The sequence below is a fragment of the Halodesulfovibrio sp. genome, assembly GCF_015482765.1.
Classification (GTDB): domain Bacteria; phylum Desulfobacterota; class Desulfovibrionia; order Desulfovibrionales; family Desulfovibrionaceae; genus Halodesulfovibrio.
Genome location: NZ_JADMLB010000066.1, coordinates 1 through 57,671, shown reverse-complemented (window position 1 = coordinate 57,671; position 57,671 = coordinate 1). Strand labels below are relative to the sequence as shown.

Annotated in this window: 51 protein-coding genes and 1 tRNA gene (1 of these 52 running past the window's edge); 25 read left to right on the top strand and 27 right to left on the bottom strand. The window is 46.5% G+C overall.

The features are described 5' to 3' along the window. From QZY95_RS12085 to QZY95_RS12035, 11 genes are all read left to right on the top strand, one after another. Window positions 1-352: the 3' portion of an RrF2 family transcriptional regulator gene (locus tag QZY95_RS12085; protein ID WP_290923831.1), read on the top strand. The gene continues 98 nt to the left of window position 1, outside the view; 352 of the gene's 450 nt are visible here — the last part of the coding sequence; the start codon falls outside the window, past its left edge; the stop codon is at window positions 350-352. Between the two features lie 343 nt (window positions 353-695). After that, window positions 696-1,199 (top strand): ribosome maturation factor, encoded by a 504-nt coding sequence (locus QZY95_RS12080; RefSeq protein ID WP_290923828.1) that lies wholly within the window; start codon window positions 696-698, stop codon window positions 1,197-1,199. A gap of 36 nt (window positions 1,200-1,235) precedes the next feature. Next, window positions 1,236-2,624 (top strand): transcription termination factor NusA, encoded by a 1,389-nt coding sequence (nusA, locus tag QZY95_RS12075; protein WP_290923827.1) that lies wholly within the window; start codon window positions 1,236-1,238, stop codon window positions 2,622-2,624. 6 nt (window positions 2,625-2,630) lie between these two features. Then, window positions 2,631-2,858 carry a YlxR family protein gene (locus QZY95_RS12070; RefSeq protein WP_290923825.1) on the top strand — a complete coding sequence of 76 codons (228 nt, stop codon included), beginning with the start codon at window positions 2,631-2,633 and terminating at the stop codon, window positions 2,856-2,858. 16 nt (window positions 2,859-2,874) lie between these two features. After that, the gene (infB, locus tag QZY95_RS12065; RefSeq protein WP_290923823.1) at window positions 2,875-5,844 is read left to right on the top strand and encodes a translation initiation factor IF-2; all 2,970 of its coding nucleotides are present in this window, start codon (window positions 2,875-2,877) and stop codon (window positions 5,842-5,844) included. Between the two features lie 164 nt (window positions 5,845-6,008). Continuing rightward, window positions 6,009-6,299, top strand: coding sequence for a DUF503 domain-containing protein (locus QZY95_RS12060; RefSeq protein WP_290923964.1), 291 nt, complete (start codon window positions 6,009-6,011; stop codon window positions 6,297-6,299). Between the two features lie 157 nt (window positions 6,300-6,456). After that, complete coding sequence (locus tag QZY95_RS12055; protein WP_290923822.1) at window positions 6,457-7,443, top strand: bifunctional oligoribonuclease/PAP phosphatase NrnA; 987 nt, start codon at window positions 6,457-6,459, stop codon at window positions 7,441-7,443. Between the two features lie 6 nt (window positions 7,444-7,449). Further along, the gene (truB, locus tag QZY95_RS12050; RefSeq protein ID WP_290923821.1) at window positions 7,450-8,373 is read left to right on the top strand and encodes a tRNA pseudouridine(55) synthase TruB; all 924 of its coding nucleotides are present in this window, start codon (window positions 7,450-7,452) and stop codon (window positions 8,371-8,373) included. 30 nt (window positions 8,374-8,403) lie between these two features. Beyond that, window positions 8,404-8,673, top strand: a complete 270-nt coding sequence (rpsO, locus tag QZY95_RS12045; RefSeq protein ID WP_290923819.1) for a 30S ribosomal protein S15 — start codon at window positions 8,404-8,406, stop codon at window positions 8,671-8,673. Between the two features lie 260 nt (window positions 8,674-8,933). Then, window positions 8,934-11,174 (top strand): polyribonucleotide nucleotidyltransferase, encoded by a 2,241-nt coding sequence (pnp, locus tag QZY95_RS12040; protein ID WP_290923818.1) that lies wholly within the window; start codon window positions 8,934-8,936, stop codon window positions 11,172-11,174. A 335-nt stretch (window positions 11,175-11,509) separates the two neighbouring features. Then, window positions 11,510-11,740, top strand: coding sequence for a hypothetical protein (locus tag QZY95_RS12035; protein WP_290923815.1), 231 nt, complete (start codon window positions 11,510-11,512; stop codon window positions 11,738-11,740). Between the two features lie 228 nt (window positions 11,741-11,968). Here QZY95_RS12035 and QZY95_RS12030 read toward each other — a convergent pair whose 3' ends face one another. The 7 genes from QZY95_RS12030 to QZY95_RS12000 form a co-directional block, all read right to left on the bottom strand. Then, the gene (locus tag QZY95_RS12030) at window positions 11,969-12,550 is read right to left on the bottom strand and encodes a hypothetical protein (protein ID WP_290923813.1); all 582 of its coding nucleotides are present in this window, start codon (window positions 12,548-12,550) and stop codon (window positions 11,969-11,971) included. A gap of 28 nt (window positions 12,551-12,578) precedes the next feature. Further along, entirely contained in the window at window positions 12,579-13,181 is a 603-nt protein-coding gene (locus QZY95_RS12025; protein ID WP_290923812.1) for a hypothetical protein, read from the bottom strand. 148 nt (window positions 13,182-13,329) lie between these two features. Next, entirely contained in the window at window positions 13,330-13,926 is a 597-nt protein-coding gene (locus QZY95_RS12020) for a hypothetical protein (RefSeq protein ID WP_290923811.1), read from the bottom strand. 628 nt (window positions 13,927-14,554) lie between these two features. After that, on the bottom strand, window positions 14,555-14,908 hold the full coding sequence (locus QZY95_RS12015; RefSeq protein WP_290923809.1) for a hypothetical protein: 354 nt from the start codon (window positions 14,906-14,908) through the stop codon (window positions 14,555-14,557). A 5-nt stretch (window positions 14,909-14,913) separates the two neighbouring features. Next, the gene (locus tag QZY95_RS12010) at window positions 14,914-15,516 is read right to left on the bottom strand and encodes a hypothetical protein (RefSeq protein ID WP_290923808.1); all 603 of its coding nucleotides are present in this window, start codon (window positions 15,514-15,516) and stop codon (window positions 14,914-14,916) included. Window positions 15,517-15,860: 344 nt separating this feature from the next. Continuing rightward, window positions 15,861-16,511, bottom strand: a complete 651-nt coding sequence (locus QZY95_RS12005) for a TrkA family potassium uptake protein (protein ID WP_290923806.1) — start codon at window positions 16,509-16,511, stop codon at window positions 15,861-15,863. A gap of 11 nt (window positions 16,512-16,522) precedes the next feature. Next, window positions 16,523-17,779 carry a potassium transporter TrkG gene (locus QZY95_RS12000; protein WP_290923804.1) on the bottom strand — a complete coding sequence of 419 codons (1,257 nt, stop codon included), beginning with the start codon at window positions 17,777-17,779 and terminating at the stop codon, window positions 16,523-16,525. Window positions 17,780-18,119: 340 nt separating this feature from the next. Here QZY95_RS12000 and QZY95_RS11995 point away from each other — a divergent pair, with 340 nt between their 5' ends. From QZY95_RS11995 to QZY95_RS11960, 8 genes are all read left to right on the top strand, one after another. After that, on the top strand, window positions 18,120-19,439 hold the full coding sequence (locus QZY95_RS11995; protein ID WP_290923803.1) for a malic enzyme-like NAD(P)-binding protein: 1,320 nt from the start codon (window positions 18,120-18,122) through the stop codon (window positions 19,437-19,439). A 154-nt stretch (window positions 19,440-19,593) separates the two neighbouring features. Next, window positions 19,594-21,078: a leucyl aminopeptidase gene (locus QZY95_RS11990; protein ID WP_290923801.1), complete on the top strand. Its 1,485-nt coding sequence runs from the start codon at window positions 19,594-19,596 to the stop codon at window positions 21,076-21,078. A gap of 172 nt (window positions 21,079-21,250) precedes the next feature. After that, window positions 21,251-21,658, top strand: coding sequence for a VOC family protein (locus tag QZY95_RS11985; protein WP_290923799.1), 408 nt, complete (start codon window positions 21,251-21,253; stop codon window positions 21,656-21,658). Window positions 21,659-21,857: 199 nt separating this feature from the next. Then, the gene (gene speA / locus QZY95_RS11980; protein ID WP_290923797.1) at window positions 21,858-23,795 is read left to right on the top strand and encodes a biosynthetic arginine decarboxylase; all 1,938 of its coding nucleotides are present in this window, start codon (window positions 21,858-21,860) and stop codon (window positions 23,793-23,795) included. Window positions 23,796-23,948: 153 nt separating this feature from the next. Then, window positions 23,949-25,145, top strand: a complete 1,197-nt coding sequence (locus QZY95_RS11975) for a saccharopine dehydrogenase family protein (protein WP_290923795.1) — start codon at window positions 23,949-23,951, stop codon at window positions 25,143-25,145. Further along, complete coding sequence (gene nspC / locus QZY95_RS11970; RefSeq protein WP_290923793.1) at window positions 25,118-26,275, top strand: carboxynorspermidine decarboxylase; 1,158 nt, start codon at window positions 25,118-25,120, stop codon at window positions 26,273-26,275. The genes QZY95_RS11975 and nspC overlap by 28 nt, the downstream gene beginning before the upstream one ends. Before the next feature lie 154 nt (window positions 26,276-26,429). Next, window positions 26,430-27,281, top strand: a complete 852-nt coding sequence (gene speB / locus QZY95_RS11965) for an agmatinase (protein WP_290923791.1) — start codon at window positions 26,430-26,432, stop codon at window positions 27,279-27,281. Window positions 27,282-27,322: 41 nt separating this feature from the next. Then, a complete protein-coding gene (locus QZY95_RS11960; RefSeq protein WP_290923789.1) occupies window positions 27,323-28,072 on the top strand; it encodes a metallophosphoesterase family protein in 750 nt (249 codons plus the stop codon). A gap of 117 nt (window positions 28,073-28,189) precedes the next feature. On the opposite strand, the gene leuB is transcribed toward QZY95_RS11960, so the two are convergent. The 7 genes from leuB to QZY95_RS11925 all read right to left on the bottom strand — a co-directional run bounded on the left by leuB (window position 28,190) and on the right by QZY95_RS11925 (window position 35,371). Beyond that, window positions 28,190-29,263 carry a 3-isopropylmalate dehydrogenase gene (leuB, locus tag QZY95_RS11955; protein WP_290923787.1) on the bottom strand — a complete coding sequence of 358 codons (1,074 nt, stop codon included), beginning with the start codon at window positions 29,261-29,263 and terminating at the stop codon, window positions 28,190-28,192. Between the two features lie 170 nt (window positions 29,264-29,433). Further along, entirely contained in the window at window positions 29,434-29,931 is a 498-nt protein-coding gene (locus tag QZY95_RS11950; protein WP_290923786.1) for a 3-isopropylmalate dehydratase small subunit, read from the bottom strand. Window positions 29,932-30,053: 122 nt separating this feature from the next. Further along, window positions 30,054-31,310, bottom strand: coding sequence for a 3-isopropylmalate dehydratase large subunit (gene leuC, locus QZY95_RS11945; protein ID WP_290923784.1), 1,257 nt, complete (start codon window positions 31,308-31,310; stop codon window positions 30,054-30,056). Window positions 31,311-31,315: 5 nt separating this feature from the next. Then, a complete protein-coding gene (locus QZY95_RS11940) occupies window positions 31,316-32,836 on the bottom strand; it encodes a 2-isopropylmalate synthase (protein WP_290923782.1) in 1,521 nt (506 codons plus the stop codon). 312 nt (window positions 32,837-33,148) lie between these two features. After that, window positions 33,149-33,898, bottom strand: coding sequence for a CDP-diacylglycerol--serine O-phosphatidyltransferase (gene pssA / locus QZY95_RS11935; protein WP_290923780.1), 750 nt, complete (start codon window positions 33,896-33,898; stop codon window positions 33,149-33,151). A 58-nt stretch (window positions 33,899-33,956) separates the two neighbouring features. After that, the gene (locus tag QZY95_RS11930; protein ID WP_290923778.1) at window positions 33,957-34,601 is read right to left on the bottom strand and encodes a phosphatidylserine decarboxylase family protein; all 645 of its coding nucleotides are present in this window, start codon (window positions 34,599-34,601) and stop codon (window positions 33,957-33,959) included. Window positions 34,602-34,732: 131 nt separating this feature from the next. Further along, window positions 34,733-35,371 (bottom strand): HAD family phosphatase, encoded by a 639-nt coding sequence (locus QZY95_RS11925; protein WP_290923776.1) that lies wholly within the window; start codon window positions 35,369-35,371, stop codon window positions 34,733-34,735. A gap of 124 nt (window positions 35,372-35,495) precedes the next feature. Here QZY95_RS11925 and QZY95_RS11920 point away from each other — a divergent pair, with 124 nt between their 5' ends. Next, window positions 35,496-36,476, top strand: coding sequence for a DUF523 and DUF1722 domain-containing protein (locus QZY95_RS11920; protein ID WP_290923774.1), 981 nt, complete (start codon window positions 35,496-35,498; stop codon window positions 36,474-36,476). A 298-nt stretch (window positions 36,477-36,774) separates the two neighbouring features. Next, a complete protein-coding gene (locus QZY95_RS11915) occupies window positions 36,775-37,050 on the top strand; it encodes an HU family DNA-binding protein (protein WP_290923772.1) in 276 nt (91 codons plus the stop codon). Between the two features lie 271 nt (window positions 37,051-37,321). On the opposite strand, the gene QZY95_RS11910 is transcribed toward QZY95_RS11915, so the two are convergent. Next, window positions 37,322-40,039, bottom strand: coding sequence for a bifunctional acetate--CoA ligase family protein/GNAT family N-acetyltransferase (locus tag QZY95_RS11910; protein WP_290923770.1), 2,718 nt, complete (start codon window positions 40,037-40,039; stop codon window positions 37,322-37,324). Window positions 40,040-40,507: 468 nt separating this feature from the next. On the opposite strand from QZY95_RS11910, the gene acs reads away from it, so the two are divergent. Continuing rightward, window positions 40,508-42,505 carry an acetate--CoA ligase gene (acs, locus tag QZY95_RS11905; protein WP_290923768.1) on the top strand — a complete coding sequence of 666 codons (1,998 nt, stop codon included), beginning with the start codon at window positions 40,508-40,510 and terminating at the stop codon, window positions 42,503-42,505. A gap of 973 nt (window positions 42,506-43,478) precedes the next feature. On the opposite strand, the gene QZY95_RS11900 is transcribed toward acs, so the two are convergent. Next, the gene (locus QZY95_RS11900; RefSeq protein ID WP_290923766.1) at window positions 43,479-45,533 is read right to left on the bottom strand and encodes a sigma 54-interacting transcriptional regulator; all 2,055 of its coding nucleotides are present in this window, start codon (window positions 45,531-45,533) and stop codon (window positions 43,479-43,481) included. 157 nt (window positions 45,534-45,690) lie between these two features. Further along, complete coding sequence (locus QZY95_RS11895; RefSeq protein WP_290923764.1) at window positions 45,691-46,953, bottom strand: HDOD domain-containing protein; 1,263 nt, start codon at window positions 46,951-46,953, stop codon at window positions 45,691-45,693. Between the two features lie 204 nt (window positions 46,954-47,157). On the opposite strand from QZY95_RS11895, the gene QZY95_RS11890 reads away from it, so the two are divergent. Beyond that, a complete protein-coding gene (locus tag QZY95_RS11890) occupies window positions 47,158-48,519 on the top strand; it encodes an NAD(P)/FAD-dependent oxidoreductase (protein WP_290923762.1) in 1,362 nt (453 codons plus the stop codon). Window positions 48,520-48,850: 331 nt separating this feature from the next. After that, entirely contained in the window at window positions 48,851-49,069 is a 219-nt protein-coding gene (locus tag QZY95_RS11885; protein WP_290923760.1) for a hypothetical protein, read from the top strand. A 49-nt stretch (window positions 49,070-49,118) separates the two neighbouring features. Here QZY95_RS11885 and QZY95_RS11880 read toward each other — a convergent pair whose 3' ends face one another. The 8 genes from QZY95_RS11880 to QZY95_RS11845 form a co-directional block, all read right to left on the bottom strand. Continuing rightward, window positions 49,119-49,355, bottom strand: a complete 237-nt coding sequence (locus tag QZY95_RS11880) for a hypothetical protein (RefSeq protein WP_290923758.1) — start codon at window positions 49,353-49,355, stop codon at window positions 49,119-49,121. A 63-nt stretch (window positions 49,356-49,418) separates the two neighbouring features. Beyond that, window positions 49,419-50,078 (bottom strand): RluA family pseudouridine synthase, encoded by a 660-nt coding sequence (locus QZY95_RS11875; RefSeq protein WP_290923756.1) that lies wholly within the window; start codon window positions 50,076-50,078, stop codon window positions 49,419-49,421. A 15-nt stretch (window positions 50,079-50,093) separates the two neighbouring features. Next, a complete protein-coding gene (locus tag QZY95_RS11870) occupies window positions 50,094-50,915 on the bottom strand; it encodes a hypothetical protein (RefSeq protein WP_290923754.1) in 822 nt (273 codons plus the stop codon). Window positions 50,916-51,401: 486 nt separating this feature from the next. Next, window positions 51,402-51,812, bottom strand: coding sequence for a NifB/NifX family molybdenum-iron cluster-binding protein (locus QZY95_RS11865; protein ID WP_290923752.1), 411 nt, complete (start codon window positions 51,810-51,812; stop codon window positions 51,402-51,404). Between the two features lie 46 nt (window positions 51,813-51,858). Further along, a complete protein-coding gene (locus QZY95_RS11860) occupies window positions 51,859-52,722 on the bottom strand; it encodes an ATP-binding protein (RefSeq protein WP_290923750.1) in 864 nt (287 codons plus the stop codon). After that, window positions 52,715-53,569 carry an ATP-binding protein gene (locus QZY95_RS11855; protein ID WP_290923747.1) on the bottom strand — a complete coding sequence of 285 codons (855 nt, stop codon included), beginning with the start codon at window positions 53,567-53,569 and terminating at the stop codon, window positions 52,715-52,717. The genes QZY95_RS11860 and QZY95_RS11855 overlap by 8 nt, the downstream gene beginning before the upstream one ends. Then, the gene (locus tag QZY95_RS11850) at window positions 53,569-54,120 is read right to left on the bottom strand and encodes a NifB/NifX family molybdenum-iron cluster-binding protein (protein ID WP_290923745.1); all 552 of its coding nucleotides are present in this window, start codon (window positions 54,118-54,120) and stop codon (window positions 53,569-53,571) included. The genes QZY95_RS11855 and QZY95_RS11850 overlap by 1 nt, the downstream gene beginning before the upstream one ends. 79 nt (window positions 54,121-54,199) lie before the next feature. Further along, on the bottom strand, window positions 54,200-54,559 hold the full coding sequence (locus tag QZY95_RS11845; RefSeq protein WP_290923744.1) for a DUF134 domain-containing protein: 360 nt from the start codon (window positions 54,557-54,559) through the stop codon (window positions 54,200-54,202). A gap of 383 nt (window positions 54,560-54,942) precedes the next feature. Between QZY95_RS11845 and QZY95_RS11840 the strand changes: the two genes are divergently transcribed. Then, on the top strand, window positions 54,943-55,812 hold the full coding sequence (locus QZY95_RS11840) for a DMT family transporter (protein WP_290923742.1): 870 nt from the start codon (window positions 54,943-54,945) through the stop codon (window positions 55,810-55,812). Between the two features lie 122 nt (window positions 55,813-55,934). On the opposite strand, the gene QZY95_RS11835 is transcribed toward QZY95_RS11840, so the two are convergent. Next, on the bottom strand, window positions 55,935-57,317 hold the full coding sequence (locus tag QZY95_RS11835) for a sensor domain-containing diguanylate cyclase (RefSeq protein WP_290923740.1): 1,383 nt from the start codon (window positions 57,315-57,317) through the stop codon (window positions 55,935-55,937). Window positions 57,318-57,573: 256 nt separating this feature from the next. Beyond that, window positions 57,574-57,650, bottom strand: a tRNA-Asp gene (locus tag QZY95_RS11830). Window positions 57,651-57,671: the final 21 nt, after the last annotated feature.

Here is a 57,671-nt window from a genome sequence, read left to right as displayed (position 1 = left end):
GCGGCAGGAAATCTCCATCAAATATTTAGAAAAACTTATGCGTGATTTAAAGAAGGAAGGCTACCTGACAAGCACTCTTGGTGCCAAGGGCGGCTATCACCTTGCACGCAATCCTTCCAGAATACGTCTTGGCGAACTTGTACAGGCATTGGAGAAAACAGAACCCTGCTACGGCTGCGATGAAAACCACACATGTTGCCCGCGAATTCACGTCTGCCTGACTCGCACTATGTGGGAAGAAGCTTCCAAAGCCATGTATCAAAAGCTCAACCAGTTTTCTCTTGCCGATCTTATCCGTGACACATCATTGTGCCCCAAAAACCAGCCAGACTCAGTTCCGCCTAGAATCTAATTCTGTAAAAGATATCATTATAAATGTGTCGATGTTATAATATTTCGTTCGGCACATTTTCATAAGCGCCAGAAACCGCTTACATTTATAAAAAAATATCTTGACAACTTCACCAAAACTTTCCGCCCCATCCCTTGACTTTGTGTACGTAAGGGCATAGTAAATACAAGTTCAGCGCTTGCTGTCGTGCTATTGTTGCGCGCCAAGACAGGGCAAGACGGGTTCGCCCCATGCACTGTCTGCTGAAAACATCCTGTGGTCGTGAGACCGTCGTTTACGGGGTGGCCTTTTTCTCAAGGGCCTCCTTTTTTTTATTTGAGCGACAGGAAATAAGGAAGCAAAAATGACCGGAAACGGACTGTACCAGCAGATCAAAGATATCATTACACCTCTCGTTGAAGATGCAGAGCTTACCCTCTGGGGTTTTGAGCTTGGCTCCGGTCAACGTATGGTGGTTAGAATTTATGTAGAAGGCCCTGACGGTGTTACCATCGATCAGTGTGCCAAGCTTTCCAGACACATTGGCTTGACGCTCGAAGTAGAAGACGTTCTTTCTGATGCATACACTCTGGAAGTTTCTTCACCAGGCCTTGAGCGCCCGTTTTTTAACGCAGAACAGGTAGCCAAATACGTTGGTAAACCTGTTGCAATTGTACTGCGCGACCCGCATGACGAGTTCCCGGGACGACGTAAATTCCAAGGCGAAGTCAAGTCCGTAACAGACAACACTATTGTCCTCTCTCTTCCTGATGATGAGGGCGACCTGACTATTGATTGGAATGATCTGAAAAAAGCACACTTGGTACACATTTTTCCTGATACCAGCAAAGGCAAGAAAAAGAAGTAGGCAGACTTAGCGCAAGAGCGAGTCGGAGGAATTCAAATGAGCATGGATATAAAAAAAGCCATCGACCAGATCAGTAAAGACCGTGGACTTGACCGTGGCATGCTGATCGACACTTTAGAAGAAGCAGTTCGCACATCAGTTATTCGCAAGTACGGTGAAGACCTTGATGTTGAAGTTAGCTTTAACGAAGACACCGGTGAAATTGAGGTGTTCCAGTTCAAAGTCGTTACCCGCGATGAAGACATCGAAAACGACATTACCCAAATTTCTATTGAAGATGCTCGTGAACACGACCCTTCAGTACAGCTCGACGACGAAATCGGCTTCCGTCTTAAAGTAGAAGACCTTGGTCGTATTGCTGCACAGTCTGCCAAGCAGGTTATTATCCAGCGCATGCGTGATGCTGAGCAGGAAATTATTTACGAAGAATTTAAAGACAGACAGGGCGAAATCTTAAGCGGCATCGTACAGCGCCGTGATAAAGCAGGTTGGATCATCAACCTTGGTCGCACTGAAGCTCTGCTGCCTAAAGACGAACAAATTCCACGCGAACACTACAAACGCGGTGACCGTGTTCAGGCACTTGTTATCGACGTTCGCAAAGAAGGCCGCGGCCCTCAGGTTATTGTTTCCCGCTCCCATCCGGACTACATGGCTATGCTCTTTAAGCGTGAAGTTCCGGAAGTTGACGACGGTACTGTTGTTATTATGAACATTGCTCGTGATCCGGGCAGCCGCGCGAAAGCCGCTGTTATGACTCGCGACCGTGATGTTGATCCAGTAGGTGCATGTGTTGGTATCCGTGGTTCCCGTATCCAGAACATTGTTCAGGAACTGCGCGGCGAACGCATCGACATCGTTGTCTGGAGCCCAGAAATTGCTACCTATGCACGTAACGCATTATCTCCTGCTGTTATCACCCGCATTGTTGTGGATGAAGAAGAAAACATGCTGGAAGTAATCGTACCAGATAACCAGCTGACTAACGCTATCGGTCGTAAAGGTCAGAACGTTAAGCTTGCTTCAAAGCTGCTTGGCTGGAAAATCGATATATTTACTGAAACCCGCTATAACGAAGGTCACGCTATCGGCAAAGGTCTCGATCAGCTTGCAAGTGTTGCTGAAGTTCCACTTCAGGCTTTTGTTGACGCTGGTTTCCAGACCATTGAAAAGCTCCAGAGTGCTACTGACGAAGAGCTTCTTACGGTTGAGGGACTCACTGAGTCTAAAATTACCGACCTTCGCACTGCGATCAACTTCCTCTCCTCTGCAATTGAAGGAACTCTTACAGAGGGAGCTGAAGATTCTGTTGTTGCTGATGACGCTGCCGAAGCTCCTGTAGCGGCTGAAGAAGCACCGGCAGAAGAAGTTGAAGAAGCAGGCGAAACTGAGGAAACCGTAACCGATAAAAAGGAAACGGAATAATACCGGATGCACAAAGCCATCCGGAAACACCATACACCCGTCCGCAGATGTGTGATATGCCGTACTAATTTTCCTAAAGGAGAATTGAAACGATATGTTTGCACACAGACAGAATCCGGTGAAACTGTTCCTGTCCTTGATGAAGAACAGCTAATGCCGGGTAGAGGTTACTATATCTGCAACAGCCCTGAATGCGAAAAACGCTTCGCAAAATTCAAAGGCTGGCGGAAGTAAAGGGGGTTTTTGCTACATGAGTGATAAGAAAGTTAAAGTTAAAGAATTAAAAACAGAGCTGGACGTGCCTACCAAGGACATCCTTTCAGCTCTGCGCGAACTTGGGGTCTCCGCTAAAAGCGGTGAAACCTCTATCCCGACTGAAATGATAGAGCAGGTTCGCGACCACATAAAGAACGGTCCGGCTAAGAAAGAAGTCATCAGCAAAGATGATGATTCAGGCGTTATTGTTCGCCGCCGTAAAAAAGCTGCTAAGCCAGCTGAAGCAAAGCCTGCAGAAAAAAAACAGGCAGCTGAAGCAGAAAAGGTACAGGAAAAAGCTAAAGAAGCTCCTGCTAAAAAGGAAGCGCCTAAAGCTAAGGTTGTTACTCCTAAAAAGGAAACCAAACCTGAACCAGCTGCGGAAAGTGCAAAACCTGTTAAAGATGAGGCACCAAAGGTGCGTGTAGTGAAACCTGAAGAACTTGCTAAACCGGAAGCGACCGAAAAGACCGCTGATACCCCCCAGCAGTCCGCTAAAGCTGAAGCTCCTAAAAAAGAGCAGAAGCCAGCTCCTGAAGCAAAAAAAGAAGCTGCCCCAAAAGCTAAAGCTGAAAAAACTGAAGCTGCTCCTAAAAAAGCTGCCCCTGCAAAGGCTGCTAAGGAAAAAGCTGAAGCTCCTGCAGATGCTGACGGCGCTAAGAAAAAGAAAAAGCCAGCAAAAAAACGTGAGGAAGCACCGGCTGCACCGGCTACTCCTCAGGTTCGAATTATTTCCCGTCCTGACCCAGCAGTAGCTGCGGCAGAAGCCAGAGAACGCGAACAGCGTGCAGCACGCCCACAGCAGCGTCGTGATGACCGTGGCGGTCGTCCGAACGGTGGACGTCCTAATGGTGGTCAGGGTCGCCCAGGTGGCGGTCGCCCTAATGGCGGTGGACAAGGTCGTCCAGGTGGTGGTCAGGGTCGTCCAGGCGGCGGTGCTCCACGTCCAGGCGGCGGTGCTCCGCGTCCAGCAGGTGGCGGCGGTCGTCCGGCTCCAAACTTTACCGATGCTCCATCTCCGGATAAAGCCGGTGCGCGTAACAAAAAACGCGGTAAGGGCAAACGTACTGTAGACTTCAACCAGCGTGATGGTTTCGATAAGAAAAAACGCGGTGGTAAGGATGCTTTTGCTTCTGATGAATGGCAGCGCAGCAAGCGTAAGCGCAAGAAGCAGGAACAGGCTCCGTCTACTCAGCCGCTGAAGGCTGCTAAACGTAAAATTAAAGTGGATGATCACATCCGCGTATCAGACCTTGCTCACCAGATGGGTATTAAAGGTTCCGAGATCATCAAAGTGCTCATGCAGCTTGGTGTAATGGCGACTATTAACCAGTCCCTCGATTACGATACCGCGGTTGTTGTTGCTGGTGAATTCCAGTACGAGATCGAAAAAGTCGGCTTCTCTGAAGAAGACTACCTCACCCCGCGTGAGGCAGATAAACCTGAGGATCTGGAAATCAGACCTCCGGTTGTTACCATTATGGGTCACGTTGACCACGGTAAAACTTCTTTGCTCGACGCTGTCCGCAAATCCAGCATTACTGACCGAGAAGCTGGTGGTATTACTCAGCACATTGGTGCGTACCACGTTGTCACCCCTACCGGTGATCTCTGCTTCCTCGATACTCCGGGTCACGAAGCGTTTACCGCTATGCGTGCTCGTGGTGCTGAAGTTACTGATATCGTAATTCTTGTTGTTGCTGCTGACGACGGCGTAATGGAACAGACCCGTGAGGCTGTTGCACACGCCAAAGCTGCTGAAGTACCTATCATCGTAGCAGTTAACAAAATGGATAAAGAGGGTGCCAACCCTGACCGTGTAATGCGCGAACTCTCCGAAATCGGACTCGTTGCAGAATCATGGGGTGGTGACACCATCTTCGCAAACGTATCTGCGAAAACAGGCATGGGTCTCGACGAACTCCTCGAAATTCTTGCTCTGCAGGCTGAAGTTCTTGAATTGAAAGCTAACCCGAACAAACCGGCTCGTGGTCACATTGTTGAAGCTAAACTCGACAAAGGCCGTGGTCCTGTTGCTACCGTACTCGTACAGGAAGGTACCCTGAAACAGGGCGACATCTTCGTATGTGGCACCTTCTCCGGTCGTGTACGTGCTATGTTCAACGATCAGGGCAAAAAAGTTCAGGCTGCTGGTCCTTCTACTCCGGTAGAAGTACAGGGCTTTGACGGTGTTCCTGAAGCAGGTGAAGAGTTTGTAGCTCTTGATGACGAAAAAGTAGCACGCCGCATCGCGGATCAGCGTTCTATTAAAGAACGTGAACGCGCTCTTGCCCGTGAATCTAAAGTTACACTGGAAACCTTCCTTGCAAGCCGTGCAGATGCTGAAGAAGCTCAGGTTCTTAACGTTGTGCTCAAAGCTGACGTACAGGGTTCTGTTGAAGCTATCGTTGATGCACTTAAAAAGCAGGCAACAGAGAAAGTAAAAGTGGACGTTATCCACTCCGGCGCCGGTTCCATCACCGAATCCGACATTCTCCTCGCATCTGCTTCCAACGCTGTTATCATCGGCTTTAACGTTCGCCCAACCGTGAAAGTTAAAGAAGTTGCTGAGCAGGAAGGCGTAGATATTCGTTTCTACGACATCATCTACAAACTCGTTGAAGAAGTTCGTGCAGCTATGGCTGGTATTCTTGCTCCTATCGTTAAGGAACAGTACCTCGGTCAGGCTGTTGTTCGTGACACCTTCAGCGTACCTAAAGTCGGTGTTATTGCCGGTTGTCACGTTGACGACGGTAAAATCACCCGTAACGCAGGTGTACGCCTGCTTCGCGACGGTGTAGTTATCTACACTGGTACTATCTCTTCCCTCAAACGCTTCAAAGACGACGCAAAAGAAGTAATGAAGGGCTACGAGTGTGGTATCGGACTCGAACGCTTTAACGACATCAAAGTTGGTGACGCTATTGAAGCATTCGAAGAAGTAGAAGAAGCTGCAACTCTGTAAGCAATACATGAAAAGCGGAACCGGATGTTTCGTCCGGTTCCGCTTTTTTTCTTCTGGCACTCACTACGGGGTAGATTACATTTGTAATAAATCCCTTGCTGGTTACCTTGCTCCTGACACAGGCAGAAGCAAACAAGAACAATCAACGTAATTTTGGTGCTGTTATGATCATCGGAGTTCTTAAGGTTGAATACGCATTACACGGAAACGAATCGTTAAAAGATAAGCGACGTGTAGCAAACAGCCTGAAGTCAAAAGTTCGTAACAAATTCAATGTATCCATCGCTGAAGTCGGCTCAGAGAATTCGATGTCAACATTAGCACTCAGCCTTGTAAGTGTCAGCAACAGCGAAAAGCACTTGCAGAGCAGGCTTACAAAGTGTTTGAGCATGATGGAAGCTGTATGCCACGAAGAAATGGTCTACAGCGATATGGAGTTTTTCGGGGTTGAATAGGCACGTTGGAAATTTGTTTCAACGCACGAGCACCCCAGAACATCACCGTTAGCGCCATACAGCTGACACAAAATTTTTCTTTACGCTTAAGTAAGCCATACGTTCTTACAACAATGTCCGGTTTGACGAAGCGTAACAAACCCAAAAGAAATAAAACATGCCAAATGTAGTATCTCAAATTGCAGCGGCTATAACCGCTGATAAAACGTTTCTCCTGACTGCCCACATCAGTCCTGATGGTGATGCAGTTGGGTCAATTGCTGCTATGGCATGGCTGCTTATCAAACTTGATAAAAAGCCTGTTATTTTCTTGGAATCCGGTGTGCCTTCTTACCTTGAATGGGTAGAACTTCCTTGCGAAGTGCTTACCACGGCAGACGAGTTGGCCGCATGCCAACCAAACCGGATTATCGTTATGGATTGTGGTGATTCACACCGCTCCGGCGAAATCATGACTGAATTTCTCGCTCAATCCGACGCACCTGTTATCAATATTGACCATCACCTGCACAATCCAATGTTCGGAGAACTGAACCTTGTTGATACAAACGCAAGTTCCACAGGGGAATTGGTTGCAGGAATCATTGATCAGCTGGACGTTTCCTATGACGGCTTTTTGGGCGAAAGCCTTTATCTTGCCATCAGCTCGGATACTGGCCGATTTGCTTTTAATAACACAACTGCCCGTGCGCATGAGATTGCCGCGCAGGTTATCAGCACCGGATTAAAACCAGGCGATTTCAATGAAAAGCTCGACAGCGACTGGAGTATCAATAAAATAAAACTCTGGGCTGAGCTCTTCGCAAATATTGAAATTGCACTTAACGGAAAAGTAGCATATCTCACACTTCCTAAAGCACTGTTTGAGCGCACCGGAACAGAATATTCCGACATTGAATCCATCATCAATTACCTTCGCAAAATAGAAAATGTTGATGTGGCAATGACCGTGCGTGAAACAGAAAGCGGCTCAAAAGCGAGCCTGCGTTCCCACGGTGCTGTGGATGTTCAGAAAATGGCAGCAAGCTTAGGCGGTGGCGGACACAAAAACGCAGCCGGAATCAGCCTCGAACTTCCTTTAGAAGAAGCTGTAGAAGCGCTGCTTGCCACTATTGCTCAGAATCTGGTATTAAACGAGGCATAAGTTTTCATGGCACAAGTACCTCAGCAGCATGGTATTCTGCTTCTCAATAAGCCTAAGGGACCTTCTTCCGGTGGATGCATCGGAAAAATCAAGCGTCTCGGGCAAAAAAAAATCGGTCATGCAGGCACTCTTGATCCAATGGCTCAAGGACTGCTGGTCGTTTTACTTGGACAGGGCACTAAACTGTCCAACTACCTTATGACCGGCGGCGAAAAAGTGTACTCCGGCACCATTAAACTTGGTGAAACTACGGATACATGGGACGCAGAAGGTCAGGTAACTGACACGGCAGAATGGCAGCACATTACAGAAGATGATGTACGTGCTGAAGTTGCCCATTGGCTTGATATTACAGAACAGGAAGTTCCTGCTTTCTCAGCGGCAAAACATAAAGGGAAATCCTTGTATAAGCTGGCGCGAGAAGGTAAAGAAACACCGGTTAAGATAAAAACCGTAAAAATTTCTGAAGCAGCAACTCTATCGGTTGAGTTGCCGTTTCTCCGTTTCCGGGTAAGATGCAGCACTGGTACGTACATTCGGTCCCTGGCCCACAGCTTGGGGATTCGATTGAAGTGCGGGGCAGTTCTTACTGAACTTATCCGGGAGTACAGCCATCCGTTCTCGCTGGACAACGCTTGCGAGCCCGAAGAGTTGGTTGAAAATCCAGAGTTGCTTGAATCCAAAGTTATCTCTTTGGAACAGGCATTACCGACATGGCCGAAAATTATCCTCAGCGATGAGGAAATTGCTTTGGTCAAAAACGGTAACCCGATTCCGTACGATCCTGATAAAATTGCACAGATGCCGTTTTCGATCGGTATTAACGCAATGCTTCTGGATGCAGACAGAACGCCTCTGGCTCTTGTTGAAACCAACATCGTGCAACGTCAGCCTGTGTGGTCCATCCTGCGCGGCTTGTGGCAATCCTAATTAACCCATTTATCCTTGGAGGATATCGCTGTGGTAATGACACCTGAAGCTAAACAGGCAGTTATTAATGAATTTGCTCAGAAAGAAGGAGACACCGGTTCTCCAGAAGTACAGGTAGCTCTTCTGACTGCCCGTATCAAATACCTTACCGAGCACTTCAAAGAACACAAACACGACTACCATTCCCGTACTGGTCTGTTGAAACTTGTTGGTCAGCGTCGTAAGCTCCTGAAATACCTTGCTCACAAGGACGTTCAGCGCTACCGTGACCTCATCAAGAAACTTGGCCTCCGTAAGTAGGCAACATTACAGGGGAATCCTATGGATTCCCCTGTTCTCATATATTTTTTGTATCCGTCAGGTCAGCAAAAGCTTGTAGAAACAGCTTATTGCGGAGCAGAAGTTAGCTGCTCAATACCGGCGAGATACCTACGCAGTATCGCGAAAGGGGGGTCCGGGAAGAAGGTTTTTTCCCCGATCAACACTAGTTGACCGGCTCACACAGCCTGCTAAAAGCACTCTCCCCGGAATCCCCTTCGCCAAACGATGAGGATTTTAGAATGGAAAATAAATTTGGCGCAGAGCGCCTTACAGCCACTGTCGGTGGCAAAGAAATTACGTTTGAAACCGGTCGCCTTGCTAATCAGGCTGACGGTTCTATCTGGATCCAGTGCGGTGGTACTGTAGTTCTCGTAACTGCTTGTACACAGCCTACTGAACGCGATCTCGGCTTCTTCCCGCTTACTGTTGAGTACACTGAAAAAATGTACGCAGCCGGTCGTATCCCTGGCTCCTTCTTCCGCCGTGAAATGGGTCGTCCATCCGAACGCGAAACACTTTGTGCTCGCGTAATTGACCGCCCTATCCGTCCAATGTTCCCTAAAGGGTTCCGTGACGAAGTACAGATTCTTGCTAACGTTATCTCTTCTGACCAGCTCAACGAGTCTGACGTTCTCGCACTTACCGGTGCTTCTGCAGCTCTTACTATCTCTTCCGTACCATTCGACGGCCCGATTGCAGGTGCCCGCGTTTGTCGCGTTAACGGCGAGTTCGTACTGAACCCGACTGTTAAAGAACAGGAAGGCGCAGACCTGAACCTCGTATTCGCAGCTTCCCGTGACGCTGTTGTTATGGTTGAAGGTGAAGCGAACTTTGTACCTGAAGCAGTTATCGCTGATGCGCTTAGCTGGGGTCACAAAGAAATTGAGCCTCTCTTCGACGTTCAGGACAAGCTCCGTGAACTGTGCGGCAAAGAAAAGCTTGAATTCGTAGCTCCTGTTCCAAACGAAGAGCTCAAAGCTCGCGTTGAAGAACTTGCAACTGAAGACCTCAAAGTAGCGCTTCAGGTTGCAGACAAAATGGAACGCAAAAACGCTCGTAAAGCTGTTAAAGTTAAGGTTATGGAAACTCTTTCTGCTGAACCTCAGTACGAAGAAGATCCTTCCCCGCTTGCAGAAGTCGGCGAAATTCTCGGCGCTCTTGAAAAAGACATCGTACGTACCCGTATCCACAAAGAAGGCCTGCGTATCGACGGTCGTGACGTAAAAACAGTACGTCCTATTATCGTTGAAACCGGCGTTCTTCCTCGTGCACACGGTTCTTCTATCTTTGCACGTGGCGAAACCAAGTCCATGGTTGTTACAACCCTTGGTTCCACCACTGACGAGCAGCGTATGGACTCACTCATGGGTGACGTTACCAAACGCTTTATGCTCCACTACAACTTTGCTCCGTACTGCGTTGGCGAAGTTAAAATGGTTCGTGTATCCCGCCGCGAAATCGGTCATGGTGCACTCGCAGAAAAAGCTCTTCGTCCAATCCTTCCTGCAAGTGAAGACTTCCCGTTCACTGTTCGCGTAGTTTCCGAAACTATGGAATCCAACGGTTCTTCTTCCATGGCAGCTGTAACTGGCGGTTGTATGTCCCTTATGGACGCAGGCGTACCTGTTAAAGCTCCTGTTGCCGGTATCGCAATGGGTCTTATCAAAGAAGGCGACGATTACATCGTTCTTACCGACATTCTCGGTGATGAAGACGCTCTTGGCGATATGGACTTCAAAATTGCCGGTACTGCTGAAGGCATTACTGCAGTTCAGATGGATATCAAAATTTCCGGTATCCCTGCTGACGTTATGGTTCGTGCTCTTGAACAGGCTCGTGATGCTCGCCTCCACATCCTTGATGAAATGGCAAAAGAGCTTCCTGCTTCTCGTGAAGAGCTCTCCAAATACGCTCCGCAGATTGCTACCCTCGAAGTTAACCCTGATGTTATCCGCGTTATCATCGGCCCTGGTGGCAAAAACATCAAAGCAATCACAGCTGCTACCGATGCTTCCATCGACATTGAAGACAGCGGTAAAGTAACCATCTTTGCTCCTACACTCGAATCCCTCGAGCAGGCTCGTGAAATGGTTCAGTACTACGACCAGCGTGCAGAGCTTGGTAAAGACTACATGGGTAAAGTTAAAAAGATTCTCGAAATCGGCGCGATTGTAGAGATTCTTCCTAACGTTGAAGCTCTTGTACACATCTCCCAGCTCGACATTGCTCGCGTTGAGAAAGTAGAAGATCTCGTATCCCTCGGCGAAGACATGAAAGTTAAAGTTATCGAAATTAACGATGGCCGCGTTCGTGCTTCCCGCAAAGCAGTTCTCCTCGAAGCTCAGGGCACTCCTTGGACTCCGGAATCCACTGCTCGTCCTCAGCGTCGTCCTGGTGGACGTGATGATCGTCGTGGCGGAGGTCGTGATGACCGTCGCAACAATGGTCGTCGTGATGACCGCCGTGGCGGCCGTCGCTAGTCACATGATATTTAAAAGAGCGGAAGCAATGCTTCCGCTCTTTTTTTATATATTCTTATCCAGAGCACACCTCACATTGCTCCTTTCTTCCCCTTAGCATTCGTCTGTACCACACTTCGCTGTACAGATTCACGGCATACGATCCTGTTGTAAATTCCCAGAGCCAACCAGCCGTTTTTAACACAGTAAAATGTATCCGGAAAAAGCAAATCAGATTGACATAAACCATATCTGATAGATACCATACCTCGTCCCTGATGTTCAGAGGGGAGAGCATCTATCAGAGTTCAGATTCAACACGCCGTTTCCGGGGGGGAGCGGTAAGAGAGTAAAATATGTATAGTGTGGACCACCTTCAGGCGCAGCATCTTGAGACAATGCAGCAGCTCTCAAAGGATCAGGCAAAAAGTGCTCGTAAGTTACAATTCCAATTAAACCAGATTGACGAAGCTTTTAACGAATTAAATGAGACGCTCATGACTAGTTTTACTGGTGCTTCCCCGGCACACGTCAAAGCGCCTCGCATTGGCGGATTCTTTTCCCAGATTAAAGGGTTATTCCTTTAATTTTCCGCATAGAATTACAGCAACAAAAAGAATTAGGATCATAAAATAAGATTCCCGCTCACACCGCAGTGTGTTGCCTTATTAAATTCCATTCTAGTTAGTTGCGTAAAAGAAATTTTAGATTTGTTATAAGCCCCTGCCGCCTATCAAGGCGGCTTTTTTTTGCAAAAAAGCCTTCCGGTATATGCCGGAAGGCTCTTCAATGCGCAGGTAATAAACTTGCTCAAACTATCTGTTACGGAAATCATCCCGTTCTAAGGTATACAATTCTTTTGCTTCAGGAGCAGGAGGGTTTCCACTGACAGCATCTGGAGTCAGCACAAGCACACGCGCCACTGTCCTGCGCCCTATCAATCTGTCATACATCTCCATCTTGTACCCTGACGCCAAAGGATGCCCTTTACTTTTTATAAACTCAAAGTAACGCCGATATTCTACACTGGTGTTATTAGGATCGACTTGGAATGTATTTAGCCTCCAGCTGCTTCCCCATTTAGAAACACCTGTGCCAAGCAACGGCCGCAAGTAGTAGCGAGAATTAGAAACTTGCATTACCTGAGACAAAATATACGCTTCACCTTCTCCAAAAACAGTCGTGTTGAATGTCTGGTAAGGATATGCACCGCTTTCAAAATATTTTGGAAGAACGCTTACGCCCAGCCCCCCCAGGTCTTTATACCCCTGAGGAAGTTCAAACTTAGATGTACCGAAAACGGTATATTTCCCAGTCTGGGGGTTGTATCGTGAGCCACATGCTGCGACTGCCAGTAACACTGTAAATATAATACATAACTTTGATATTCTTCGCATTGTAACCTCTTGTTCTTTCAACAGAAAACTATTTTGAAACCGCATCCGTTTTCTGTGGCATTATGATTTGTTGCGTATCCGGATTTTCCACTGTTCGATACGGAACTACCGGATACAGCTGGCTAAACCGTGGAATAAATGCACTGCCTGCTCCTGTCGAAGGAACAAATTCAAGTACTCGCACAATTACCCTTCCGGAAAAACGCTTTGCATACACAGTAACATTATAAGCTTCAGGCAAAGAACCGTCATCTTCACGCAGATAGAACATATACTGCGAATATTCCTGATTATCTGTATTCGATGGAACTGTAAATGTCGTACGCTGCCAACGGGTTCCCCACCGTTCTGTGGTTTCATTTTCCAGTGGCTCAAAATAATATTTACTTGTTTCCAATCGAGTCCACTGGGTTAAATAAAACGTCCCTTTGTATTCATATCCTGTTGTTGTAAGCTCCTGAGGCCCTTTCAGGTCGGGAATAGGCACATCAGGACTCCATTTAATAGTTGCTATACCAAGGGCTTTATATGTTGGAGGCAGCGTAATATAAATATGTCCATAGACTTCTTTGCGCTCTTCATCTGAACTTTCCCCCAAAACTGCATCCTGTCCAAAAATGGAAGGAAACATGGTGGAACACCCTGTTATAACAACGCAAGACAACAAACACAGTGCCAATAACATTATTCTGAACTTCATAATATCCGATGCCTCCTAAAAAAAAGAATGCCCTCGAAGTATACTCCGAGGGCATTTTTTTCTTATATGATTACATCAACTATGAGTTGCCGCTGCCGCCAAAACCGTTTCCGTACTCGTAGTACTGGTACAGATCGTTAAAGGAAGGCATTGCAGCTACACCACCAACTTGAGTAGGAGTGAGGCTGATTACGCGTGCTACAACAGCAGGAGTAACCTTTTGATCAAACATGGTCACTTTATACAACGGAGCAAGCTGTCCGCCTTTTTCACGGATGCATGCAAAGTATTTTGCATATTCAGCGTCAGTTGTTTCAGCAGAAAGGGTGTAATCGCCTTTTCTCCAGCCGGAACCCCACATTTCCTGTGTAGGACCAACGAGTGCTTTAAAACGATAGAACTGGTTTGTGAAAACCATTTTCTGTACGATTACGTAACTGTCACCCATTCCGTAAATTTCTGAATGCCATCTCTGATACGGGTACATACCTTCCACCGGGATATTTACGGTATTAGGTAGAACGCTCACAGTGGTGGAGCCAATCATTGAATAACCGGTTGGCACTACAGTTTTAGCCTGTCCGTACACTCTCATAGGCTCGCCAGCCTGAGTTTGAGCGCAACCTGCAAGCACCATAAGTGCTAGAATAATAAAGAAGCAACGTGTTAATTTCATAGCATTCCTCACTAGAGTTATGTGAAAATACTGTTGAACAAGAATAATGCGTATAATTCCTTGCCAAGGGACTCTGCTCTTTTCAGCATCTCAACAATAGCGAATAGCGAATCTATTGCCATAATATTTTGAAATAACGCCATTCTTTATAATAAGTTACTACACTTCTCGCTTGTTCATTTTTTCATACGCAACAAAGAACAGTTTTTATCCGTCCAATATGCGTTATTGTTTTTATATTTACTGTTGCTGTATGGGATTATACTATTATTAAATACATACTACATTGCAATTTTTACTCTTTCTCTATTATTCTTCACACTAAAATAGTTTTTACAATCACATACTCTTGCAATTTCCCTACTAATACATTGAGTTAGCGTTTTATTGATCACAATAACATCGTTAAATTCAGTATTTTTTGAGCTATTTTTTATCTTTTCTTCTTACATTTCAAACAACTAGAGAAAATACATCTTGAAAACAAAAAAAGCGCAGCAACCTTCCACAACATTTTGTGAAGAAATGCTACGCTTTCAACGTATTATCTGAACCGCGTTGGCTCAAAAAATATATACCTTAGGCCATCAGCAATATACAGCAGTGCGCATGCTACGACACACAGCCACTACCCTCGCCTGTCCAAACAATTGGAAATAGAGCTGTCCGGTCTTGTTACCGACCTCTGGTATCCTTTGTATCCTGATGACTTCTTTTTGCTTGCTATAAGTTGAGACTTTAAAGATGCATGCAGTTTTTTCAGCTCATCTGTCAGCAAAAGTTGAACACTTTGCATTTTCAAAAGCTTTTTACGCAACTCACCTTCTATATCACCTGTTCGGATTGCCCACGCCTCTGAAATAAGACGCTCACGCTCCACAGCGGCCTCATCAGCAACATCCATGTCACCATTCTTCAAGGCTTTCAGTTCTCGCTCTCCAATCCGGAGTGCTTCATCAAGCAATGTAAGGCTGTTTGCCATACCAATTATTCCTCGCAGACATTCTCCAGTTTCTCGCGCATAACAGCGACAACACCTTTCCAGCGAGAAACAGCGGTTGCAAAGTCACCGTCAAGAATTGTGGCCAGAGATGCCCAATCTTCTTTACCGGTAGATTCTCCCATACTTTCAAACTGTGCTGAAACTTCTTCTACTGTTTTTTCAAACAGCTCTTCTTTCTCATGCACATATTCGTCACGCAGTACGGCCAGCATGCCCATAAAATCGTGCAGAACATTCAAAAGCTCTGTAAACAATACAAGTGCTTCAGCTTCCTGACCATTGCGGAACATACCGGCAATGTGATGTGAGCTGTTTTCCATAAGTGCAACAACTTTATCAAGTTCTGCAACAATACCGAGTGCAAACTCGTTTACAGGAACACTTTTAATTTCAACACGCTCAATTGAGCTTGTCTCTACCTGACCTGCCTGGTTAGGGAATTCTTCCTGAAACTGAGCCTCGTCTACGAGAACATCAGTCACGACCCTGTCTTCAAGTTTGTCTTCCATAACCTTAACGAGCAACTCCTCAAGGTTAGAAAAAGCGTTCACATTGTATTCTGCTGCATTACCGTCAATAACAATCATTATTGAGCCTCCTGATGCCTTATATGGCGAAATTTTCCGTCATTGCTGACAATACAATTTCTATGCCACTGATATAAAACATACTTCTTATCCACGAACACAACCGCTAAATCTTTTACACAACACAGAACACTCCCCCTCTAACAATCTATATTTAAACGACAAATTCCATATAACTTTTTATCTCAAACATACAAAACTCCTTTTTAAAAACTTCCTTCTACAGCATCAAAAATTCACAAAATATATTCTCGTCAAGTAACTGACGTGAGCTCTGATAGTGTTTTGACATAAAAAAATGCAGAAACCGACTAGCGGTTCTGCACTCCTTAGTAATTATCTTATTAGGGAATTAATGCCAAAACGTCCTTCTCTCTCCCTACAGCAATTAAAATGTCACCAGTAGCAAGAATACGTTCAGCATCAGGAACAACATCATACTTCCCTGCCCCCCTTTCTTTAATAGCTACAACCATTACTCCGCGCTCAAAAAGTCCCAAATCACCTAAAGATCGCCCATCCCACATATCAACTTCAAGCTCCTGCAACAACACGTCTCCACCAATGGGGACAAGATCTAGCAAACCGGGATTTGCAATTCTGTGGGCAAATCTATCTGCAGCATCTAACTCCGGTCTGATAACATGTTTTACTCCAAGCCGTCGTAACACAGCTGCATGTTCAGCAGTACATGCTTTTACTGCCATATTATGAATCCCAAGCTCTTGAAGATTCAACACAATCAGAATTGCATCCTCCATGGATTTCCCAACACTTACTACAATCTTATCCAAATCTATAAGACGGAGCTGTTTTAATGCTTCAATGTCAGTTGCATCTGCTTGGTAAACATGTCGTAACAACTCTTTGTTTCTCTTAATGCTGTTTCCAGAATTATCTATGCCGACAACAACATGTCCTTTGTCAGATACCGCCTCAGCAACTGCACTGCCGAATTTTCCAAGTCCGATTACACCCACTTCCAACTTTCTCATAGCATGCCCTTTTACCCTACTGGCAGGTCTATTTCCGGCACTTCGTAACGAATGTCGGGTCGAACATTGTGTAAAGCAGTAAGCATCCAGATAGGCCCGATTCTTCCAACAATCATTATAAACATTATGATGCACTTCCCCACGCTTGTGAGTTTCGCAGTAAAGCCGATACTCATCCCCACTGTTGTGAAGGCAGAAATAACTTCAAAGAAAATCTCAACCATCTGACCACGCACTTCAAATTCCGATAAATTCTTTCCTTCAGTTAAGGTCAGTGCAACTGTTCCAATAAAAATTAACAAAACCGCTCCGGTAACCAACGTCAAAATCTTATGAATTGTGCTTTGCCCCAACGCTCTTCCATCAATAATCACTTGTTTACGTCCGAGGAATTGAGCACGCAGAAATGCAAAAAAACCTCGCATTGTTGTAACCTTCACGCCACCTGCACACGATCCCGGAGCACCACCCACAAACATAAGAAACAATAGTATCAATAAAGACATGTTTGTCATTTCTTCAACATGCACTGTATTAAAGCCAGCGGTTCTAGCAGACACAGAATGAAAAAGCGCGCTGAAAAATGCTGCAAAAGCTTCTTCGCCCGAATCCATACTTCGTACATTTACGATAAACAGGGCAGCAGTACCGCCTGCAACCAACCAGAGAGATGTCACCAAGATAATTCGTACTGAATAATTTCGCCGCTTGTTACTATAGCCCCTCACTCTTAGATACGCTGAATCGAGTACGGAGAACCCCAGAGAACCTGCCACGACAAGCAACATCACAACAGACATTACGCCAACATTGCTTTTAAACTGCAGCAAGTTATCTGGGAAAAGAGAAATTCCGGCATTACAAAAAGCTGACACAGAATGAAACAACGCTTCGAAAGGTGAAAATGTTCCGCTCCCGATAAGATACAGCATTACCGCACCGATCAGCTCAATACAGGCAACAATAACGACAAGCCGTTTTAAAAACAGTCCCAAATGGAAGGTATTATCGTGCAACAAAGCAGTCCCGACAGCGAGCCGATCTGTCAGAGACACACGCTGACGCCACAGATAAAAGGCAAGAGTTGAGTAGGTCATAACCCCCAGACCGCCCAATTGGATCAGACAAAGAATGACCCAGTGCCCCTCTCTGGTGAATCCCGTGTCCCATGAGACAACTCCCAGACCGGTAACGCACAATGCCGATGTCGACATAAACAATGCGTCTATGCTTGAAAGCTCTCCGGTTGCTGACGTGTGGTGCAACAACAGAGCCCCCGTGAGAATTGTGCCTAAAAATGCCACAATGGGTAGAGCGAACGGAAGATAGCTTTTTTTGACCATACGTAAAAAATACCCTGCACGGTATCTTATAACAAGTATCTATGTAGAGTCGTTACTACTTTTCTAGTGAGATTTACTTGCATTCACTAGACAAGATGCTTAAAGCCATTTGAAAGCAATTTTCATCGCATTCTTTAAGCAGTGTACGGCTCCGGTATTGAACGAACAAATTAGGGGAGCATTTCCCCTGCTGAAAATCAGTACCGCCTCCGAACACAGCTTACTGTGTGCATTACCTGCCCAACGTAAACAAAGGTTCAAAAAAATGGCGTTATTCACAAAAGAAGAAGCGCTGGAGTACCACAAAGCTCCTCGCTGCGGTAAAGTTGAAGTTGTTCCCGTTAAACCATGCGGTTCCCAGAAAGACCTCTCCATGGCGTACTCACCGGGTGTTGCAGAAGCATGTAAAGAAATTCATGCAACACCGGAAACAGCAGCCCTGTACACAAACCGCTCGAACCTTGTAGGCGTAATCACAGACGGCACCGCCGTGCTCGGACTCGGTAATATCGGTCCGTTAGCAGCAAAGCCTGTAATGGAAGGGAAAGGCGTACTCTTCAAAACATTTGCCGACATTGATGTATTTGACATCAACCTCGACATCAAAGATGCAGACCAGTTCATTGCTGCTGTAAAAGCAATGGAACCGACCTTTGGCGGCATCAACCTCGAAGATATCAAAGCTCCTGAGTGTTTTTACATTGAAGAAACGCTTAAACGTGAGATGGACATTCCTGTTTTCCATGATGACCAGCATGGTACTGCCGTTATTTCCGGCGCAGCCATCATCAACGCATGCGAAATTACCAACCGCGACATTGAAAAACTCAAAGTCGTTGTTGTAGGCGCAGGCGCAGCAGGTATTGCGTGTTCCAAGTTTTATGTAGAGCTTGGTGTAAAACGCGAAAACATCTTCATGTTTGACTCCCGTGGGCTCATCCACACCGGCCGTGAAGGTCTCAACAAATACAAAGCTGAATTTGCGCAGGAAAAAGATCACGGCACACTTGCTGAAGTTCTCAAAGGCGCAGACTGCTTCCTCGGTCTTTCTGCAAAAGATTTGCTCTCAAAAGAGATGGTTGCTTCCATGGCTGAAAATCCAATCATCTTCGCAATGGCAAACCCTGATCCGGAAATTCCATACCCTGACGCGAAAGAGGCTTCTCCGAACTGCATCATGGGTACAGGTCGTTCTGACTTCCCGAACCAGATCAACAATGTATCCGGCTTCCCGTACATTTTCCGAGGAGCACTGGATACCTGCGCAACAGAAATTAACGAGGCAATGAAAATTGCAGCAGCACACGCCTTGGCCAAGCTTGCCAAGGAACCAGTGCCGCAAGATATTTGTGACGCGTACGGCGTAGAGTCTTTAGAGTACGGCACAGACTACGTAATTCCAAAACCACTCGACCCACGCATTCTTGAATGGGTAGTACCGGAAGTTGCTAAAGCTGCAATGGATACCGGCGTTGCCCGCATCGCCATTGAAGACCTTGATGCTTACAAAAATGCACTTACAGAACGCTTAGAAGCTTCTCATGCACGTATTGAGAACTTTGTGGCAAGCTATAATTCCAAGTAAGATTGCGTTAGCATCTGGACTATAGGTCATTCCGGTCTTATACTGCCGGATGGATAACAAAAGCGGCGCGTCGTGCCCTGCATAACGCGCCGCTATCGTACATATAACTTCATCAACTACCGGTCGTTCCGGACAATCTGCTGTGGAGACAAACATGGATCTTCGATTCCAACAGGCACCAGCTTCTGACTGGCAGGCAAACACTGTTCTTCTTTTCAACTTTAAAGATGAAGAAGTGACTGAAAGTATTCCTAATCTAAGCGAAACAATCCCTTGGATTACCATTACACCTGCTATTCAGGATGCAAAAGGCGAAAAGAATCAGGTTACCGTTGCATACGGTCACCCATCAATTCCTTTGCCGCGCGCTATCATTGTAGGTCTCGGTGATCGCAAAAAATTCACACTCGAAGTGCTCCGCGAAGCTGTTAAAACAGCAGCCCTCAAATGCAGAGAACTCAAAGTTGATACCTGTGCAATTCCGGTTGAAACACTCGACACCATCGATGAAGAGAATACTGTTCTCGTAGAAGAAGCTGTTTCTTCTGTACTGATTGCTCTCCACACATACGACGAATTTAAAACAACACAGAAAGAGCCTGCATACACTCCTCGCTGGATGGCATTGCTTTCTACCGAAGAATACTTCCCTGACGACATTCACGCTGCCGCACGTCGTGGTGAAGCAGCAGCTTGCGGTGTGAACTACACCCGCGACCTCGTCAATGCTCCTGCAAACGCTATTACTCCTGCCGCACTCGCTGAAAAAGCTGAAGAACTGGGTAAAAAATACCACTTCAAACGCACCATCCTTGGTCGTGAAGAAATTGTTGAAGCCGGCATGGGTGCATTCCTTTCTGTAGCAGCAGGCTCTGATGCTGAACCAAAATTTATTGTGCTTGAACACGCGCCTAAGGGCACCGAAAACGACGATCCTATCGTTTTTGTCGGTAAAGGTGTTACCTTTGATACTGGCGGAATTTCCTTAAAACCGTCCCTCGGCATGCATGAAATGAAATGCGACATGGGCGGCGCCGGTGCAATCTTCGGTCTGTTTGAAGCACTCGGTAATTCAGATATCGAACGTCGCGTTATCGGTATCACCCCTTGCACTGACAACATGCCAAGCTCTACTGCAACCCATCCTGGTGATGTTGTGAAATCTCTCGACGGCAAAACCATCGAAGTTATCAACACAGATGCAGAAGGACGCCTTATTCTTGTTGACGCACTTACTTACGCACAGCGTGAATACAAACCGGCTGCACTTGTTAATCTTGCTACCCTTACCGGTGCTTGCGTTGTTGCGCTCGGTGCTCATGCAGCAGCAGTGTTCTCAACAGATGACGATCTTTCCAAAGCCATCACAGAAACAGGTACACGTGTAGGTGACAGATACTGGCCAATGCCATTGTGGGATTCCTACTTCGAAACCCTCAAATCCGACGTTGCTGACATGAAAAACGTCGGCTCCCGCGAAGGCGGCGCGATTCACGCTGCTCTGTTCCTTAAACAGTTTGTTAAAGAAGACGTTCGCTGGGCACATCTCGACATCGCAGGCCCTGCGTACAACACTAAAGGCGGCGCAACCGGCTTTGGCGTTCGTACCCTGCTCGAACTTGTTCGCAAGGGCGTTTAACCTTTACAGTCACAACGAATCTTCAGGATTCGTACACATTGCCTATACAACGGCTGTCCTTTTCAGGGGCAGCCGTTTTTTTTGTCATTTCATTTCTGCTCAACTATACTGCCTTACTGCAGACTGGTATGGTAGCGTAAAGAAAGCCACCACAAACCAAAGGATGCAGAACATGAAAGTTGAAATTGACCACCTGACACTTAACGTCGAAAGTCCGGATACATGCGTAAAGTTTTACAGCGAAGTACTTGGACTCACACCGGAAAATTATGATGCATGGAAAGAAGGCAACGCAAAATTCCCTTCAGTACGTGTCAATTCACATAATATTATTCATTTTTTCCCGCCTAACATGTGGGAAGAACTAGGTGATCTTATTTGTGCACCGGGTAAAGCCAATCACGTCTGCCTTGCCTATGGTGAAAAAGAATGGAACCCTCTGCTCAAACGTCTGGCAGACCATGATGTGCAAATTAAAGGGCCTTTCATTTTAAGTGGTGCACGTGGAACCGGCACATCAATTTTTGTTGTTGACCCCGAAGGATTTACTATCGAATTAAAAACATACGACAAAGAATAGGAAAAACCGTTTTCCTGATTTCCTTGCCCATTTTTTATATTGACATGACTGCCGGATGCCCTCTAAAAATTCGCACGCGTTTATTGTAAAATGCGCGTTTTCGTGTGCCTGCCATCCGGTTATAAGGCATGCACTTGTAGCGGATACGGCGACACCCTTATTTTCCGATGTCGCCGGTGGGTCACACCATTAATGGAGTATGTATGAGGTACGACAGTTGGCAAACAAGAACGCCCTCCAGCAGTGGAGTATTGATGACTCTGCTGAACTGTATGGCATCCGCAATTGGGGTGCCGGTTACTTTGACATTACTGAAAATGGCGACGTTGCCATCCACCCCTTCGGACGTGGCAGCAACGTAGCTGTCAGTATTCCCGAGGTTATCAGAGAACTGAAAGAACGCGGCCTTGAGCTGCCTGTTCTCTTGCGTATTGAGAACATTCTTGATTCACAGATATCCTCACTGCACAATTCTTTCAGAGACGCCATCAGCACTCTTGGCTACAAGGCTGAATATCGTGGCGTTTTCCCCATTAAAGTTAATCAGCAACAGCAGGTTCTTGAAGAGATAGCCAATTTCGGCTCATCTTTTCATCACGGATTTGAGGTTGGCAGCAAGGCCGAACTTATTGCTGCAATCTCTCAAATGCGCGACCATAAAGCATGCCTTGTCTGTAACGGATACAAGGACGAAGAGTTCATCGACCTTGGTCTTCATGCTATGCGCATGGGCTTCAATTGTATCTTTGTTATGGAAATGGGCTGGGAGCTGGCAACGCTTCTAGAACGTGCGGAACTGCTCGGTGTAGAGCCACAGATAGGCGTACGCGTGAAGCTCTCTGCCAAAGGTGGCGGTCACTGGACTGCGTCCGGCGGTGAACGTTCTTCGTTCGGGCTTTCCATGTCGCAGATTACTGATATTGTTGACACCCTGAAAGCACAGAATAAACTGCACTGCTTAAAGCTGCTGCACTACCATCTCGGCTCTCAGATTCCGAACATCCGCAGCATCCGTTCAGCAGTTCAGGAAGCATCCCGAGTGTATGCTGAACTGGTGCAGGAAGGCGCACCAATGGGGTACATTGACCTCGGCGGCGGTCTGGCTGTGGATTACGACGGTTCACACACAAACTATGTCTCCAGCCGAAACTACAGCGTCAACGAATATGCCATGGACGTTGTGGAAGCGGTTATGACTACCCTTGATAAGCAGGATATCCCGCACCCGCACATCATCACCGAATCCGGTCGTGCTGTGGTTGCATATTACTCTGTACTGCTTTTCAACATCCTCGACGTAAGTAAAATTGAAGACGGAAAAGTTCCGGCAGAATTGCCGGAAGGTACTCCCGAAGCAGTTGTCAATATGTACGAGGCATACAAGTCTCTCAACCTTCGCAACCTTCAGGAAGCATACAACGATGCCTTATTCTATCGTGATGAAATTCGTCGTATGTTCCTTGACGGAAGAGTTACGCTCCGCCAGCGAACACTGGCAGACAACATCTTCTGGGCAATTACCAAAGCGGTTGCCAAGCTGAAAGACAAGTTAAAAATAGTCCCTAAAGAGCTTGAAGAAATTGATACAGCTCTTGCAGATATATATTACGCGAACTTCAGCGTATTCCAGTCCCTTCCGGACGCATGGGCAATTGACCAGCTCTTCCCTGTGATGCCGTTGCATCGTTTGAAAGAAGAGCCGTCCCGCCACGCCATCATCTCAGATATCACCTGTGACTCTGACGGCAAACTGGACACGTTTATTGACCCTAAAGGCGAAAAGCCGCTGCTTGACCTGCACCCTATGCAAAACGGCGACGAGTACTACCTCGGCGCATTTCTAGTGGGCGCATATCAGGAAACCCTCGGCGATCTGCACAACCTCTTCGGTGACACCAACGTTGTCAGTGTCCGCATGTACGAAGATGGAAGCTATGAATTTGTGCGTGAGATTGAGGGGGATACAGTAGGCGAACTGCTCGAATACGTTGAGTACGACCAGCGCAGGATTATGGAAGATCTGCGCTCTATGGCAGAACAATCCGTGCGTGAAGGTCGAATCACCGCTGCAGAGCGATATGACCTTCTTCAGGCTTTCTATGCCGGTCTGCGCGGCTACACTTATTTTGAAAGATAATTTTTCTGCGACAGAATCCTGCTCAGTATAGCTGTGAAGTGCACAACAGTGAGGATGGTCTGCTTATTTCCATCCCCATATGCCAACAGGCTATAACAAGCTTTCCACAGCAACAGATCAGATTCCGTTTCGCACCATGCAAGGAGTACAACTATGTCTAAAGTGTTGATTATCGGCGCTGGCGGCGTCGGCGGCGTGTGCGTACACAAGTGTGCACAGGTTCCTGAAGTTTTTTCCGAAATCGTTCTTGCATCCAGAACCATTGAAAAATGCGATGCAATTGCCACCTCCGTTAAAGAACGCACCGGTCGCGATATCGTTACCGACACAGTAGACGCGGACAACGTGCCTGAGCTTGTTGAACTTATTAACAAACATAAGCCGGTTCTCGTTATCAACCTCGCACTGCCGTATCAGGATCTCACCATCATGGACGCTTGTCTGGAAACCGGTGTGCATTACCTCGATACAGCGAACTATGAGCCTATCGATGAAGCCAAGTTCGAATACAAATGGCAGTGGGAATATCAGGAACGTTTCAAAGAGAAAGGTCTTATGGCTCTTCTCGGCTCCGGTTTTGATCCGGGCGTAACAAACGTTTTCTGCGCTCATGCAATGAAGCATCAGTTTGATGAAATCCACCAGCTGGACATCATCGACTGCAACGCAGGCGATCACGGTCATCCTTTTGCAACCAACTTCAACCCGGAAATTAATATCCGCGAAGTTACAGCAAACGGTCGCTACTGGGAACACGGCGAATGGATTGAAACTGATCCTCTCAGCTTCTCCATGAATTACGATTTCCCTGAAGGCATCGGTCCTAAAAAGTGTTTCCTCATGTACCATGAAGAACTCGAATCTCTTGTAAAGCACTTAAAAGGTCTTAAGCGCGCCCGTTTCTGGATGACATTCTCCGATCAGTACCTGAACCACCTCAAGGTGCTTGAGAATGTTGGTATGACCCGTATCGACACCGTTAAATACAACGGTCAGGACATTGTACCACTCAAGTTCCTCAAGGAAGTTCTCCCTGAACCTGCCGGACTCGGCGAGCGCACAAAAGGCCGTACCTGCATTGGTTGCCGCATTAAAGGCATCAAAGACGGTGAGCCTAAGGATTACTACATCTACAACATTTGCGACCATGAAGAAGCATTCAAAGAAGTTGCTTCTCAGGCTGTGTCCTACACCACCGGTGTTCCGGCTATGATTGGCGCAATGCTTATGCTTACCGGAAAATGGACAGGCGAAGGCGTGTTCAACATGGAAGAACTTGATCCTGATCCATTTATGGAAAAACTCAACATTCACGGTCTCCCATGGACAGAAATTACCTTCAAAAACTAGAACTGGAACGCCTGCCCTCTCCATGTTTTGTTGTGGACGAGGCAAAGCTTGCGGATAACGCGGCAATACTGGATTCCGTTCAAAAACGTACAGGAGCCAAAATCCTCCTCGCGTTGAAAGGATTTGCGACGTACAGCACATTCCCTGTACTGAACAGCATCCTGCACGGAACCTGCGCCAGTTCTCCGCACGAGGCGAGACTGGGACGTGAAGAATTCGGCGGCGAAGTGCACAGCTTCGCCGCTGCTTACTCCGATGACGATATGAAAGAGATCATCAAATACTCTGACCATATCGTGTTCAATTCTTTTACGCAGCTGCGTAAATACCGTCCTCTCATTCAGGCGGCAGACCGAGTTATTAAGATCGGGGTACGTGTGAATCCTCAGCATTCTGAGGGCACAACACCTATTTATGATCCATGTTCCCCGGGGTCACGCCTCGGTGTCCGGCTTGAAAACTTTGACGAAAATGATCTGGAAGGTGTTTCCGGTCTTCATTTCCATACCCTGTGTGAACAAGATGCTGATGCTCTTGATCGCACATTAGAAGCTGTTGAAAAGCAATTCGGACATCTTCTGCATGACATGGAATGGCTTAACTTTGGCGGCGGGCACCACATTACACGCGAGGGATATGACATTGAACGCCTTTGCGCCTGCATCGAACGCGCACAGAGCCGTTATGGTCTTCAAGTGTATCTCGAACCGGGTGAAGCTGTTGCGTTAGACGCAGGAATTCTTGTCGCAACGGTACTTGATGTCATCAAAGCAGACATGGACATAGCCATTCTTGACGCTTCCGCAGCATGTCATATGCCGGATGTGCTTGAGATGCCGTACCGACCGTTTGTTATCGACTCTGAAGAAAAAGGGAAAAAGGCATACTCCTACCGCTTTGCCGGCAAATCCTGTCTGGCAGGTGATGTCATAGGAGAATATTCCTTTGATGCTCCTCTTACCGAAGGAGATCGTGTCGCTTTTACAGATATGGCCATCTACTCCATGGTAAAAACGAACACATTTAACGGGCTTCAGCTCCCTGCGATTGCCCGTTACAACCCGAATTCAGGGGAACTCCAGCTTGTCCGCGAATTCGGTTACGAAGACTTTAAATGCCGTCTCTCGTAAGATAATAAATTCTAAAGCGTTTCAGCTCTTCTATAGTAACGCTGAAACGCTTTTTCTTTCAGCAACGCTGCCTTCTCCCCCTCTCTCCCTGATTACATTTTTCATCGACAATGGCAGAGTTGCCAACGCTTTCATCACAAAGTATACTTTTATAATGAATAGATTTTTAGCATCTGAACTTAAAGAAACAACAGCGGATCAATGTCATTTTCAAATTGTTCCGGTTCCATTTGAGGCAACAGTTTCATACGGCGGCGGTACTGCCGACGGCCCAAGTGCAATCCTTGAAGCATCCGATCAACTTGAACTCTGGGACGGGGAGTCTATTCCCGCAGACCACGGAATCTACACACATGAACCAGTAGATTGCACTGGCCCTACAGAGCAGGTTTTAGCCCGTATTGAAGCAGCTGTTACCCATGCAGCCGAGTATGGACTGCCTGTGATGCTCGGCGGAGAACACTCAGTGACTCTTGGAGCACTGAGAGCGCTCAAAAAGAAACATGGCAAATTCGGAATTGTCCAGTTTGATGCCCATGCAGATTTACGCAAGGCATACGAGGGAGATCCATATAGCCATGCATCAGTTATGCATCGTGCCCTTGAATTGGAAATTCCTGTTTTCCAGCTCGGTGTCCGCGCATTCTGTACTGAAGAAGTTGAAGTTCGGAAAAAACATAACATTCCGCACATAGATGCCAAAGAACTGGCTCTGAACCCTTTACCGGAAACATTGTTACCAGAGGACTTTCCTGAAACAATCTATATCACTTTTGATGTAGATGGACTTGATCCTTCTGTTATCCGTGCAACCGGAACTCCCGTACCGGGAGGCATCCAGTGGTGGCAGGCTCTTACGCTACTTGAAAAAGCTGTTAAAGGAAGGTCTGTTATCGGATGTGACGTTGTTGAACTTGCTCCGCAGGTTGGCGACCACGCATCAGATTTTGCTGCTGCACAACTCGTGTATTCTATGATGGGAATCATTCAACGCTCCACAAGGTAAGACTACAAAACACATTAACGATCTGATTTGGAGGTGCATGTATGAAGTTCGCTATTATTTCCGACATCCACAGCAATGCATATGCTCTGGAAGCTGTGCTTGAAGACATCCTCACCCGCGGTGCTGATCATATCGTTAACCTTGGAGATACACTGTACGGCCCGCTTGCACCCAAAGCGACATACAAGCTGATCTCAGCGTATAATATTACTTCAATTTGCGGCAATCAGGATCGTTTACTTTATGAGGCAACTCCCGAAGATATCGTTACAAATCCGACGCTGCAATTTGTCCTGAATGACCTTGGTGATGCTCCGCTTGCTTGGCTTGATGACCTTCCTTTTGATTGTCAGATCACCAGAGAAATCTATGCATGTCATGGTTCTCCCACAAATGACCTGACCTATCTGCTGGAAGATGTCTCAAGCGGAAGCCCTCTGGTTCGACCAGATGATGAAATTATCCGCATGCTCGATGGAGAAGATTCAGAAGTTATTCTTTGCGGACACACACACCTTCCGCGAGTGGTCGAGCTGTCTTCCGGACAGATTGTCATTAACGCAGGCAGCGTCGGGCTTCCTGCCTATACGGACGACCTTCCGGTTGTACACTCCATGCAGACGTATTCATCCCATGCGTCATACACTATGCTGGAACAAAACTCTGACGGGTGGAACGTTCAGCAAATGAACATTCCCTATGCCGTTGAAGATGCCGTTGCTGCCGCAACACGACAGGAACGTTTCGACTGGGCACGCTACCTCGCGACAGGCAGAGGTGACGACCGCTAGCTACCAATAAAAAAAGCGAAGCTGTACTGCTGAATACGTCAACAGCCATAGCTTCGCTTTTTATGTCTTACATAAAATATCCTCCTTCCGAAGACTCGAAAGGAGGATATTTTGCTTCTATAAACGTTCTACAACAAGGTTACCCATTGTGTTACAGCCTACAAGGGTTTCACCGTTGGACATGATGTCACCGGTTCTGTACCCCTCGCGCAGAACTTTCTGTACTGCTGCTTCAATGGCGTTGGCTTCCTTAATAAGGTTGAAGGAATGACGCAACATCATTGCCATAGAAAGGATTGATGCAAGCGGGTTTGCTTTGTTCTGTCCTGCAATGTCCGGAGCGGAACCGTGAATAGGCTCAAAAAGACCAGTGCCGGACTTGTTCAATGACGCAGACGGAAGCATACCGATTGATCCGGTGATAACTGCTGCTTCATCAGAAAGAATATCGCCGAAGAGGTTGCCTGTTACGATAACATCAAACTGGTTCGGGTCACGAACGAGCTGCATTGCTGCGTTATCAACATACATGTGGGAGAGTTCAACTTCTGGATACTCTTTTGCCACTTCTTCAACTACAGATCTCCACAAACGGGAAACTTCAAGCACGTTTGCTTTGTCTACAGAGCATACACGCTTATCGCGCTTCATTGCTGCTTCAAAAGCGATACGGGCAATACGGCGAACTTCGTCTTCATTGTAGACCATTGTGTTGTAACCGTAGCGAACACCGTCACGCTCTTCCTGCCCCTGCGGCTGACCAAAGTAAATGCCACCTGTAAGCTCACGCACAACCATAACGTCAATGCCGTCTTCAACGATGTCAGGGCGAAGGAAACACGCGCTGGAAAGCTCAGGGAATAATTTTGCAGGACGCAGGTTCGCAAAGAGACCAAGCTCCTTACGGATACCGAGCAAGCCGGCTTCAGGGCGGGTAGCACCATCAAGGTTATCCCACTTTGGGCCGCCTACAGCGCCAAGAAAAACAGCGTCTGCGTTCTTACACGCTTCTAAGGTCTCTTTAGGCAACGGCTTGCCTGTTGCGTCGATTGCGCAACCGCCGATAAGTTCTTCGGTAAATGTAACGTTATGACCGAACTTATCTGCGACTTTCTTCATGACTTCTACTGCCTGAGTGGTGATCTCAGGCCCGATGCCGTCACCCGGCAATAAAACTATATTCATATCCATTGTCTTTCCCTCGATGAAAATTATGTATGCATACCTGATCTGGCAAATTCACAGATACGGTCTGACAAAGCGATGCTTAGTCTAAACACAGTTCTGATCGTACCATGTTATGCGTTATATGTACGAGCGTTTTGCCCCACGACCTTGCAGTGTTGGGGGGCAAATACCTGTTACTGGTTTCCCAACTTTTCACTAACGTATGGAATGAGTCCGCCATTATCGACGAAATCACGCATAAACTGTGGAAGCGGTGGAAACTCGATGGTTTTTCCAGTTGTCACGTTAACAACAGTGCCTGCTTCGATGTCTACAGCCACTTCGTGACCGTCTTCGAAATGAACAATTTCTTCACCGATCTCGATAAGTAACAATCCCATATTAAAACTGTTACGGTAAAAAATACGAGCAAAGGAATGCGCAACAACAACCTTCATACCAGCACCGAGGATTGAGATTGGAGCGTGCTCACGTGAAGAACCACAGCCGAAGTTCTCACCAGCAACCATAATGTCGCCTTCTGTTACACGTTCTACCCAACCGGCTTCGAGCCCTTCCATGCAGTTTGCACCAAGCTCTTTTTCATCAGTCGTTACCAAAAAACGTGCCGGAATGATGGCATCTGTATCTATGTGATCGCCCACTTTGTGAGCTTTACCCTGTAAGGTCATGGTCATTTCTCCCAAAAAGTATCAAATCGTTTGTGACTGGCATTAGAGTATGTTGCCAATGCAGCCACGACTCACCGACTCAGACAACGAAAGCCTAAGCATCCGTCCGCTGAGGGCTTCCGCTACACTTTACGTGGATCAGCAATTTCACCTGCAAGAGCGCTAGCCGCAGCAACGGCAGGGCTTGAGAGGTATACTTCTGATTCAAGGCTGCCCATGCGTCCTTTAAAGTTACGGTTAGTAGTAGCTACTGCCACTTCACCGTCTGCGAGGATGCCCATGTGACCACCAAGACAAGGACCACAGGTTGCAGGGCCAACAATGCAGCCGGAATCCATAAAGGTTTCAATTAACCCTTCGCGTAATGCCTGCTTCCAGATATTCGGAGTTGCAGGAAGCACGATAGCACGAGTGTGAGACGCAACTTTACGTCCTTTCAACACAGCTGCTGCTTCGCGTAAGTCGCTGATGCGACCGTTTGTGCAGGAGCCGATAACGACCTGATCGACCTTTTTAGGTTCGACATTCTCCACTGGGTGCACGTTATCCGGCAAATGCGGGCACGCAACCATAGGAGACATATTTGATACATCAAATGTGAGAACACGTTCGTATTCTGCACCTTCATCCGGAGTAAGAGCTTCATCGTTACGACCGCGTGCCGCGGTGTATTCGAGGGTCTTAGCATCTACTGGGAAGAGACCGCACTTACCGCCAGCTTCAATAGCCATGTTTGCGATAGTCATTCGACCTTCCACATCGAGGGAATCAATTGTGGAGCCGCCGAATTCAAGCGCTTTGTACAATGCACCGGATACACCGATTTCGCCGATGAGACGAAGGATCAAATCCTTTGCACCTACAAACTCAGGGAGTTCGCCATTAAAAATTGCGCGGATTGTTGGCGGTACTTTGAACCATGTGGAACCAAGAGCCATACCGCCGGCTACGTCGGTAGAACCAAGGCCGGTAGCAAATGCGCCGAGACCGCCATAGGTGCAGGTATGAGAGTCTGCACCGATAACGATATCACCAGGACCGACAAGACCAAGCTCCGGCAAGAGAGCATGTTCTACGCCACAATCACCACCTTCGTAGTAGTGAGTAATGTTCTGTTCCTGTGCAAATTCACGAGTATTTTTTACCTGAATTGCGGATGCAATATCTTTCTGCGGGGTAAAGTGGTCCATCACCAGTGCCACTTTATCTTTATCAAACACAGACTTTGCGCCCATTGCCTTAAAGGATTTAATAGCAAGCGGAGCTGTAATATCGTTTGCAAGAACCAGCGATACGTCGCATTGAACGATCTGGCCGGTTCCTTCGATTTTTTGATCTGTATGTCTCTGTAAGATTTTTTGTGCGAGTGTGTGCGCCATGACTGTTAACCCTCCGAGTTCATTTTATCGAGTCTGTTTAAAGCGTTCAGGAATGCTCTTGCGCTAGCTGCAATGATGTCAGGATCGGATCCACGCCCAACTGTGCTGCATCCATTTTCCTCGAGGCGTACGGTTACCTCGCCCTGTGCATCCCCGCCACTGGTGATGGCATTTACACTGTATCGTTTGAGCTTTGGTGAGCGTCCAACGATCTGGGAAATGGTTTTGAATACTGCATCAATCGGACCTGTGCCGAATGTTGTGTGCTCCCTGCGGATGCCGTTAATTTCCATTACAACGGCAGCGTTCGGTGGCACTCCCACATCACTTGACTGAACGGAGAGATGTACCAGTCTGTATTTGTCCGGAATACGGTAGACTTCTTCAAGGATAATTGCCTCGATATCTGCGTCGTAAACCTTCTCTTTTTTATCCGCGAGACGTTTTACCGCCTCAAAAACAATCTGTAATTCGTCATCTTCCAACGGGTAGCCGAGTTCGGTAGTTTTGCCTTTAATTGCGTTACGACCGGAATGTTTTCCGAGGATGATGTCTGTTTTTTCGCGTCCTACAGACTCAGGGGTCATGATCTCGTAGGTTTCACGATTCTTAAGCATGCCATCCTGATGGATTCCGGATTCGTGTGCAAAAGCATTCGCACCGACAATGGCTTTATTCGCCGGGATAGGCTGACCAATGATCATTGAAAGCAAACGGCAGGTCGGGAATAACTGTTCAGATTTTACGTTTGTTTCAATGCCGTAGTAATCACCGCGAGTACGTAACGCCATAATGAGTTCTTCAAGCGCTGCGTTACCGGCGCGTTCCCCGATACCGGAGATGGTCACTTCTGCCTGTCTAGCACCAGCGTTAATTGCTGCAAGAGTGTTTGCCACACCTAAACCCAAATCGTTGTGACAATGCACGCTAAACACAGCCTTGTGGCTGTTGCTGGTATTTTCAATTACGTGGCGAACCATGTTTCCGAATTCCTCTGGCTGTGCATACCCCACAGTATCAGGAATGTTGATGGTGGTTGCGCCCGCGTTAATTGCTGTTTCTGCAACTTTTGCCAAAAAATCCCAATCAGATCGGGAAGCATCTTCTGCAGAAAATTCAATGTTAGATGTGTATTTTGCTGCATGTTTTACAGCCGCTTCTGTCATTTCCAAAACCTGTTCCGGAGTCTTACGAAGCTTGTACTCCATATGAACCGGACTGGTTGCAAGGAAAGTATGAATTCGTGGATGCTTTGCGTCTTTGATAGCATCCCAGCACCTGTCAATATCCGCCGCCATTGCGCGACACAAACCGGCTACCTGTGCATTTTTTACGGTTTGTGCGATCTTGCGCACTGCCTCAAAATCCCCTTGGCTTGCAGCAGGAAAACCTGCTTCCATAATATCGACACCCAAATTCTCAAGTTCACGAGCCAGACGGATCTTCTCGTTCTGGTTCATGGTTGCGCCTGGAGACTGTTCTCCATCTCTCAAAGTGGTATCGAAAATGTATAAGCGATCGGACATTGTATTCTCCTGTAGAGTTCTTTTTCTACGTTATTTCATAAACTTTTTTCACCAAAACCTCTCTTAGTTCTCAAATAGGTTGCATAGTAGTGGACCATACGGACGGTATTCTGTGCTCGAGGGGTCTTTTTGCTTGGTGACGTATGCTAACTGCATGATTTTCACTCCTTTTTATAACATATTTGTTAACTTTTGTTCTGGATATAAAAAAACTCCGGTTCCTTCTGCGTAGAAGAAACCGGAGCTTTGGTTTGCTTGTACTTTTAGGTAAGGCTGTGGGCGGTGTGTTACTCGCCGTGCCTTCCCTTTTTCTTAGCTCTCGGAAAGGTCACCCAGTAACTTTGTGGACCTGCGTGATAGAAATAGGAATGTATACACAGGTCCGCTAATAATGTAGCCGCCAATAATAATGAAGCCTAGTAGCTTCGGCTCGCTCACGATTAGCGTAAAGATAAGGATAGCAGACACGAGAGTGCTAAATGGACGAGCCTTAACGAAACCGTACTCTTTGAAAGAGAAGTAACGTACACGGCTAACCATTGAAAATGCTGCAACAAAGGTAAGACCCAAAGCGATAGCAGGGATAATACCGGAGAGTTCAGCAGGAATGTACTGAGTAAAGAATACGAAGGCAGCAAGAGCGCAACCACCAGCAGGTGAAGGAAGTCCTATGAAAAATTTCTTAGGAACAACAGCGGTGGATACGTTAAAACGCGCCAATCTGAGTGCAGCACATGCTGCAAACAAGAAGGCTACGGCAATGCCGAGACGGTTGAACTGGTGCAAGTACATTGAGTACATCATAAAGGATGGCACTACACCAAACGCTACGAGGTCACACAATGAGTCGTACTGAACACCGAATTCGCTGGCAGTACCGGTAAGGCGCGCAACCTTACCATCTAAGCCGTCCATGAGGGCGGAGAATAAAATAGCGGTAGCACACAGCTCAAATTTTCCAGCAGATGCCCACACCAACCCCATGAAACCTGCAAAAAGGCTCGCGGTGGTAAAGAGGTTAGGCAAAATGTAGATTCCCTTACGGGCTTTTGATTGATCCATGATTGTGTGCTTCCTTATTAAAATCAAAAAGTCGGTGACAAATCAGCTCAGCTTGATTCTAGTCGTTCTTTTCAGCAATTACAGACTCACCTGCAAATACCTGTTCACCGACGGTAACAGAAGGAGCATAGCCCTCTGGCAAGTAAAGGTCAACCCGAGAACCGAACTTGATCATTCCGTAACGTTCTCCGCGGGTTAAGGCATCACCTTCGTCTACTCGACATACAATTCTACGAGCAATAAGACCTGCAATTTGAACCATTGTCCAACGGCTGCCGTCGGCATGTTCAAGGTCGTATGCACAGCGTTCGTTATCCGTAGAAGCCTTGTCCCATGCAGCGTTCAGGTACTTACCGGAGAAGTACTTAATACCACGGACAGTGCTTTCAATCGGGGAACGGTTAACATGTACACTGAACACATTCATAAAAATGCAGATGCACATACGACGTTCACCGGTAAACGGATCTTCCATAGGTGTAATCTTAATTACTTTGCCGTCTGCAGGACTTACAGCAAGTCCTTTTCCAGTTGGGGTTACACGTTCCGGATCACGGAAGAAGTGTAAAGAAAACCAGAAAAGAATAAAGAAAACAGTAGAAAGAACCCAGCACCCCATAATGGCAAATGCCAGAGTACCGAGACCTGTTAACAGAAGCGAAGGAACGCCTTCAGGAGTAAGGCCGCTTGATGCTTTTCTCATACTATAAATGCCGGAGTACTCGACTTCGGTCTTGCTTGTTTGTTAAAAATCAGCGGGTACGTTATGCAATTTTTATCTATAACGCAACGTTTACAGAGTGTGTCACTCTCATCCGCTGCTCAGTACACCTCTTATGCCGTCGGAAAAATCAAATCAGGGAATAAGTCCTGAAGCTTTTGAAGAACTCTGTCATGCTCGTCATACAACAAGGTCTGCATACCAACTTCACCCGCACGTAATAAATTAGAAGGGTTATCATCAACAAATAATGAGCGCTCCGGTTTCACATCCATTGCACGCAGGGCATGGTGGAAATAATCATGCGACCGCTTTGAAAGACCTTCTCTGTAAGAATTGAAGACTCTGTCAAAATGAGAATAGATAGAATGCTCAAAATCAAGATCTTCCAACCAGTTTGTATGATCGCTTAAAATAGCTGTTTTAACACCGCTTGCACGGATCACGTCCACGACCTCAAGCATCCACAAACGGACTGCAAACCCTGTTAAAATTTCAAGATGGAGCAGCTCGCTCTGCTCTACAAGCCCAGTCTTTCTTCGCACTTCTTCCCAAAACTCTGCTTCGCTGACTTTACCGGAAACATACCCGCCTTCAAAACAAATCTCTGTCACAACAGACTGAAATTCGTCTGGATCAAAGCCATTACGAACGGCGATTTTACGTAAACCGTCAACAAAACCTTCATCAGCAAGAACACCACTGAAGTCAAAAAAGACAACATCAATAGGATGAGACTGTTCATTAGGCATAAGCATACTCCGTATGTACAAGGGAAGCATTTCATCATTTTATATTTGCAACAACAACGCAACTGAGCCAATCTGAATGTAACTACGTAAAGATAATATTATACCTCAGAGAGGAAAGAGCAACATGCAGGATACAAAAAAAATTCGATTAGGAATATCTTCATGTCTTTTAGGTAACCCTGTCCGTTTTGATGGCGGGCATAAAAAAGACCAATGGCTTGTTAATACTCTTGGTGAGTATGTAGAATATATACCTGTATGTCCTGAAGTTGAAATGGGACTCCCCATTCCCCGTGAAACACTCCGACTCGTCGGGAACCCTGAAGATCCGAGGCTGGTAACAACAAAGACATACCAGGATCACACAACTCAAATGAAAGAATTCTCTGCTCGGCGCATTGCTGAACTTGAACATGAGCACCTCTGTGGCTTTGTCTTCAAGCGGGCATCTCCTTCCAGTGGTATGGAGCGCGTAAAAGTCTACAAGGATGTTGATCCAAAAGAAGCTAAAAATGCCGGTGCACCGAGCCTTAAAGGAGTGGGAGTTTTTGCAAGAGCCTTTATGGAGTACTTTCCTCTTCTACCCGTTGAAGAGGAAGGACGGTTAGGTGATCCTAATTTGAGGGAAAATTTCATTGAACGAATTTTCGTTATGCAACGGTGGCGTGACCTCCTTGAACAGCCGTTCACGCTGGGAAAACTTGTTGAATTTCATACACGTCACAAGCTTCTTATTATGTCACACAGCGTTGTACACTATCGCGCCATGGGAAAACTCGTTGCTCAGGGCAAACAAGTAGCCCCGGAAGAACTTATTGAACAGTATCAGACTGAGCTGCTCACTGCTTTAAAAATCCGCGCAACTGTTAAAAAGCACACAAATGTACTGCAGCACATTGCGGGGTACTTTAAAAAGAAACTTTCAGCCGATGAAAAACAAGAACTTCAAGAAATTATCGAACGATATCATGCCAGACTGGTACCGTTAATCGTTCCTTTAACACTTTGTAACCATTATGTACGAAAATATGGTGAAGAGTATCTGGCATCACAATGGTACTTGAACCCGCACCCTGTGGAGCTGAAACTGCGAAACCATGTTTAAATACAACTGCGTCGCGTTAGTATACAGAGTCGTAAAGTGTAAAAGGCACATTTTTGTCTGGTTCTAACGGTACGTTCCATGATATATTGCAACTAGCACTATAAATTGAACTATTGTCACATAAGCCAGAAAGTGCAGGAATTACACTTCATTGCTCGTGTTCTTTATAGTTTTATAATCAAAAGCCCTTTGAATAACAGAAGAAATAACCATCACCCTCTTGTCACAAAAGCGGTGAATGGGTACTACTCTAATATCGTGGACTAAATTACGAATTGATATTCCATAGGGGGTTCTTGTGAATAAAAGCGAACTTGTAAAAGTAATGGCTGAGGATCATAACCTGTCTAAAGATGAAGCAGTTATGCTTGTAAATGTCTTTTTTGACAGTATCCGCGAAGCTCTTGTTGAAGAAGGAAGAGTTGAAATCAGAGGATTCGGTTCCTTTAAAGTGAAAGAGTACAAGGGATACAAAGGCCGTAACCCTAAAACTGGTGAAAGCGTAACGGTATCTCCGAAAAAGCTTCCTGTATTCCGTGCAGGGAAAGAACTGAAAGAAATGGTGAACAAATAGACGTTCTTTACACCTGTACATCCAAGTTCTTTGCAATCTGAGACACACGTTCCGGCTCTATTGCGCCGTGCATAAATGCACGAAGGTGCGGTTACCAGCGATGCTGCCGGACATTATCTCAATTCGTATGAGCGTTCGCCTTCCTGTGGAATTCGCAAGTATACGATGCAAAGCAAAAAAAGAAAGAGTGGAGCACATGCCCCACTCTTTTTATTTGTCTCAACCCCGTCCTGAATCTCTACATAACGAACAGTTCTATATTCACATTAGGTTAAAGCACATCATCTGAACTCGGATCTTCTTCCCGTAAATCAAGCGTAAAATGATAGGTATCATCATTAAAGTCTTTAGAAACAATAAAGCCGAGAGATCGGGCAAGCTCGACCATATTTTTATTATCTCCCAACGCCTCGCCGGTAATCTGCTTTGTATTACGACCTCGTAAATATTCCACGAGATGCGCCATAAGCATACGCCCGAGTCCCTTTCGTTTCCAGTCGCTACGCACAACCACTGCAAACTCTGAGGTTTCATTGTCCGGTGAGATCATGGCTCGGGCAGCTCCCACAGTCAAAGGCTCTTCTTCCCCCTCAGGAATCGTCTGAGCAATGAATGCCATCTCCCTGTCGTAGTCAATCTGAGTAAGCTTCACCATCTCAGAACGCGGAAGCTCTCCCACATTCCCAAAGAAACGGAATCGTCTGTCCTGCGGGCTTAAATTCTCAATAAAGTCCCAATGAGCTTTCTCATCCTCAGGCCGAATAGGTCGCAAACGAACTGTCAAATCATCGCCTACGGTGACCAGCTCTTCCAGCTCAGCAGGATACGGACAAATAGCAAGCTGGTCAGCACCACCCACATCCGTCCACGCAACACGTATGGCTGCATCCACAGCAAACGCACCATTCGCATCTGCCTGAACAGGATTAATCTCCAGTTCAAAAATTTCCGGTATATCAATGAGCATTTGTGAAATAGACACCAGCAGTTCATACACCGCCTGTGTATTCACCCCTGCAAGCGCGTCATTTCCGACAAACTGCTTACTCACATGTGTTGATGCTACCAATTCTTTTGCCAAACTCATATTAAGCGGCAATAATTCAGTTTGCTGGTCTTGAATAATATGTGCCAGAGAGCCGCCCTGACCAAAACGAATAACAGGGCCAAACTGTGGGTCTGTATCTATTTCCACAGCCAACTCCACACCACGCATACGCTGAGTCATCTTCTGGACGGCAAACCCATGTATACGTGCTGCCGGCTGATACTGTGCAACATTCATCAGAATGGATTCTGCGGCAGCTGTAGCCTCAACACTACTTTCAATATCCAGAACAACACCGCCCACCTGTGACTTTCGATAAATGTCTGATGAGATAACTTTTATGGCGAGCGGGTAGCCTACTTCATCAGCAATCGCTGCAACTTCTTCAACTGAATCCGCACTACGCGTTGTAATACACTTAATATCGTAGGCAGCAAGCAACGCCTCGGTCTCTTGAACCGTCAACATTTGACGCTTCTCTTCCAGAGCCTGCAACACAATCGCACGACTTTTTAACACATCTGTCTTGCTGTCAGGTCTTGATTCCGGCGCTTCAGCAAGTTTAATCTGGTTACGCCTGTATTGCACGAGATACAGAAACGTGCGCACTGCACTGTCGGGAGTAAAATAAGAAGGAATTTTCGCTTTGAAGAAAATATTACGCGCAATATCGCCATCACCCGCACCAAGCCAGCTTGTAAGTATTACTTTCTTACTGCGCTTGCATGTCTTCACAACTTTCTCAGCAATGGCTGCGCTATCCACTCCCGCAGTTGGAATATGCATAATCAAAATGCCATCAACAGAACTGTCCCTCAAAAGCGGTCTGATAGCATTCGCGTACATATCAGGATCAGCTTTAGCGTCCATTACTAAAGGGTTCCAGTATGACCAGGCACTTCCCAAAGCATCATCGACAAGCTGACACGCTTCATCAGTAAGCTCAGCTAACTCTCCGCCCCCTTTCAACAACAAGTCTGTTGCAATAAAAGCAGGGGCTCCGCCGTTAGCAACAATTGCCAACCGTTTTCCTTTCAACGGCTTTGACCATGCAAGCGCTTGGATTGTATCAAAAACAGAATCAATCGAATCCATACGAAGCATACCCGCACGTTTAAATGCTGCCTCGTACACTTCATCAGCACCGAGAATCATACCTGTATGTGCAGCCACAGCCTGCTCTGCCGCGTGGGATTTACCAGCTTTTACAACAATCACAGGTTTTGAACGGGAAAGGGCACGGGCTGCTGACATAAACTCACGAGCGTTCGCAACAGACTCCAGATACAACAGTACAGCACGGGTATTCATATCCCTGTGCAGGTAATCCAAGACTTCACTGAAGCCCACATCAAGCATATCCCCCAACGAAATCACGTGTGAAAAACCGAGAGACTTTGACACTGCCCAGTCCAATACAGACGTGAAAAGAGAATCAGACTGCGTAAGAAACGCCACCTTCCCTGTTGAGAACGGCGAGGACACAAGACTGGCATTAATGCCGAGTGAGGGGTTAATAAAACCAAGACCATTCGGGCCTAAAAGGCGGACAGAAAATTTGTGGGCTAGCGCCAGCAGCCGTTCGCGTTTGCGAGCTGCTTCTTTCGTGTTGAATCGAGAATAGCCTTGAGAAAAAAGAATTGCGTTTTGCGTTCCGCGCTTACCCAGTTCTTCTATATAAAAAGGAACCAGCTCTGCATCCACACAAATAATGGCTAAATCCGGCGTAATAGGAAGTGTATCAATAGCTGTATAAACTGGCTGACCAAAGATCGTTTCCGGAGAATCCGGCTGAGTCACAACCGGCAGAACCGGCCCAAGAAACGTGCCGCCAAGCAAGTTCTGCATACAATCGCAGGCGGGGGTTCCAGCCTCCTCAGAAGCACCAATAATTACCACAGAGGTCGGGCGAAACATCTGTTTTAGCGTCGATCGGCTCACACAGACTCCTACAGTTGGTTCCGGTTGGTAGTATCTTTCAGCAAGTATGAAACACTGTAGTTGAAACTGAAGGTAAGTTCAAACAGTTGTATTCGTTTTCTGATCCAACAAAGCACGCAAAAAAAGACTTTTCCCTCTACCGTTCACCCTGCCCAGCACTACCGTTTACCGGTCGGGTTGCAATTCACCCCGTGATTCCTACCGTTCACCGAATATGAGTATCCTTTTTCGCGCAGGCAGTTGCATAGTGCAGTTGTTCATTAACAAACCGAAACTGCTCTCAGCAGGATTCATGCGAAATGTTTCCACCTTTCCCTTATGGTTTGTTTGCGGTTGTGGCGAGCACTAATCCTTGCAGCACCAGTGCCCGCCACAACCGGAACATACAAATTTACGGTCAGCGTACGATGCAGGCGCGTCTGGAAGACTGTGTCGTATGCTGCCGCTACTACTTTCGAGGAGAACACTATGAGCCAACATAACATCATTTCTATGCAAGATGAGCAGCGTCTGTTCACCCCTTCCACTCCTGAAAGCGCAGGAACTCATATCCAGTCCCTGAAAGAATATGAGCGACAGTACACGCGATCTATGGAAGACAATGAGGGGTTCTGGGCAGAACGTACGAATGAGTTACTCGACTGGTTCTCCCCGTTTACCACAGTGTTGGAAGCAGACATGGATACACCGGACATCCGCTGGTTTACCGGCGGCACTCTCAACGTAGCCCATAACTGTCTCGACCGACATCTGGAACTTGGCAGAAAGGATAAAGCAGCTCTCATCTGGCAAGGGGAGCCGGAAGGAGATGTGATTACATACACGTATGAAGAACTCTACGAAGCGGTATGTAAATTCGCGAACGTTTTAAAACAATACGGCGTAGGCAAAGGAGACCGGGTATCTTTATACATGCCTATGATTCCTGAATTAACCATTGCAATGCTTGCCTGTGTTCGCATCGGCGCTGTACATTCCATTGTTTTTGCGGGCTTCTCTGCCCTCAGCCTGCAAAGCCGCGTAATGGACTGTGAAGCAAAAGTGGTTGTAACAGCAGATGCAGTATTACGCTCCGGTCGTGTAATTCCCCTTAAAGCAAATGCTGATGAAGCACTCAAGTCCTGCCCGAGCGTTGAGCACGTAATTGTTGTTGATCGTGCCGGTCTTGGTGATCAAGGAAAGCTCGAATGGCAGGAAGAGCGGGATATCTGGTGGCATAAGGCAATGCAACAGCCTGACATCAAACCGTTCTGTGAATGCGAACCAATGGAATCTGAAGATCCGCTGTTTATTCTGTATACAAGCGGCTCTACAGGTAAACCTAAAGGCGTTGTTCACACTACTGGCGGGTATCTCACCTATGCAGCGCACACCTCACAGTGGGTTTTTGATATTCAGGAATCTGATGTGTATTGGTGCACAGCTGACATCGGCTGGATTACCGGCCATTCATACATAGTTTACGGCCCGCTGTCCCTCGGTGCCACTACAGTTATGTTTGAAGGTGTTCCAAGCTACCCTAGCCCGGATCGATTCTGGAACATTGTAGAGAAATTCGGCGTTACTATCTTCTACACTGCACCTACCGTTATCCGCGCCCTTATGCGCGAAGGATTGGAATGGACCCAACGCCATGACCTTTCTTCACTGCGGGTACTGGGAACAGTTGGAGAGCCTATCAACCCTGAAGCATGGATGTGGTATCACGAGAATATCGGAAACGGTGAAAAGCCTATTGTTGATACATGGTGGCAAACGGAAACAGGCGGCATTATGATTGCGGCGCTTCCATTTGCGACTCCGCTCAAGCCGGGGTCTGCGACCTTGCCACTTCCGGGCATTGATGCCCGCATTGTTCGCCCCGACGGAACAGATGCCGAACCTAATGAAGGCGGTCATCTTGTTATCCGAAAACCGTGGCCCGGTATGCTCCGCGGCGTTTTTGGAGATCCTGAACGCTACAAAAGCACCTACTTTGAGCGCTTCCCCGGGATGTATGAGTCCGGCGACGGCGCACGGGTAGACAGTGATGGATATTTCTGGATTATGGGACGACTCGATGATGTTATCAACGTATCAGGACACCGCATGGGTACCGCAGAAATTGAATCAGCGCTTGTTGCACATCCAACAGTTGCCGAGGCGGCAGTGGTAGGAATGCCACATGCTATCAAAGGTGAAAGTATTTATGCCTACGTTACATTAAAGGCAGATGAAGAAGAAACTGAAGAGTTACGCGCGCAGCTTCGCACGTGGGTTAGAAAAGAAATCGGCCCGATTGCTACGCCAGAGGTCTTGCAGTTTGCGGAAGAACTGCCGAAAACCCGTAGTGGTAAAATCATGCGAAGAATTCTGCGCAAAATTGCATCTGGAAGTACCGGTGACTTTGGTGACACGTCCACGTTGGCCGACCCAAGTGTCATCACAGAACTCGTAGAGGGTCGCACCGAACTGACAGGGAGTTAACCTTCAACCTTCTTTTGCTCTTCCCGGAGACAAAGGGACGCAATCTGCAAATTCAATAGTGTAACAGCTTATCCACACATGTTGTCGTGCCCAGATTGCGCACCTTTGTACTCAAGGGATGCATGAAAATATCCATGTATTCCAACCCCTTGGCCGATTTTAAGACAGTGAACATGCTGACAGCATGTTCACTGTTTTTTTTCGACAACATGGCTGCATTTGAGGGAGACAACCTCATGTGCAGCCATGTTACCAATCGAGGAGCACGCCGGCGGGCGTAACGCGCGGCAGTGCTCAATTTCACCAGCGAAGAGTGATGAAATTTGTTATTTCTCTTCGACTGATCGCAGAAAAAAGCCGAGTATCGAGACAGATACTCAGCTTTCTTCTATAGCACTCATACGGCAACTTCAGCCGAATAATTATTCTCGCAGTAAATTGCGTCCACCGTGGCAGGTCATGCCGTCCATCAGCTTTCCCCCGCATTCACAAAAACTAACGTTTTGTCTGCGAAACAGAGCGGGACATAACCTGCTCTCTATTGCGTATAGTTTGAGTACTATACCCCCCCGTGCCCCGATGAGGAAAAATCCTCACCCGGCTATCCCCCGATCTGCACTCGAAAGTGCAGACAATATGTGCAAAACCTTCCAGGAACCTTACTATTCCCCAGCGGGGTTCCAACAATCTTTTCCCCAAGACTGTCGGAAGGCTCTGCACCTTCAGGCGTAGTACAGCATCGTATAGGATACTGCTGACCGAAATTTTTGCCCTGTTGCCTCGTGTTGCATTGTGACAAGCAGGTCTTGCTTTTATATAGCAAACAGAATGCCAACTTTATAAAAACTTACAACAGTCTGTTTTTATTAGGAATAAACAAAAAGCCTTTCTTAAGAGAAAATAAAAAAACGTCTCATGAGACGTATCATGAGACGTTTTGAGACAACTTGAGACAGTTGATACAGTACAGTGTTTATCCTAATCCAAGTTCCTTTAACTTTCTATATAAGGTAGCTCTACCCATTCCCAATAATTTCGCAGCGGCAGTTTTATTACCATTTGCAGAAGCAATAGCCGCTTGTACCTCTTCAGCTGTAACCGTGTGACAAGGCACACGTGCTTGCTGAAGTGAAGCCGGCATATATGCATTTGGGCTGATCAAAGGCTGTGGAGAATATTGAGAACCGTAGCCTCCCCCGTATCCGCCACCATATGGAGGATGACGAACCACATCAGAACTAGACAGTGGATCGGCTCCCAAAATCTGAACTGGCAGGTGCTCCGGCGTAATCCGTCCGGTACGGGCAAGAATCGAAGCATGTTCAATAGTATGCTTCAACTCACGAATATTCCCCGGCCATGGATGGTTCATAAATATCTGCATGACTTGTTCTGAAACACCGGAAATAGAAACCCCCAGTGTATCGTTAAACATATCAATGAAGAACTGTACCAACAAAGCCATGTCATCAAGACGCTCACGCAACGGCGGAAGGTGAACATTCATAACATTCAATCGGTAGAAAAGGTCAGAACGGAAAACGCCTTGTGCTACCCGCTGCTGCAAATCAGCATTTGTAGCGGCTACAATCCGAACGTTCGCTTTACGTGTGACAGTATCGCCAACGCGCTCAAATTCATGTGATTCAAGGAACCTGAGTAACAACACCTGAATACGCAATGAAATGTCCCCGATTTCATCAAGGAAAATTGTACCACCCTCAGCCGCTTCAAAACGACCGACTTTGTCCTTTGTAGCGCCGGTAAAGGCACCTCGAACATGTCCGAAAAGTTCACTTTCGAGTAGGTTTTCAGACAAGGCAGAACAGTTCACGCGAACAAGCGGCCCGTTAGCACGGGCACCGTTGTGGTGCAGAGCTTCTGCAACAAGCTCTTTACCTGTTCCAGACTCACCAGTGACAAGCACTGTTGTGTCCAGATCAACAAGGTTTTCCAACATAGAGTACAAATTCAGCATACTCTTGCTGGTTCCGATTATATTTTTAAAGGAACGACGTTCCTGCAATTGTTCTTCAAGAGAAACAAGGCGGGTAATATCACGAAGCATCAGCATTGCGCCTCGCTGCCCTTCAACACCAGAGGCGAACGGTGAACAGTTAATCATAAAAATGTGGCGTGCATCTGAATCAAGCAGCAGCTCTACACGCTCTTCTACAATTCGTTCACCATAGGATAAGACATCGTGGAAAAATTCATCACAACGCAATGCAAGGTCAGGCATAACCTGCGGAAGCAACTTGCCGACCACATCATCCTGTACAACACCGAACAGTTCTTCTCCTGCACGGTTAATACTCTGCACAGTCAATTCCGGATCTACTGAGATCATTACGTCCTGCATGGACGAAAACAGAAGTTCCAAATGCTGCTTGTATCTTTCTTTTTCTTGAAGAGTCCTTCTGAGCTGCCTATTTGAAGCACTCAACTCTTCGGTACGGCTGGTAACTTTCTCTTCAAGCGCACTATTACTTTCTGAGAGCTGCGATAGAAGAAAAAAGTTTTCAATAGCAATGCTTGCTGCAACAAGCGTCATGGAAAGCAGGTAATATGAAACGTCTTCCGCCGGCTTATCATCCGGTAGCACGCCCACAAACATGCCGACAGGACCAGATGAAGTCTGCAAAGGATGCAATAACACTTCACCAAGTTCTTCAGAAGTAACATTAGTAGGATGATTACGACGGAGAGCCCATGAAAAGGTATGATCTTCCATAAGCTGACGACAGGCATCGGTAATACTCTGTTTTGCTGCATCGGAAGAGCACCATGACATTACAAAATCATGCGACGCTTCATCTACAAGCAAAAATGCCATCGTCTTAAAGGGGTGGATAGCCTCAACATTGGCAGCAATTTCAGACAGCATGCTCGAAACATCGGCAACTTCACTTAACCGATACCCAAAATGCCCCATCCCTGTTGCTGCCTCCAGAATTTTCAACAACGCCTGCCGGTTTTCCGGTGTATTGTTTTTGTCTGGAGAAACAAATGGTTCATGCTCTACCATCTCACCCAACTTTGCTTATAAGTACGACTTCATCAGCCGAAAAGCACGCACTCTCCGGCTCTATTCCCAGAACAACTCGAAAACTGCATACATGCAGTCCGTTGTCTTTCCCTACTTGAATTACACCAGCTACACTAAGGCTGCAATACCTGCATGGCTACATGCCATCGGTCAAAATTTCATGTGTATCTGCAAATTGCTTATCATATTGTGTAAGAATTGGCACCAATGCAGAAGGAGAAATCTTTGTCTCATCCAGTGTAGCAGGAAAAAAGTCCGGCAAATAATACGTGCAAAAATCTTTTCTGCGCAATCCTGTTGCCATAACGGTCGCCAGATGCACGATACTTGAATCAGTCGGCAAAGGCGAAGAAAGCGGCGTGTAACAATGCCGCACAATATTTGTCAGTGTTGATGGAATATTCCACGATTCCAATAACGCAGCACCAACTTCCGCATGGTTGAATCCAAAAACTGCACGCTCCGCCGCAGGCATTGAAACACCTTTTGTACGGCTTAACAAAACAGCTTTGCACATGGAAGCAGGGTCATAACTAATCATGAGCAGCATACCTACCGGTTGCAACAAGCCACCCACAAATAAACGTTCTTCCATAATCTCAGTGCAGTGGGCACCGAGAAGGCGAGATAAAATCCCGCAGGAAATCGCATATTCCCAAAAATCCTGAACATTAAAAACTGTATCCGGAACACCGGAGAAAATGTGCACAACGCTTAACCCGAGAGTAAGTGTTGTCAGCTCGTTAGACCCAAGAATGGTCAACGCACGCTCTATACTCTCAATACGGGACGGAAACCCGTAGAAGGGACTGTTCACCAATTTCAGAATACGAGCTGCCAGTCCCGTATCTTTGGAAACAATCGCTGCAAGCCTGCGCGAGGTCGTAAACGGAAAATCCAATTCACGCACTATCTCGTAATAAATATCCGGAAAAGACACGAGCTCAAGCTGTTTTTCTACAACATCATGAGGTGTAATTTCTCCGGGACGCAGAGTACTTTGTAATGCGCGGCTATGAAGCTGACGCATTGTCTCTGACGACATGACGGAAAATTTATGGCTGCGTATTGCCTTTGTTGTGCGCTTTACGCACTGAACCCGAAACTGCCGCATAAAGCTTGAACCGGCTTCCTGCCCGCGAAATGCCTGAGTAACATACCGCTTTGCAAGCAACTGCGCTTCATCCGCCACAGACTCCTTTTCCTGCTGAGCCCGTCGGGAACTTACACGTGTACCCCCTATTATATCAGCCTCTACCACTCCCCATGCTTTAAGAATTGTAATCTTTTGTTCATCCAGCTCTACACCGGCAGGAAACAGACGTTTCCCCTTCATCCCCCGAACTTCGTCCTGAAGCACCATACCGGATTGAAGCAGGTCAATACTGAGTTTTCCCACAAACATCTCCTGCTATATATAATCACAATGCAACATACCTAATCTATCTAAAATATCATATAATTCATAGTCCTCATTATCTGAAAAAACTCTATACACTTGTTGTAAAATCATACATAGGTATAGAAAGTACCACCTTTTCATTTTTATGCTACAATTCATGTTCTATAACTATAGTAAACTATCTCGTACAATGGTGAACATATGTCAGAAAAGAACAGCAATACTAAGCACATCATCATTTTAGGCGGTGGATTTGCCGGACTTTGGGCTGCTAAAGAGTTCGGGAAAAAAGATGGATACCAAGTTACAGTCATAGACCGTAACAACTATCACCTTTTCCAACCGCTACTATATCAAGTTGCATCCGCCGGACTGGAGCCAGAACAGATTTCATACCCGCTCCGCGGCACGTTCCGCAAAATGCTCAATGTCGAATTCCGCATGGCAGAAGTAACCGGACTGGATCTGGAAAAGAAAGTACTCCTCAGCGATGTCGGCCCTATTCATTACGATGGACTCATTATTGCTTTGGGAAGCGTCACCAGCTACTTCGGTGTGCCGGGGGCTGAAGAGTTTGCTTTTTCGCTAAAAAATGCAGAAGAAGCGATTGATATTCGAAACCATATTCTCTCTTGCTTTGAATATGCCCAGTACGAGCCGGACCCTGCCATTCGAGAACAACTGCTCACCTTTACTGTAGTTGGCGGCGGCCCAACCGGTGTCGAATACGCAGGAGCACTGGCGGAGCTTGTCCATACTTCTCTACGCAGAGACTTTAGAGGCCTCAATAAAGAAGATGTAAAAATAAAACTTATTGAAGGCGAAGATGGCCCGTTAAACGGATACCCTGACAAGCTAAGGTATTACGCAAAAAACAAGCTGGAAAAGCTGGGTGTCCATGGTTGCTACAAACAGCATGTAGTCCAGGTAGAAGCAGATAAAGTTACCCTGAAGTCCGGTGAAACCATATCAACACGCACCGTTCTCTGGACAGCAGGCATCAGAGGAAACAAAGTTGCTGAAGAAATGGGCTTACCTCTTGGACGGGCAAATCGAATTATTACAAAACCTGAGCTAAACCTTGCAGAACACCCCGAAGTCTTTGTAGCCGGAGATATTGCTCTACCTATGGATGAAGAAAAAATGCTCTCCGGCCCTACAGTAGCGCCAAACGCCATTCAGCAAGGTGTTCTGGCAGCAAAAAATCTCATGAGCCTTTTTGAAGGGAAAAAACTGACACCGTTTTCCTACTTTGACAAAGGCTCTCTAGCTACAATTGGACGTTCGAGTGCGGTTGTTCACTTAGGAAAGCTTAAGATTACCGGATTCTTTGCATGGGTAACTTGGCTTATTATCCACCTGCTGTACCTTATCGGCTTCCGTAACCGTGTTATCGTATTCATTAACTGGGCATTTGAATACCTGCTCTTTGAGCGAGGTGTGCGGCTTATTATGCCAAAAGCAAAGGATACCATCCCACACGGTAAAGCAGATGAATATGAGCCGGAAGGTACAGAAGGAAAAGCATTAAATAAACGTTCTGTAGACAAAAAAGAACCTTAGGTTCAGTTGTCTACAAGGTTGATAACTCATCAAAGTACAGGCAGTATAGAATCACAACTCCGGTTCTATCCAAGATACCGGAAGATTACTGCCCCGAGGTAGCCGCAGATTTCCCGGGTTACCGATGAGTTTTTTAGGCAGATTGAGACAACACTACGCAATGACAATCGCATTGGTACTATTCGTCAGATTCTGAGACGCATGCCGGTATGCAACAGAGCATTCGCAGCCGGACAACGACAGGCTCACGACATATGCCGTGCGCTTTCCAGCAGCGGGCTCCCTCATTGGGAGGCACGCACGTTTGTCATCAACCTGAGAGGATGTGCTTATGATTTTGAATGCGAACCAACTGAAGGCACTGCGCCAACGCAACGACGAAGAACTGCGTAAAGACAAGCAAAGCTACGGATATCCTGCACAGACAATACGCGATTTGCTCCACACCATTGAAGCAACCAAGAAAGAAAAGAAAAAATGGAAACGCCTTGCACAGGAACGCGGGACTGTCATTGAAATTATGAAAAAAGCACTCGAAGAAGAAGCGTAATCTACGTAAGTAAAAACAAAAAAAGGAAAGGGATTCTCCCTTTCCTTTTTTATTTCTTCGGATCTTTTGTCCCAGAGTACGTGCAAGCATTACGAATCATTCTGTAGTGCCCTTCTTTATCCACTCCGATAGGACGCCCGCATACGCAAAAGACTTTTCCATCGCGCTCGTCGATTTCAAAAACTTTTTTAATTCGGTCTTTATGGCACCGGACAACCTCGCCCTTGCCTATCTTAAAATACTTCCACAGCTTTCTGCGGCAGGCAGCACATTTGAATGTCAGCATTTCGATTCTCCCGAAGTATCACCAAAGTATATCGCTATCTGAAATATACCATTTTTTACTACGTTAAAAATCAGGTGCCCTGTCAAACTCCAGCATTTCCCCAGTAACAGGGTGGGCTACCTTCAGATAACGAGAATGAAGCATCAAACGCTCACCGGGGTTTCGTGTACCATAAAGGTTATCCCCTACAATAGGACACCCAAGACCAAATTTGTGTGATGAGTGCACTCGCAACTGGTGCGTACGGCCAGTAATCAAATCAAACGCAATACGAGTTTTTCCATCAAAATAATCAAGCTTTTGCCAAAGTGTTATACACTTTTTCCCCTGAAGCGGATCGTAAATACGAATCGGGCTGTTGAACCAGTCCAGACGCAGCGGTAAATCAATTTCCCCACTATCTCCACGAACTTCACCATCAAGAATAGCCTCATACTTCTTCCCAACACGCCGTTCACGAAACTCTGTAGAAAGATTTCTCTTTGCTTCCAACGTCAGCCCTAAGATCAAGATCCCCGAAGTCGACATATCAAGTCGGTGTGCTTCAGGATGTTCTATGCACCCGGGAAACATTTCCCGAACACGACTGACGACACAGTCAGCTTTCTCCGGCCCCTTACCGGGAACTGAAAGCAGACCTGACGGCTTATAAACCACGACACAATGGTCATCGGAATACAGGACATCCATAGTCAGATGTGATGCATCATACTTATCAAACATATATCATTCCAAAAATTATGGTAATCCGCAGAGCATAAAGCCGAGAATCGGCTGGCATTTTTCTTCGCACGCCTCGTAAAATTTACCGTGCTGCCTTGTCTGCGATTTATTTTCTGCCCCGTAAAAAAATTCCGCAATCCCTAGTGGCGTCAATTGATTCTGCTGTGCATAATGAATCAATTTAGGAGCACAACAATCAGCTGTACCAGTTCGCATCCCCTGCTGACTGTAAAAAACATTCTTTAACGGCTTCTGTTCACCCTTAAAGTTCCCCAAAATATACAGCCCGTATAATTCATCCATTAATGAACGGGAACAAGCTTTACGTTCCCGCTTCAATTGTTGCAGCATCGCCTGCTCTGAGGGGGCAAGCGCCTCTATCCGGTCTGAATAGTCATTTACTATTTTATTCCCAGCGGAGTTCACTGCATTATATCGCGCCAAATCCATCACGGGCGGTACCCAGCCGGGTATTTGGTACAGTCGATCATACTGACCGGAGAAAGCACGAACAATACCTATGGTACCATCATTCTTTTTACAAACCATGACACCAAGCATTTGTCCAAGTGCTTTGCCCCAAAGATATTCCATGCTGTACCGAGGATTCCCCTCCAGTGCATCAATCTGTTTTTGAATATCCTGCTGATTTTCTACACCGTCTGGAATCGGCAACAACATATCGCCCTTATCCTCAAGTTGCTGACGCAACTGGCGAGCATAAAATTTTGCCGCTCCATAAGGCAAAGAATGCTGTTTGCCACAGGCAGTACAAAAACCGAATGCCGCAGCTTCTTCAGAAAATTCATCAGTACATGTATCCAATGGGATAAACACGGGCGTCTCCTTGGGCTCAAAATGGCAGGAACTGCGCCCTGCACCGCAAGGTATATAGTTACTGAAGCCAAGAACAGCAAGGAAAGATAGACAGGAGAGGGCAAGAGAAGATTTTTTGACTAATAGCCTGCGCTAGCTATCAATAAAAACGGGGTCGTAAAACGCAGAAAAACGAGGTGATAACACACCTCGTTTTTCTGTTGCATAACTACCGGATTATATCAGTATATCCAGAAAAGAGCCTCTGCTGTTAGCGAAAGTTTGCTTTGGCGCGGTGCCGTGCAGCTCATACCTTCAGCAAAGAATATCGATGTATCGTACGACCGCTCCGATAGTTGCGCGATGTTGCCATCGCAGGGTTGCTAATAGGTCAGGAGCGTAGACAAGACACGTTTGCGATCAAGAAATGCAAACTCAGGAGTCCAAATTTGCAGCGCTGTTTTCATGTCGCGTGTTTCGTCTTCCTTATACCTATGCAATTTTTTTCTAGTGATGACTGCCACAGCCTTCAGCGCTGTGATCAACGCCGCCACCACAAGTGAATTCCTGAGAAAAACGAGGCAGAGAGCCTGCGATAAATGCACTTACAGCATCCTGAACGCTTGCTGCGCCGTTGCCGTGAAGAACATCAATACCAACCTGATGGAAACCCATCAGAGGACGCATGCCCATACCGCCAGAGATAAGGGTCTGCACTTTGTGACCTGCAAGGTAATTTACAGGAGCCATGCAACCACCCTGCTCATGAGGGATGTTCGGAATAACTTCTACATTGGCGATTTTTCCGTCTTCTACGGAAATAAGAGTGTACATCTGGCAATGGCCGAAGTGTGCATCTACGCCTGCTTCCAATCCACCTGGTGCTGCAGATGGAACTGCTACGAGAGTTGAAGACATATTTTCTCCTTGTAACATGTCAAAATTTCAGTGCTGCAAGGGTTAATTACAGCTGTGAGAGTACATTGTTCCAAATACCGGCAAAATCAGAGTACATTGCAGAATCAAACTCTGTAACAGCCTTGCGGTCTACCATTGCTGCTGTGACAGCATCGGAATGCGGAATTCTTCCCGCAACAGGATAGCCCTGCTGTTTACAGAACGATTCGATTTTGCCTGTCATGTCGGTATTCAAATCGTATTTATTGATGACAACACAACCTTTTACGCGGAAGTGGTCACATAATGCAGCAACACGTTCCAGATCATGCAGGCCGGAAGGAGTAGGCTCTGTTACAAACACAGCCAAATCGGTTCCGGATAAAGAACTGATGACAGGACACCCAATGCCCGGTGCACCGTCTGCCAGCAAAATATCGTACCCGTTTTCTTTAGCCGTTTTACGGGCCTCATCTTTAAGCAGGGCAACGAGTCTGCCGGAGTTCTCTTCGCCCGGATACAGTTGTGCATGCACAAGCTGTCCGAAGCGAGTTTTAGATCTGTACCATTCACCACATTTTTTTAAGGTAAAATCAATTGCTTCGCCCGGACACAATGCAACACAAACTTTACAGCCTTCGCATTTCATCGGGTCAACAGTATATTCACCATCATTGACAGTAATCGCATCAAATCGGCAACGCTCAAGGCAGTCCCCACAATGCATACAGTCTTCCTGCCGAATCGAAGCTTCGTATCCAGACCAAAACTCATGATTCTGATACTTATCCGGCTGACTTATCAAATGAAAGTCCGGCGCATCCACATCAAGATCACAAAGAATTGCATTATCTGAAAGGTGGGCAAACGCACCGGTAACAGTTGTTTTACCGGCTCCGCCCTTACCGCTGATTACGAGAATCTCATGCATGGACGGACTCCTGAATAGAGCGGGTCAGCTCTTCAAAAACAGGCTTTAGCGTCGGAACTGCCTCAGTAATTACTGATCCCGTTGAATATGCTTCTGCTATCCCCCTCTCAAACGGAATCTCCGCCCAGATTGGAATATTGTGTTCATTGCAGAAGTCATACACCTGCCGGTCTCCGATACCAGCCTTGTTCACAACAACACCCATTGGCTTGTTGAAAACAGAAAAAGCTTCATACGCAATTTTAAAATCATAAAATCCAAACGGGGTAGGCTCTGTCACCAGCACCACACAGTCCGCATCTGCTACTGCACAAACTGCAGGGCAACTCGCACCGGGAGGAGAATCTAGAATAACGTCGCGAGTATCATTTTCATACGATGAAAAGACCTCGTTCTTAACCAACTTCATTAGTGGAGGACACATCGCCTCACCGATGCGAAGTCTACCCATATGGAACGCAATATCACCGGAAGTGCCATGGCACAGCTCGCCCAGCTCGCGAGAACTCTCTGTTAATGCACCGGTTGGACACACAGCAATACAACCGCCACAACCATGACACATTTCAGGAAAGGTCAACAAAGTATCCCCAATTAATGCAATGGCCTTAAACTGGCACAACTCAGCGCAGGCACCACAAGAGGTGCACATCCTCTCGTCTGCTTGGGGTATCTCTATATATCCTTTCTCTGTTCCGGTGATTGCAGGATGTAAAAATAAATGAAGATTAGGCTCTTCAACATCCAGATCAACCGCAGCAACGGGGGTTTTCCAGTTAGCTGCCAACGCAGCGGTAACTGTTGTTTTACCAGTACCACCCTTGCCGCTAGCCACTGCAATAATCACTAGAAACGACCTCCGCCTCTGCGACCGCCACCTTGACCGCCACAACGTCCGCCGCCTTGTCCACCTTGACCGCGTCCGCCGCCCATGCCGCGTCCAGCGCCCATTCCGGCACCTGCACCACGGCCAGCACCAGCGCCGGCTCCCTGAGGCTGTTGCGGAGCTTGAGCTGTTGCGCTCATTCCGCTTTTACCTTGGGAATTAGGTGAAGAAGCAATTGTGATATTGCCTTTATTAAATTCTTCAACGGCCTGACGAACCGTCATATTTTCAACGTCCTGTCCAATCTGAACATGTGCTGCTTCCAGAGCAGTAAATGCTTTTGGACCTACGTAGCCTGTCAGCACCACTTGTGCACCGCTGCCAGCTACATTTTGAGCAGCTTGAATACCGGCTCCCTGAGACATAGTCTGGGAAAGACCGTTATCAAGATACGAAAATTCAAGACTCTGAGAATCAACAATCAAAAAACCTGGTGCCCGCCCAAAACGTGGGTTTACAGTATCTTCAAGTGTAGGGCCGTTAGTGCTGATTGCTATTTTAACTGATTCCATGTGTTACTCCTTGGTGATGTCATTGCATCAGAAATGGGTCGTCTCTACCGCCTCTGTGGTGCGCTACACCACAATAAGGCTACCTCTCTGTTTGCTTACCACCAGAACAACAAGGCTGTCCTGCTTCGTTCTTAGCCTGTAACTCTGCTTCAAATTTATAGTCTCCACCTTCAACTCGAATCGCGCATCCATTTGAAAGTGCAGTTGCCACTGTTTTTCGTGCACCTGCTAAAATGCGTCCAAGTGTAGGACGGGAAACCCCCATTTGTGTGGCAGCTTCTTCTTGTAAAAACCCTTCAGCATCAATCAACTGTAATGCTTCAAACTCATCTACAGATAATTCAACTGTTGTTAAGTCCATCATTGGTATGCCCTGCGGTTTGTAAAACACAACATGCGGCATCCGCCTGACAACACGGGTTATTTTTCGTCTGCCCACAAATTCTCCTGTTCGGTTAGTAAGTACTCACACTTTATGTATCCGCTTCTCAAAGTCAACAGAAAAAATGAGCATATGTTCAAAAAAAATCATAACTATTTGATTTATTATGAACATATGCTCGAAATTTTTTTCTCGTTCCAAACATGAATACTCGTAAGCAAATATCCTTTATAATCGCATTGCCTCTTTTCACATTAGTGGACACTCGTTACAGCGTAAAATTTTCATGCTGCTTTTACAGAGTTACTTTGTAATCACAAACCAGCTCTACGCACCGTATTATCTGAATATCTGGTGACTTAATATTCCAAACATAGTATTTCGCCGCATCAGCCTTTTTCATGGCACAGAAAGACCTTTTACCAAGTTGTGAGACACTTATGCATTCTGAATATGTTAAAGGGCTACTTCTAACAGCACTGGGCGTGCTTGTTCTAAGTTTCGATTCCCTTATGATACGGCTCATCAATGCCCAATCCTTCGACCTGCTCTTTTGGCGCGGGCTGCTACTAAGCCTTATGGTCTATTTTTGGTGCCGTTTTTCCATGCCGAAACAGCGCATCCTTTCTTTGGACAAAAAAATATTGCGTTCAGCCTTGCTTTTTGTTGCCAGCACTATTTGCTTTGTATCTTCTGTTTATATGACGTCGGTCGCAAACGTATTGGTTATGATCAGCACGCAGCCTCTTTTTGCCGCCATTCTTTCACGTATCTTTTTGAAAGAAAGCTCTCCGCCGATAACATGGGCTGCTATTGTTGTTTCTATGATGGGCATTATGTGGGTTCTTTCAGACTCATGGCACAGTGCCAATATATGGGGTGACCTGACGGCCTTAGGATGCAGTGTTGCGCTTGCCGGAAAATTTGTAAGCGACCGAGAAGCCGGCTCCAGAAATATGACACCTGCCCTTATCGTTGCAGGGGCTATCACTGCCGCAATCAGCGGCGCAGCTGGACACCCCTTAGATATTTTCAGCACCGGCTGGGGTTGGATGCTTCTTCACTGCGTTGTTATTATACCGGTTTCCTTTATTCTTATTACATTAGGGCCAATGCGTATCCCCGCGGCAGAAGTCGGGATGCTTATGTTATTGGAAACGGCAACCGGCCCTCTCTGGATTTGGCTCTGCCTCAATGAAATACCAAGCCAAAGAGCTGTCGAAGGCGGTACTGTTGTTGTTACAACACTCCTTCTTCACGGTGCGGTAAAATGGAAAATGAATCAATCACAGCTTATTCAACACTCTTAATAAAAAAATCGGGTGTTCCTTGATGGAACACCCGATTGTTACTTCTTGTATAAAACACGTTAGCAACGCTTCTTTTGAATTATCACTCTCTTTCTTCACTAAGAATAAACTGTTCCCAGTTATTAAAATTTAACGGTATTTCTTCCTGCCTTCTTAGCCTCATAAAGCTTATCATCTACTCGTCGCAATAGTGACTCTATTGATTCATCTGAGCGATACTCTGCAATCCCAATTGAAAAACTCATTGGAAGCTCCTTCCCATCATACTCGCAAGGCATATTCTTTACGAAATCGACAATACGTTCTGCAACATCGGTACATTGCGTTAAGGTCATTTCGGGGAAATGCATAATAAATTCGTCTCCGCCAATCCTGAAAACAGTATCACAAAGTGGAACCGCTTTTTTTAGACATAATGCAGAATGCCTTAAAAGACTGTCTCCAGCAGGGTGTCCATAGTTGTCATTCACCTGCTTGAACAAATCAAGATCGAGCATCAAAACCGAAAGCGATTTATTTGCAGCTTGTGACTCTTGAACTCTCTTCTCCAGAGCCATCATCCCTGCCCTGCGATTCCCCACACCTGTCAGTTCATCCTTAAGCGAAAGCGTGGTAAGGCGCTTATTCAGGTAAGAGATTTCGTCCTGCTTCGCGCTCATAAGACATTGCTGCACAAATACATATGCTGAAAAAAAGACTGAAAAGAAAATCGTCACAATACGACTCAGCATATAATATTTGTTATCGATGGGATCGTGCGCCAGATGCAGAACCCACTCTCCGTTCGGCACCTCAATGCGCATTGCAACATCGTTGCCCCCGTGCCATTTCTCAGAAGTAAACAGCACCGAAGCAGTTTCAGAGTCCGGGTTGTACCCTTCAAGCTTAATATACAAACCTTGCTGATCTAACTGGCACACTCTGGCAGGAAGAACATCATCCACAAGCAACAACGCGATAGTAAAACCCCAGAACTTCTCTTCACCATGTTCAATTCTGAACACTGGCTTTCTAGCGATCACAGCGTATTTTCCATTTTGAATAAGCTTAAGCGGGCCTAAAAAAGTCAGTTCCCGACTTTGAATCGCAAGTAGCGCACCGTCATCACGATGTTTATCTTTAAGCAAATTATGCCCTATTGCGCCTTCATTCCCCTTAAGCGGATAAATATGAGAAACAATTCCATCTGGAGCAAGCTGAACTGAACCGACACCAGAGCCAATCGACGTCAGCTGTTCCCCCCATTTATCAAACTCGTGCACATCATAATCATTGGATTCAAGCAAAGCATGAAGCGTTTCTGTAACAACCACCCCATATGACAGGTTCCGTTGAATCTCCTGTGCGATCAATGCACCTGTATTCAACAGCGTATCTCGCATAAGCGCAGCTTCATGCTCGGCGTCACGACGAATTAGCAACTCAACAAAACTTATTGTGAGCAGTGTCATACAGATACAAAGAATCGCCGTTCCAATCACAGTGGTAGTACTGCACTCTTTCATACGATTGCCCTGATGATCTCATGAAAAAACGCTGTTTTTTCGTGGCATTGATAATGGTTTAGAAATACAGAAAGATAGTCAAAAAAAGATATTGGATGGCTACATCAAAAGCTTACAAATAACAAATACTATTACTTGTTAAAGCCTTATTGATATTTTTAAGAGAAGAAGACCTGATATAAAACTGTTTAAACAGCCATAAGATATTTTGGGCATAAAAAAAGTCCCCATACAATGTATGAGGACTAAATTTACGTGGCGGAGCCGACGAGACTCGAACTCGCGGCCTCCGGCGTGACAGGCCGGCGTTATAACCGACTTAACTACGGCTCCGCATAAATGGTGGGCGGTACA

Coding starts and splice junctions, on each gene's coding strand:
- QZY95_RS11900 (WP_290923766.1), bottom strand. CDS start 45,533: ATGGTAGAGCATGAACCATTTGTTTCTCCAGACAAAAACAATACACCG.
- QZY95_RS12035 (WP_290923815.1), top strand. CDS start 11,510: ATGTATAGTGTGGACCACCTTCAGGCGCAGCATCTTGAGACAATGCAG.
- QZY95_RS11865 (WP_290923752.1), bottom strand. CDS start 51,812: ATGTCTTCAACTCTCGTAGCAGTTCCATCTGCAGCACCAGGTGGATTG.
- acs (WP_290923768.1), top strand. CDS start 40,508: ATGAGCCAACATAACATCATTTCTATGCAAGATGAGCAGCGTCTGTTC.
- QZY95_RS11930 (WP_290923778.1), bottom strand. CDS start 34,601: ATGAGAAAAGCATCAAGCGGCCTTACTCCTGAAGGCGTTCCTTCGCTT.
- infB (WP_290923823.1), top strand. CDS start 2,875: ATGAGTGATAAGAAAGTTAAAGTTAAAGAATTAAAAACAGAGCTGGAC.
- QZY95_RS12005 (WP_290923806.1), bottom strand. CDS start 16,511: ATGAGAAAGTTGGAAGTGGGTGTAATCGGACTTGGAAAATTCGGCAGT.
- QZY95_RS12020 (WP_290923811.1), bottom strand. CDS start 13,926: ATGAAATTAACACGTTGCTTCTTTATTATTCTAGCACTTATGGTGCTT.
- leuB (WP_290923787.1), bottom strand. CDS start 29,263: ATGGATATGAATATAGTTTTATTGCCGGGTGACGGCATCGGGCCTGAG.
- QZY95_RS12055 (WP_290923822.1), top strand. CDS start 6,457: ATGCCAAATGTAGTATCTCAAATTGCAGCGGCTATAACCGCTGATAAA.
- truB (WP_290923821.1), top strand. CDS start 7,450: ATGGCACAAGTACCTCAGCAGCATGGTATTCTGCTTCTCAATAAGCCT.
- QZY95_RS11890 (WP_290923762.1), top strand. CDS start 47,158: ATGTCAGAAAAGAACAGCAATACTAAGCACATCATCATTTTAGGCGGT.
- speA (WP_290923797.1), top strand. CDS start 21,858: ATGTATGAGGTACGACAGTTGGCAAACAAGAACGCCCTCCAGCAGTGG.
- QZY95_RS12060 (WP_290923964.1), top strand. CDS start 6,009: ATGATCATCGGAGTTCTTAAGGTTGAATACGCATTACACGGAAACGAA.
- QZY95_RS11880 (WP_290923758.1), bottom strand. CDS start 49,355: ATGCTGACATTCAAATGTGCTGCCTGCCGCAGAAAGCTGTGGAAGTAT.
- QZY95_RS11860 (WP_290923750.1), bottom strand. CDS start 52,722: ATGCATGAGATTCTCGTAATCAGCGGTAAGGGCGGAGCCGGTAAAACA.
- QZY95_RS11985 (WP_290923799.1), top strand. CDS start 21,251: ATGAAAGTTGAAATTGACCACCTGACACTTAACGTCGAAAGTCCGGAT.
- QZY95_RS11925 (WP_290923776.1), bottom strand. CDS start 35,371: ATGCCTAATGAACAGTCTCATCCTATTGATGTTGTCTTTTTTGACTTC.
- speB (WP_290923791.1), top strand. CDS start 26,430: ATGAATAGATTTTTAGCATCTGAACTTAAAGAAACAACAGCGGATCAA.
- QZY95_RS11920 (WP_290923774.1), top strand. CDS start 35,496: ATGCAGGATACAAAAAAAATTCGATTAGGAATATCTTCATGTCTTTTA.
- QZY95_RS11990 (WP_290923801.1), top strand. CDS start 19,594: ATGGATCTTCGATTCCAACAGGCACCAGCTTCTGACTGGCAGGCAAAC.
- QZY95_RS12070 (WP_290923825.1), top strand. CDS start 2,631: ATGCACAAAGCCATCCGGAAACACCATACACCCGTCCGCAGATGTGTG.
- QZY95_RS11975 (WP_290923795.1), top strand. CDS start 23,949: ATGTCTAAAGTGTTGATTATCGGCGCTGGCGGCGTCGGCGGCGTGTGC.
- QZY95_RS11995 (WP_290923803.1), top strand. CDS start 18,120: ATGGCGTTATTCACAAAAGAAGAAGCGCTGGAGTACCACAAAGCTCCT.
- QZY95_RS11885 (WP_290923760.1), top strand. CDS start 48,851: ATGATTTTGAATGCGAACCAACTGAAGGCACTGCGCCAACGCAACGAC.
- pssA (WP_290923780.1), bottom strand. CDS start 33,898: ATGGATCAATCAAAAGCCCGTAAGGGAATCTACATTTTGCCTAACCTC.
- QZY95_RS12025 (WP_290923812.1), bottom strand. CDS start 13,181: ATGTTTCCTTCCATTTTTGGACAGGATGCAGTTTTGGGGGAAAGTTCA.
- QZY95_RS11940 (WP_290923782.1), bottom strand. CDS start 32,836: ATGTCCGATCGCTTATACATTTTCGATACCACTTTGAGAGATGGAGAA.
- QZY95_RS12080 (WP_290923828.1), top strand. CDS start 696: ATGACCGGAAACGGACTGTACCAGCAGATCAAAGATATCATTACACCT.
- QZY95_RS11850 (WP_290923745.1), bottom strand. CDS start 54,120: ATGGAATCAGTTAAAATAGCAATCAGCACTAACGGCCCTACACTTGAA.
- nusA (WP_290923827.1), top strand. CDS start 1,236: ATGAGCATGGATATAAAAAAAGCCATCGACCAGATCAGTAAAGACCGT.
- QZY95_RS12030 (WP_290923813.1), bottom strand. CDS start 12,550: ATGCGAAGAATATCAAAGTTATGTATTATATTTACAGTGTTACTGGCA.
- pnp (WP_290923818.1), top strand. CDS start 8,934: ATGGAAAATAAATTTGGCGCAGAGCGCCTTACAGCCACTGTCGGTGGC.
- QZY95_RS11835 (WP_290923740.1), bottom strand. CDS start 57,317: ATGAAAGAGTGCAGTACTACCACTGTGATTGGAACGGCGATTCTTTGT.
- QZY95_RS11960 (WP_290923789.1), top strand. CDS start 27,323: ATGAAGTTCGCTATTATTTCCGACATCCACAGCAATGCATATGCTCTG.
- QZY95_RS11875 (WP_290923756.1), bottom strand. CDS start 50,078: ATGTTTGATAAGTATGATGCATCACATCTGACTATGGATGTCCTGTAT.
- QZY95_RS12015 (WP_290923809.1), bottom strand. CDS start 14,908: ATGGCAAACAGCCTTACATTGCTTGATGAAGCACTCCGGATTGGAGAG.
- QZY95_RS11840 (WP_290923742.1), top strand. CDS start 54,943: ATGCATTCTGAATATGTTAAAGGGCTACTTCTAACAGCACTGGGCGTG.
- QZY95_RS11950 (WP_290923786.1), bottom strand. CDS start 29,931: ATGACCTTACAGGGTAAAGCTCACAAAGTGGGCGATCACATAGATACA.
- leuC (WP_290923784.1), bottom strand. CDS start 31,310: ATGGCGCACACACTCGCACAAAAAATCTTACAGAGACATACAGATCAA.
- QZY95_RS12010 (WP_290923808.1), bottom strand. CDS start 15,516: ATGATTGTTATTGACGGTAATGCAGCAGAATACAATGTGAACGCTTTT.
- nspC (WP_290923793.1), top strand. CDS start 25,118: ATGGACAGAAATTACCTTCAAAAACTAGAACTGGAACGCCTGCCCTCT.